The sequence below is a fragment of the Burkholderia sp. Bp9143 genome, from assembly GCF_003853645.1.
Lineage (GTDB): Bacteria > Pseudomonadota > Gammaproteobacteria > Burkholderiales > Burkholderiaceae > Burkholderia.
This window is the reverse complement of the sequence record NZ_QTPO01000028.1, coordinates 56,243-109,154: the sequence shown is the minus strand read 5'-3', so window position 1 is coordinate 109,154 and position 52,912 is coordinate 56,243. Positions and strand designations below refer to the sequence as shown.

Here is a 52,912-nt window from a genome sequence, read left to right as displayed (position 1 = left end):
TACGGGCTACGCCCTCCGCGCCAATGCGCGCCAGCATGAAAAACCAACCACTGTCAGATTTAGTCTAGTCCACTGCAAATTACCGGCGGTTGAGTGATCTCCGGAGCTAGCTTGAAACGTCATGTCACCTTGAGCGCGGCCATATCTGCTTCGAGGGCCATCGGAATCGATGCTTGCAACGACTCGACGAAGGTCCTGATCTTCGCGTCGAGATACTGGCGTGATGGATAGAGCGCGTAGGCTGTCAGTGACTGCAGCGTGTAGTCGGGCAGCACCCGCACCAATCCGCCACCTCGCAGTGTCGGCACTGCCGTCGACATGGGCAACGCGCCGACGCCAGCGCCAGCGCGTAAAGCAACGGCCAGCGCCTCTGCCGTATTGACCCGGAGTTTGGCCGGCGGCAGTTCAAACCTCACGTCGCCCTGCGGCCCGGTCAATTGCCAGTGGCTGTTCGGGAACACGGACGAGACGATTTGCAGGCAAGCGTGTTCGGTAAGCATGTGTGTATCAAGCGGCACGCCATGTGCGTCGAGATAGGCCTGTGATGCGCACAGCACACTGCTGAGCCCACCGAGACGCTTCGACACGAGCCCCGAATCCGGCAGGTCGGTCGCACTCAACTGCAACGATACGTCATAGCCGTCATCGATCAAGTCCGGCACATGCTGAGACAGCGTCAGCTCGACCAACACGTTCGGATAGGATTGCCGATATGCCAAAACGGCCGGCAATACATAGCTTTGACCGAAGCCCGGTGTCGCGTGCACTCGCAAGCGCCCAGCCGGCCTCGCATGCGCGTCTGCGGCCTCCGCCTCAGCCAGATCGATGCCGGCGAGAATCTGCTCGCACCGACTCAGATAGCGTTCCCCCGCTTCCGTCAGTGCGACCCGTCGCGTCGTTCGGTTGATCAACCGAGTCCGCAGATGCGTCTCGAGCCCACCTACCGCACGCGACACGAGCGCGGTCGTCACGCCCATACGCTCTGCCGCGCCGGTAAAGCTGCCCTCTTCGGCAACGCGCACGAAGAATTTCATTGCTTGAAGCTTGTCCAACCGATCATTCCCTAGTCAAATCGATCCGATCAAAGGTACGCGACAGACAGCCACATGCGTCTGAAATCGTGATCCTTCAAACGCACCAGCGTTACACGGTTCCCTTCAGCTCGATCAGCAGATCCTTCGCCGCGACGCGCTCACCCGGCTTCACATGCACGGCCGCGATCTCGCAGTCACGCTCCACATCGCGCTTCATTGAGCGTCACGAACCATGTTGCGGGCGATCACCACCTGCTGGATCTGGGTCGTGCCCTCATAGATGCGGAACAGGCGCACATCGCGATAGAAACGCTCGATCGCGTATTCGGCCATGTAGCCGGCACCGCCGAAAATCTGTACCGCACGATCGGCCACGCGACCGCACATCTCGGACGCGAACAGCTTCGCGCACGAGGCCTCGGTGCTGACCGGAAGCTTGTCGTCGCGCCGGCGCGCGGCATCCACCACCATGCAGCGGGCCGCGTAGATCTCAGCCTTGCTATCAGCCAGCATCGCTTGCACGAGCTGGAAATCGGCGATCGGCTTGCCGAACTGCTTGCGCTCCATCGCATAGGACAACGCCATCGACAGCATTCGCTCGGCCACGGCCACGCATACCGCGGCGATGTGGATGCGGCCCTTGTCCAGCACTTTCATCGCCGTCTTGAAACCCTGCCCTTCCTTCCCGCCGATCAGGTTCGCCGCCGGCACGCGCACACCGTCGAAGATCACGTCGCACGTATGGGCACCTTTCTGCCCCATTTTTTTGTCGCGCTTGCCGAAACTGATGCCAGGCGTCTTTGCATCGACGATGAACGCCGAAATGCCGCCCGAGCCTTTGTCGTCCGGATTGGTGCGGGCCATCAGCGTGAAGATGCCCGCATGAGGCGCGTTCGTGATGAAGCGCTTGGTGCCGTTGACCACGTAGTCATCACCATCCCGGATCGCCGTGGTGCGAAGCGATGCCGCGTCGGAGCCCGCTTCCGGTTCGGTCAGTGCGAAGGACGCGATCAGCTCGCCAGTCGCGAGTCGCGGCAAGTATTTCTCCTGTTGCTCGGGCGTGCCGTCGAACAGGATGCCCTGCGAACCGATGCCCACAGTGGTGCCCAGCAACGACCGAAATACCGGCGACGCGCGGCACAGTTCGAACACCGCCAGCACCTCCTCTTCCATGGTCAGCTCCAGACCGCCGAAGCGTTCCGGAATGGTGAGACCGAACAGGCCCATCGCCTTCATGTCGGCGACGATGTCGTCGGGAATCTCGTCGGTTTCTGCAACGAGTTCCTCATTAGGCATGAGTCGCTCGCGTACGAAGCGGGCGATGGACTCGAGCAGGCCGTTGAGCGTTTCTTGATCGCGAATCATGTCGGTACGCCAGATGAAAGGATGAACATGCTCCGATCCTGCGCCGGCCAACAACGCGATACAACCGATCCATCGAAAACGTTCCGCAGAATGAAAGTGCCACGACAAGGCTGGCATTGGCGATTGGCCACGAGAGGTACGGCAGCTCCTGCCAAGGTACGGAACAACGTCAGGTAATCCGTTGACCGCCGTTTGAGCCGGTTCCATCGTAAGCGCTCGAATCAACTGCCGTTACGTCGACCATGCCGCTCCAGCCCGATCATTTGCTGTCTCGCCCGTTCCCGTCCATCGAGCATGCGTACTCGCTGCGCGACACCCAGCTCTACGCGCTCGGCCTGGGCCTCGGCGCCGACCCGCTCGATGCGGGGCAATTGCGTTACGTCTACGAAGGCAGGGATGGTGGTTCGCTACGTGCGCTGCCGACCATGGCGAACGTGCTCGCGTATCCGGGCTTCTGGGCACGCGAACCGGACACGGGCATCACCTGGCAAAAGATCCTGCACGCGGAGCAGGAAATCAGGATTCACGCGCCCCTACCGGCCAGCGGCCGCGTCACGGGCACGACGCGCATCACCGGTCTGTGGGACAAAGGGGAAAACAAAGGTGCGTTTCTCCAGCAGACGCGCGACATCGCCGATGCCGAGACGGGAAACCTGCTCGCCACCGTCGTCCAGCTGAGCCTGTTGCGCGGCGATGGCGGGTTCGGCGAAGGCGGTAGCGCCGACGCCCTGCCGACACCGCACGCGATGCCTGACGGAGCGCCGGACTGTGTGTGCGAGTTGGCCACCCCAGCGCAACTGGCACTGATCTACCGATTGAGCGGCGACCTGAATCCGTTGCACGCCGATCCGGCCGTGGCCTCTGCGGCAGGGTTTCCCCGCCCCATTTTGCACGGCATGGCCTTGATGGGCGTCGCAGCGCATGCCGTGCTGCGTGCGGTGCTCGCCTACGACGACACACGCTTTGCAGGCATGCGCGTCCGCTTCACCGCGCCGGCCTGGCCGGGCGATACGCTGCGCACCGAGATGTGGGTACGCGGCAACACGGTTTCACTGCGCGTCACGGCCATGGAGCGCAACGTGGTGGTTTTGACCAACGCGCGGGTCGATCTGCGCTGAAACGCAATTCTTCAGGAGACACACATGGATCTGGGTTTGACCGGCAAAGTTGCCATCGTCACGGGCTCGGCTCGCGGCCTGGGCGCCGCCACCGCGCGCCGGCTCGCACTGGAAGGGGCGAGCGTCGTCATCACCGACATCAATGCCGAACTGGCGCAAGCCACGGCCAAGGCGCTGCAGGACGACGGCCTGGCCGCGCACTGCATCGTAGGCGACATTACGCGGGAAGCCGACGTCCAGCGCCTCGTCGACCAAACGATCGAGCATTTCGGTGGCGTGCACATCCTCGTGAACAACGCCGGTGCACCGCGCGACAAGTACCTGGTGAAGATGAGCGAAGACGACTGGGATTTCGTCATGAACGTCATGCTCAAGGGCGCATTCCTGGCCGCGCGGGCCGTCATGCCGCATTTCATCGAGCAGGGCTGGGGCCGGCTGATCAACATCAGCTCGCGCGCCTATCTGGGCAATCCCACGCAGGCCAACTACTCGGCTGCGAAGGCCGGCCTGATCGGCATGGCCAAAGCGCTGTCGATGGAGGAAGGCCGCTACGGGATCACGGCAAACTGCGTCGCGCCGGGCTTCATGGAAACGGAAATGGTGCAAGCGCTGCCGACCTACGAAACGATCAAGGAACGCGCCGTGGCCGCGCAGCCGATCAAGCGCGTCGGGCGTCCGGACGATATCGCCGACGCGGTGGCTTTCCTTGCCAGTGAGCGTGCAGGCTTCATCAGCGGCGAAGTGCTGCACGTCACGGGTGGACGCTACGGCTGATCCGGCGACGGCATTGCAACGAACATGGCTGCCGCCGCGTGACACGCGAGCGAGGGTGGCTGAATATTGATGACATTCAAGAGGCATTCGAAATGAAACGAGCAGCCATCGTCTCCCCGCTGCGCACCCCCGTGGGCGCGTTTGGCGGAGCGTTGAAGGGCGTTCCCGTGGAGGAACTCGGCGCGACCGTCGCGCGCGCCGTCGTTGAGCGTACCGGGCTCGATCCCGCACGCATCGACGACGTCGTGTTCGCGCAAAGCTATGCGAGCGGCGAAACGCCGTGCACCGGGCGCTGGGTCGCGCTGCAGGCGGGTTTTCCGATCGAAGTGGCTGGCATGCAGTTGGACCGGCGCTGCGGCGGCGGCGTCCAGGCACTCGCCACGGCAGCCATGATGGTGCAGACCGGCGCGGCCGACGTGGTGATGGCCGGCGGCGTCGAAAGCATGAGCAACGTCGAGTTCTATACCACCGACATGCGCTGGGGCAAGCGGGCGGGCTCGGTCACGATGCACGACCGGCTCGACCGTGGCCGTGAACGCTCGCAACCGGAAAGCCGCTTCGGCCGTATCAGCGGCATGATCGAAACCGCCGAGACGCTGGCGCGCGAATACGACATCACGCGGGACGCGTCCGACCGCTTCGCCGCGCGAAGCCACCAGCGCGCCGCCGCCGCACAGCAGGCCGGGCATTTCGACGCGGAGATCGTCCCCGTCGCCGTGCCGCAGCGCAAGGGCGATGCGCTGATCGTCAAACAGGACGAAGGCGTGCGCGGCGAAACCACACTGGAAAGCCTCGCGAAGCTGCGTACGATCATGAAGGACGGCGTCGTCACGGCCGGCAATGCGTGCCAGCAGAACGACGCGGCCGCCGCCTGCCTGATCGTGGCCGAGGACAAGCTCGACGAACTCGGCCTGACGCCGATCGGCTGGCTGGTCGGCTGGGCCGCCGCCGGCTGCGATCCGGCCCGCATGGGCATTGGTCCGGTGCCTGCCGTGCAGAAGGTGCTGTCACGCACTGGCCTGACGTTCGACCAGATGGACCTGATCGAGCTCAACGAAGCGTTCGCGTGCCAGGCGCTGGCGTGCGTCAAGGGCTGGGGCAGCTCCATGGATGCACTGGACGACCGGCTCAACGTGAACGGCTCCGGCATCTCGCTGGGCCACCCCGTGGGCGCGACGGGTGTCCGCATCATGAGCACGCTGCTGCACGAAATGCAGCGCCGCAAGGTCCGCTACGGCCTTGAAACGATGTGCATCGGCGGCGGCCAGGGCATCGCGATGATTGTCGAGCGCGCATAAGGCAGGAGACCGATCATGAGCAACCATGAATCCGGCCAGGTGTGGCAACCCGGCCAGCGCGAGCTGCAGCACGCCGGCATCGTGAAACTGATGCACGCATTGGGCGTGCCGTCGTATGAAGAACTGATGCGTGTGTCGATCGCGGAGCCGGAGCGCTACTGGACGACGGTGATGGACGAATGCGCAATCGCATGGGACGCACTGCCGACAGGCTACGCTGACCTGTCGCGCGGCCCGCAGTTTCCGAGCTGGTTCCCCGGCGGCAAACTCAACTGGGTCAACACCATCTATGGCTGGGCGCGCAACCCCGCCACTGCGCAACAAAAGGCCGTTGTCGCCGAGCGGGAAGACGGCAGCGTAAGCGAGCTGACCTACGCGGAGCTGGAGCAGCGCGTCAGCGATTTCGCCGCAGGACTCGTGCGGCGTGGTGTCAAACAGGGCGACCGCGTCGGCCTGCTGATGGAGAACGGCGTCGAGGCGACCGTCTCGTTGCTGGCCATCGTACATCTCGGCGCGCTGGTCGTGCCGTTGTTCAGCGGCTTCGGGGTCGATGCAATCGTGGCGCGTCTGTCGGCTGCCGAGGCGCGCATCGTGATCGCATCCACCGGCTTCTCGCGCAGAACCAAGCGCGTGGATGTACAGGGCGCGCTGCGCGACGCATGGCGCCAACTGCCGTTGCTCGAACACGTGATCTGGAAGCGCGGCGAAGACGACACCGCTCAGGACGCGCGCGACCTCGACTGGCAGGAAACGGCGAGCGCCGGACAGGGTCAGGGCGTCCCGCCGGTGTCCGTCACGCCCGATACGCCGTTCATGGTGATCTATACGTCGGGCACCACGGGCAAGCCCAAAGGCGTGGTGCATACGCACGGCAGCTTCCCGATCAAGATCGCGCACGATTCGCTGGTTCACTTCGACGTGCATCCCGGCGACGTCTACTGCTGGCCCGCCGACATGGGCTGGATCGCGGGCACGCTGGTGCTCGGCTGCGCGCTGCTGCGGGGCGCGACGCTGGTGTGCTACGACGGCGCGCCCGACTACCCCGACTGGTCGCGCATGTCGCGCGTGGTGGAACGTCACCGCGTCACGCACTTCGGATCGGCGCCCACGCTGATCCGCGGGATGGCCAGCCACGAGGCGCTCGCGCTCGCGGGCGATCGCTCCACCGTCCGATTGCTGATCACGGCGGGCGAAGGCATCGCGCCCGAGCATTTCAACTGGTTCCTGCAGCGCTTCGGCGACGGCACGGCGCCCGTCATCAACTACACGGGCGGCACCGAGGCGTCGGGCGCGCTGCTCGCCAGCGTCCCGATCCGGCCGATTCCGCCGAGCGGCTTCAACACCGTCTCGCCCGGCGTGGCCGCCGATGTGGTGAATGGCGACGGCCAGAGCGTGACCAGCGAAATCGGCGAGCTCGCGATCCGTGCGCCGTTCGTCGGCATGACGCAGTCGTTCTGGCGCGACGACGAACGCTACCTGGAAACCTACTGGCAAACCATCCCCGGCATCTGGGTCCATGGCGACCTGGCGCTGCGCACGTCCGATGGCAACTACTTCATGATGGGCCGTTCCGACGACACGCTCAAAGTTGCCGGCAAGCGCCTGGGGCCGGCCGAGGTCGAGGAAGTCGTGCTGGAACTGCCGGACGTGGCCGAGGCGGCCGCGATCGGCGTCGCCGATGCGGACAAGGGGCAGAAACTCGTCGTGTTCGTCGTGCCCAAGCCTGGCGCCGGTGGCACGGGTACGGATCTGGAGGCTATCGTGTCCGGCCACGTCGACAAGCGTCTCGGTCGCCCGTTCCGGCCGGGCCGCGTACATGTGGTCGCGCAACTGCCGAAGACGCGTAGCTCCAAGATCATGCGGCGCGTGATCCGTAGCGTGTACTGCGGGCAGCCCCCGGGCGACCTGTCGTCACTCGACAATCCCGGCGCGCTCGACGAAGTGCGCGCTGCCGCGACCTCCGCCTGACTCAACCGCACACGAAACATGAAAGTACTCGAAGGCATCAAGGTCCTCGATTTCGGACGCTTCATCGCCGGGCCGTTCTGCTCGGCGCTGCTGGCCGACTATGGTGCGGACGTGATCCGCATCGATCGCGTCGGCGGCGGCGAGGATCGATATATCGTACCCGTGACCGAACACGGCGAAGGCGCGCTGTTCTTGCAGGTCAACCGCAACAAGCGCTCGATGACGCTCGATCTCGACAGCCCCGAGGGGCGCGATATCGTGCGAAAGCTGGTCGTCGATGCCGACGTGGTGATCGCCAACATGCCGCCCCGCACGCTCAAGAGTCTCGGGCTCGACTACGACAGCCTGTGCGCGATCAAACCCGACATCATCCTCGTTGCGTCCAATGCATTCGGCAACAGCGAAGCCGTGCGCGACCGCGTGGGTTTCGATGGCGTCGGCCAGGCACTGAGCGGCGCGGTGTACATCGCAGGTACGCCAGATCGGCCGCAAAAGGCCATGGTTCCGGTGGTCGACTTCGCCACGGCGTTCTCGTGCGCGCTCGGCGTCATGCTGGCACTCTACGAACGCCAGCGCAGCGGCATGGGACAGGAAGTCAGCGCGTCGCTGCTGTGCACCGGACTGAACATGGCCAGCGGCGCGCTGATCGAGGAAGCGTTGCTCGGGCTGGATCGCCAGGCCACGCTGAACCGCGCGTCCGGCTATGCGCCGTCCGACATCTTCAAGGCGACGGACGGCTGGTTCATCACCCAGGTCATCGGCCGTCCGATGTTCAAGCGGTGGACACAACTCATGGGCCGACCGGAACTCCTCGACGATCCGCGCTTTGCCGACGATAGGCTGCGCGGCGAGAACGGTGCGTTCCTGAGCGAACTCATGAGCGAATGGTGCGCAGACAAGACGCTCGCCGATGCGCTGGGCGAACTGGAGCAGGCGCGCATCCCGGCCAGCCCCGTCAATTCGCCACGCCAGGCACTGGAAGACGAAACCATCAAGGCGGCCGACGTGATCCGCTGGATGGACTATCCCGGTGCGCCGAAGAAGGTGCCCATCTTCGCCACGCCGGTGTCGCTGTCGCGCACGCCGCCGGAGATCCATACGCGACCACCGCTGACCGGCGAGCATACCGATGAAATTCTCGCCGGCATCGGACTGGACGCACACGAGGTTGCCGATTTGCGATCGCGCAAGATCGTCTGATCTGCCCTGCCACATCGCCACGCGCACCGGCCGTCGATTCGACGGCCGGTGCATGACCGTTCCAAATGAAACAACGCACGACAAGGAACGTGTCGCGACATATGCCGCGGTGGAATTCAATCACGTCGGCCGGATACCGACGCGCTCATAAAACAAGTCGTGCCGGCACTCAAGCGTGCCGCACGTGATCTCGAGTTAGTGCTTCGTGACGCTCGCGACGAACCGCGATTACCGGCCTGGACACGCCCGGGCTGCCCCTTCGTGTCCGTAGCACAGAACCCATCTGTCTCATTCGCCAGATCCCCCTGCTCTACGACGAATACCCGTCTCGGACTGCGCGGATAGAACAACGATTGGCGACCAATCCGATAGCGCCTCCGTCACTCGTGGTCATCTGGGTACGCTTGACATTGTCTCTGGTAGCACGAGTCAGCACCAGATCGTTACCTCGCTTCGCTCTTGCCAACTTGACGAGGTTTACCCGTAGGGGTCTCCACCCTACCCGCAGGGCCTCGGATCATACGCATTCCAATGCACGGAATCAGACTGACCAACCGATTGACGATGATAGTGGTGGCGAATCTAATCATCGAACGTAGCGATATCTGGACCATGTAGATTCTCTTGTGCCGGGCTGAAGTCTCTTTCCAAGGAGACTCATCGGCTCTATTTAATAAGGCTTACGAATCAATTTTTGATCCGTGAATCGCCACGTCACGGCGAATAAATCTAGAAGAGACTTTGGAGACGTTCAATGAGAAAGGCAATTGCGCTTTGCGCAGCGGCAGGCTTCGTCAGCGGTACAGCAAGTGCGCAAAGCACCGTACTGCTCTACGGGATTCTGGATGAGGGTGCCAACTACGTCAGCAACGCGGCTGGCCATCATCTTTACAATCTCTCGAGCGGCGTCCTGAATGGCAGCCGCTGGGGGCTGCGTGTACGGGAAGATCTCGGCAGTGGCTATGGTGTGATCGCCGTGATGGAGAACGGGTTTGACGTGAATACCGGCAAACTCGGCCAAGGCGGCCTCGGATTCGGTCGGCAGGCGTACGTTGGCCTGTCCAGCCCGTATGGCACGGTAACGCTCGGACGACAATACGATTCCGTCGTCGATACGCTCGGCATATTCGAGGTGGGTGATCAATGGGGCGGCTCCATGGCCGCTCACCCGTCCGACAATGACAACTTCAACAATACCAACCGCGTCAACAACGCGATCAAGTACACCAGCCCGCTCTTTCATGGCGTGACGGCAACCGCGCTCTACTCGCTCGGCGGTGTTGCAGGACATACGGGCCGCAATCAGATCTGGTCGGCCGGCGCCAGTTACGTGAATGGTCCCCTTTCTTTGGGCGCCGGCTATCTCAACGTCCGAAACCCGAACACGTCGTTCTATGGCTCCGGCGGAACCGTCGCGGCCACCGTTAATGAAGTTCCGGGCTCGAACTTCGGCGCATCGCCGGTGATCTCGGGCTATGCGTCGGCGCATTCGCTGCAAGTCATCGGCGCCGGTGCCGCGTATACGATCGGCGCGCTGACGTTGGGAACGAACTACTCCAACGCACAGTTCCGTCATCTTGGCGACACGTCGAGCGGACCGGTGCCCGCTGGCGGCATCGCCGGAACAGCAAAGTTCGACAACGTCGAAGCGAGCGTGAAATACCAGTTCACGCCGGCATTCCTCATCGGTGCCGCGTATGTCTACACGAGGAACAGTGGCGCCGATTCCAAAGGTGGGGCTCACTACAATCAGGCTTCCGTCGGAGCCGATTACTTTCTCTCGAAGCGCACCGACGTCTACCTCGTCGGCACCTATCAGCGTGCCAGCGGAACCGATTCGACCGGTCGGGTCGCCGTCGCGTCCATCAATCAGTTGACGCCGTCGACCTCCAATCACCAAACCGCGATTCGCGTCGCCATTCGACATCGGTTCTGATCCGCTGCGATCCCGTCGACTCATGTGTCGAAGCGCCGCGCTGAAGCGATCCCGCTGGAGTAAAGGGCTCGTGAGGAAAGCGCGGCGCACATTTTCGGCATGCTTCCGATGAATTCGCAGTCCTTCCATTCAACAGTTGACCGACTATGCACACCATGAATAAAAACGAAGAAAACTGTCGGACCTCATCGACTGAGGTGAAACGAGCAAGTTCATCTCGCTCGATCAACGTTCATGGAAAGCATCTCAAGACGGCATCCATTGCGCGACGTTCGTTCGAATCACGAGGACGGAGAGGGTTTACTGCATGGATGATGGCGATGACATTGATGCTCGGCGCCTGCGGAGGCGGCGATGACGTCAATTCCGGGTATGCCAGACTGATGGCGGCAGTACCTCAGGCCGTCACGTCGGTACCGGACGCGCATGCAACGCTTCTCACCTATACGATGCCAGCAACGGCGGGCGGCAGTACGCCCGCGACTTCGTTGCTGTTCGTTCCTAAGGGCAATGCACCCGCGGGCGGATGGCCGATCGTCGCGTGGGCGCACGGTACGACGACCGCGGGTCAAGCCACATGTGCACCGAGCCTGACGCTGGACACACTCGACGGAGGACTGACCGCGCAAGGTTTCCCGAGCCATTACAGCGACTTCATTGAATCACTGGTCCATGCAGGTTATGCGGTGGTCGCTCCCGATTTCGAAGGACTGGGACCGGCCGAGAAGACCCCGTACCGATACTACAGTTCAGCAAGCGAGGCGCGATCGATCATTGCGGCGGTAGTAGCGGCGCGTGAGACCGATACGCCGCTTTCCACCCGTTGGGCGGCAGTCGGACATTCGGAAGGCGGACGCGGTGTCCTCGAACTCCAGCGTTTTGTCGGAGAAGCCACCGGCCTCGATTTTCGTGGCACCGTCGCCATTGCGCCCTTCACGTCCGTCGCTGCGTCAATCAACGGACTCAGCGACATGGCGGCTAACGATCCCACGAATACCGCGCTCTACACCGCAATCCAGAATTTGTTCGTCGGTATGCTGACTGTCGCGGTGCAAGTCGGCTCGCCCAATGTGGACGTTTCAAAGCTGATGGGAGCCGATCTCGCGTCCCAATTGACGGACCTGAAGACAAAGTGCGTGTTCGCGGCGTTTGGCCAGATCGGTCAGTTGATCGCGACGAAGACATCTGCCGGATACGCCGGATTCAATCCTCGGTGGAGTAGCGTGCCGGAAATGCAAGCCTATCTCGCCGCGAATGATCCGGCGGTTGCTCCCAACTTCCGGTTGATAGCACCCACGCTGATCCTTCAGGGGGCGGCAGACGTGTTCGTACAACCAACGCTTACGAGCAAACTCGTCTCACGGCTGCAAGCGACGACGCCACCTCCTCCCTCACTAGCGTACAAGACCTACCCGGGCATGGATCACGGCACGGTCATGACCGTTGCTGCATCCGACGTTATCGCGTTTCTGTCCAATCGATTCCAGTAACTGGCGCGTATCTACGGTACGGCTGCGATGACTTACATTGAGATATTCGTGTCACCGGACGTCCAGCCTACCGCATCGATCAACGCCGAAATCGCAACGCGGCGATGCAGCACGTCACTTCTCCCGTTAGCGGGACGTGCTCTCCGGGCCGCGTAAGCTGACCGGCCGCCGGGTGTTCGACGCCGGAGGCTGCGATGGCTGCAACGGAGCGGATCACGATGACGATGCGGGAGCTGGACAGATTCAAGGTCATTCAGGACGTGGCCGACGGCAAGCTCAAGCCATCGCTTGCCGCGGAACGCTTGGAACTGACGAAGCCGGCAAGTTCGCCGACCGGTCGCCAGGTTTGCTTTTTGCGTCCGATGAAGCGTGCTCTGGCAGGACACCTTTCGCGGACGCGATTGGCGTAGCGAGCAGCCCGCGCGTCGTGTTGCGCATGCAGATCATGCCGGTTCGACATCGTGCGCTGACGGTCGCGCAGCGCGAGCCGTAACGGCGTGAGGTGCTGTCGTCGAACGTTCCGCGAAATTCCAGTTCGGCATCTGCGTGCATTCAGTTCGAACATCACGCCAACCCCATCGTTGCCGCAGCGAATGACAATCCAATATCATATTACGATATATAAGGATCGCGAATTAAAAGACTTCGGACGCTGTGGCAGACACTCGCAGCTCGCGCTTGCCCGAACCTGTCGCGGGGCGTAATGTTTATTTCTCTATCGCCCTTTTCCGGGAGATATCAAAATGGCTGCCATGCAATCCGCGGCCACGCCCCTCTCCGACGAGGAAGCCCGGCGCCAGTTGCACCGCGCCGTCATCGCCAGCACGATTGGCACCACGATCGAATGGTATGACTTCTTCCTCTACAGCACGGTCACCGGCCTGGTCTTCGCAAAGCTGTATTTCCCGCAATCCCACCCACTCGTCGGCACGCTGCAGGCGTTCCTGATCTATGCCGTCGGCTTTGTCGCACGGCCGGTCGGCGCGGCGATCTTCGGCCATTACGGCGACCGCATCGGACGCAAGGCCACACTGATCGTGACCCTGTTGCTGATGGGGCTCGCCACGTTCGCCGTGGCCTTCGTTCCGACCTACGCCGCGATCGGCATCTGGGGCGCCATTATCCTCACGGTACTGCGCTTCATCCAGGGCGTCGGCGTGGGTGGCGAATGGGGCGGCTCGGTCCTGATGTCGATGGAGTGGGCGCGCACCAATACGCATCGCGGTTTCGTCGCGTCGTGGCCGCAGTTCGGCGTGCCTGCGGGATTGTTCCTCGCCAACCTTGCCGTGCTGGCCATGAGCTGGTTTTCCGGCAGCGCCTTCCTCGCGTGGGGCTGGCGCGTGCCGTTTTTCCTCAGCATCGTGCTGGTTGCGATCGGGCTCTATATCCGCCTGAACATTCTCGAGACGCCGATCTTCGCGAAGCTGCTGGCCGAGCGTCGGATCGAGAAGACGCCGATGCTCGAAGTGCTCCGCAAGCAGCCGAGGGATATCGTGCTGTCGGCGTTTGCGCGGATGGCCGAACAGGCGCCGTTCTATATCTACACGGCGTTCGTGTTCACTTACGGGATCACGGCACTGGGCGTCACGCGCGAACTGCTGCTGGCGGCGGTGCTGGTCGCATCCGTGGTCGAGTTCTTCACCATTCCGCTGTTCGGTCACGTGTCGGATCTGATCGGGCGGCGGAGGATGTACATGATCGGCGCGGCTACCGCGGGCGTGTTCGGATTCGTCTACTTCGCGATGGTCGATAGCCGGAATCCGGTATGGATCTTCGCGGCCATCGTGTTGTCGCTGGTCCCGCATTCGATGATGTATGGACCGCAGGCTGCATTGATTGCCGAGTCATTCACGGGGCGGTTGCGGTATAGCGGCGCGTCGATGGGTTATCAGCTCGCTTCGGTCATTGCCGGTGGTCCGGCACCGCTGATCGCAACGGCGCTATTCGCCTACTACCACTCGGGGTATGCGATCGCGGCGTACGTGCTGGTGTGTGCGGTGCTGAGCTTGGTCGCCGCATCAAAGCTCGGGGACTATACGAACAAGGATATTTCGCGGGAATACGACGACGCTCGGGGTTTGGGGGATCATGGGCACGCGCCGCCGGTGACTTGACGTGATTCGGCGCTCGCCGTCCGGCGGGCGCGTTTCACATGGATCGAAATTGGAAGAGCCGCCGGACGGTGAGATCGCCGCTGTCGCGCGGCGGTTCGCCCGGCGTGACCGGGTTATCGCTCGCTGACCTTCACGCGCGGCAGCCATTCAGCCTCGGCGCCCTGCGTACCTTTCAGATGAGCAGGCGTCGCGTCCTGCGCGTGCACGTCGAAACGCCGCGCCGCCTCGGTGTCGAGATGCCGGCCATCGAACGTCGACTGGCGACGGGTAATCATGTTGATGCGAAGGCGTTTTGCCGCCATGGTCGGTATTCCTTGAGAAAGCGGTACCCCGCCGGCTGGCGAAGTGCCATAGATTTACGCGAGAAAAATGTCGCTGCGATGACGCGGCGCGCGACGCGAATCCCCCACCCTCGCCTACTTCCTCCGGCAATCCCCCCTCAGACATCCGCCCACATCCTCGTCACTTGCGCTTCAATCGCGTTGATCATCGTCACGCGCGACGTGTCGGCTGCTTCCGCCCCGCACACGCGCCGCGCAACATCCGTCACCCGACAACGACCTGCTGCCCCGGATCGATCTCGCCCGGATGGCTCGCGAGGTTCCGGTTGAGCTGCAGGATCTCGTTGAGCGCAACGTTGATCCGCTGACCGTCCGACATCCGCTGCTGTTCGTCGGCCGGCACGTGCGCGGCGGCAAGCAACGATCCTTCGTGACTTTGCGCGATCGTCCACAACGAATCGCCGGCCCCCACGGTCACCGTCAGCGGCGTTGGGCTCGACGCACCCGTCGAAGGCTGCACCGGTTGCGATGGCGTACCGGACGGCTGCGCGCTCGCCGTCGCAGTCGCAGTCGCAGTTGCCGATGCCGATGCCGATGCCGACGCATTCGGCTGCACCGGCGTCGTCGTCGCGCCGGGCGACGGCGCGAACGATGCGCCCGGCGCCGGCGTGCCGGCATTCGAACCCGACGGTTTCGGCGACGAACCCGGCGACTTGTGCTGATCGTCCGACGCGGTCGCCGACGTGTACAGGCTGATCCCCTGCATGATCCCGAAGATCGCCACCGGCGCCAGCGCGATGCCGGTCGGCAGGCGCTCCATCCACGGCGTCGCGTTCGGGAAATGCGAATGCAGGCGACCGGCGCCGAGCAGCGCGCCGGACATCGCGGTCAGCGTGCCGGTCACCGGATCCACCGTCAGCGCGGTATGGACACCGGTTGCGATGCCGACCGCCGACGTCAGGTAATCGCCGGTCGCGCTCGCGATCCGTGCGAGTTGACTGCGGTTCTCGGCGTTCACGCCGCGCAGGCTGCCCTTGTAGACGATACCGGTGTACACCGCGCTGAACGCGCCGCCGATCGCCTGTCCGCCGGCCAGCAGGTCGCCGTGCGCGATCGCCCGGAACGCATTCATCGTGATCGAGCCGCCGTAGCCGCCCAGCGCCAGCACGCGGCCGACGCGGCCGATCGAATGGCGCGGGCTGCCGTGGTGCAGCAACTTCAGCGACGTCCCGCCGACCACGCCCTGCATCTGCGCGAGCATGTCGGCGGCGATCGCCTTGGTATGCGCGACGGTATCGTCGAACGACAGCATCCCGCCGTCGTTCAGCGCGCGAAGCTGTGCTGCCATCGCCTTGCCTTCGTGCGCGATCTGCTCCAGCTGCGTACCGCGTGCGGTCACGTCGAAACCGTTCGCCTTGAGCTGTGCCTGCAGCCCGCGCACGAGCCGGTCGACGACGCGGTCGAACACGCGCGGATCGCCGTTCTTCAGGCTGGCGACCGCGCCGTGATGCAGCGCCTGGAACACGCGCCCGACCCGCAGGCCTGCATACAGCGAGTTCGTCGCGGTGCGCACCGACTCCCGGCCGACCGCGACGAGCACGCCCGCGCCGGCGCCGCCGGTCACGGTGGCCGCCGCGATGTCGCCGGCGATCCGCTTGGGCGACGGCGGCGGCGTGTTCTCGCCGATCGGCTCGTCGTGCACCCGCAGCGCATGCAGTTCCGCCTGCGCGCGCTTCGCATCGGGAATGTCGACCTGCGCGAGCTGGGCGGCTTCCCGGCGGCTCGCGCCGATCGGCTTGGTGCCGTCGTTGAGCAGCGCCGGATCGTGCACGACCGCGCGCCAGTGGTCGAGCGGGTCGGCGGCGGCCGGCCGCTTGCCGGTGGTCACCCGGTCGGGCACGCTGCCGCCGTAGTCGGCCAGCCAGCGTCCGCCGAACGTGCGCGCGCCCTCGTCCGTCCCGGTGCGCGGCGGGTTGCCGTCGGCTTCCCACAGCGGCGTCGCATGCTCGATCGTCGCCTTGCGCGCCTGGTTCAGCCAGACGGTCGTATTGCCTTCGTAGATCTTCTGGCGCAGCGCGGCGATGTCGGCGGGTGTCATCCCGTCGGCGGCACCCAGCCGCTCGACCTCCGCGAACAGCAGCTGATGCTGGTTCGCCAGCGTCTGCCGGTCGACGCGCTCGAACACGCGCGTGAGCGCATCGGCGCCGTGCAGGCGGTTGATGATCTCGGGCCGGTTGCGGTTCTCGACGATCAGCTTCGCGAGCGCGCCGGTGAGATCCTGGTTGCCGATGAAGTCCGCGCCGTGCGTGCCGTACGACAGCCCCATGTGCACCCATTCGAGCCCCTTGCGCTCGAGCACCGCGCGCAGCAGCTTCTCGTGCCCGCCGCCCGGCACCGATTCCGGCACCGCATCCCAGCCGTGGAACGTGACCATCACGTTCGGCGCCTTCGTGCCGGGATGCGCGTTCGACCAGCGTTCGAGCGCGGTCATCACACGCACGTAGTCGTGATACGTGTCGTTGGTGCCCGACTGGAACCGGTAGTCGGTACCGGACACGAGCGCGCGCGACGGCGCGGTCTCGAGCCGGATCGCGAAACCCGTGCGCGCGGCCTCGTCGAGCCAGCGATGCAGATGCGCGAGATCGTCGAGCGCGAGCGCCGTCCCGTCCGAGTCCGGCGCCGGATGGATCATCCCGTTCTCGCCGTCGAACACGGCGCGCTTCTGGTCGCCGAGCGCACGCACCGCCTGCAGGAAATCCGAATCGTGCGCCTTGCCGAGCACCGCCGCGAGCGAATGCGGATCGATCACGAGCGTGACGACCGGCATCACGCCGCCGTACCGCTCGACGAGTGCCCCCATCAACGCGGGATCGTCGCTCAGCGAGAACGAACGCGCCATCGGCACCATGCGATCCTGCAACGCCTCGCTCGAGCGCGTGAAGATCTGCCGGATCCGCTTGTCGGCGACGGTCGCCGCGCCCAGGTTGCGCGTGCGCGCACGCAGCTTGCCCGGCACCGGCAGGAACCGCGACGCCGAGGTCGACACGTCGCGCGCGACGTACAGCTTGTTGAGCAGCGTGCGCCACATGCCCACGTCGACCATCACGGCCTGCGGCTCGCCCTTCAGCACGAGGTTCACGTCGCCCGCCCGCTGCGCCTGCTTGTTGTACGCCTCGATCTGCTGGTGCGTCGCGAAATACTGCTCGGGTTTCGCCGCGCCGTTGCGCAGGCTGAACTCGACGGAGGTCGCCGACGACAGCCCCGGCTGGTACGGTTCGATCGACAGCGGCTCGGGCGCGGTGCCCTTGGTCCCCAGGCGCCGCAAGTCCGCGAGCACCTCGTTGTAGCCGTGCCGGGTCCGGGCCGCGAGCGCGCGGAACGGCGCCGAGTGCAGGCCGCGCGCTTCCGCATCCTTCCATTGATCGTGCAGCGCCTTCGCGCGCGCTTCGAGCGCGGCGACGCGCGTCGGCCGTGCGCTGTTCAGGAAATCGCGCGGCGACAGTTGCGTGAGCAGGAAGTGCACGTCCGTGCCGAAGCGGTCATTGCCGATCGGCATGGCGTCGAGCGCCACGCCCGGGTGGTTCTTGTCATTGGCCTGCGGGATCTTGTCGAACCAGCGCATCTCGCCGTCGCGCTCGGCGATCAGGCCGACGGGATCGCCGACCGCCTCGGCGATCGCGCCGTCGGTCCTGAACACGTAGATCACATGGCGGCCACCGTCCAGCGCGCCGTTGCGGATCGCGGTCAGCAGGTGCGACACGCTGTTGCCGCTGAAGTCGACCGCGTTGAGCGCGGACTTGTCCGACGGCAACAGATGCGGATCGACCGGCGCCAGCGGCGCGGCGTTCGCGTCGTCGCCCTGCTCCGCGCGCGCCAGCGGCCGGCGCACCGGCACGATCGACTGGAACAGGTCGCCGGCCGAGCGGAACGGTTTCTTCTCGACGGCCGGGGCCTCCTTCGCCGGCCGGAACCCGCCGATGCGGTCGACGGTGGCGGGCGTCACGTCGCTGACGACGAAGCGAATCCCGCGGCGCGGCGACCGGCCGACCGGAACGCCGCCGCGGCGGCGGCGCCGGAATACCGTGCGCAGATCCTGCTCGGGAATCTCCGTATCGCCGAGCGACGCCTTCTCGACGTACTTCCACTCGTGGTTCGTGTTGCGCTGCGCGTAGCCGAGCACCTTGCCCGTCTCGTCGTCGACCACGTGAATCCAGCGCTGCTCGCCGGAGACCGCACGCACGGCCTGGCGCGGCCGCTTGAAGACCGGCGCGTCCTGCAGCTTCGACACGTCGCCGGCGAGCGTCGTCTCGATCGCATGGCCCGACGTCGTCACGTCCCACGACGTCTTGCCGTCCGGCGTCTCGATCTTCGACGGGCCGCCGAACGCCACCAGTTCGTCGTGCGCGACCGGCGACACATGGAAATCGAATTTGCCGCGTGCGCGTCGGCCGCCGCTGTTGGCGTTCTCCAGCGCCTTGGTCAGCGCATGCGGCACGCGCGCGCCGTTCAGCATCCGCACCGGGCCGAGCGCGCCGTTCGCGTCGGTTTCCAGAACCGCGACGAAGGCCGGCGGTGTGTAGGTCGCGGCGCCGCCAGGCGGCTCGTGATGCGTGGTGATCAGCACGTGCGCGTTGGGGCCCAGCTGCCGGGCCAGTCCGTCCAGCGTCGGCGCATGCCGGCCGTCGACCCGCGTGAGCGTGCGGCGGCCGAGGGTGTCGAGCCAGGCGGCGGCTCGCGCCTGATTTTCGGTCTCGACCGCCGCGGCACCTTGGGGCGCGGCAGGCGCGGCTGCATGACCGGAAACGGTCGCCGGCGTTGCCGCGGCGGACGGGTTGGCCGGGTCGCCGGCCGTGCTCGCCAGACGGCCGGCCGGCCCCGTGTGGCCGAACATCGGCCAGGTCGGGCTGCCGTCGACCGCGCCGAGCGCGCGCGCGCCGCCCGCATGCACGGCCGCATAGCCTTCCGGCAAGCCGGAGCGATCGATGCCGACGAGCCGGTACGACACGTCGCCGGTCGCCGCGTCGCGGGTGCGCACGACGTACATGTCGACGCCGGCCGGCTTGAACAGCGTGCCGCCATCGGGCGTGGTGATGCGCAGCGCACTCGCCGGATCGTGGCCGAGCGCCGACAGCAGCACGACGTCGGCCGGTGCGGCGGCCTCGACCGCGGCCAGATTCGCGGTGGCGCTCGCCGCGACGCGTTCCGCCGGCGTCAGGTAGCCGTGCGCGAACGCGGCGTCGTCGGGCAACGCATCGGCCGGCACGTACGCATGATTGCGCGGCCCGGCATGCGCCGCATCGAGCGCCTGCCCGAGATCGTCGTGCGCAATCGTCCTCACGCCTTCCGGCAACGCGAGCGGCGCTTCGGCGGCCGTGCGGGCCGTCGCGTGCGCTGCCGATGCCGCGGCGTCCGGCACCGTGCCGCTGAACCGGAACCAGCCCGCCTCGGGATCGAGCGCGCCCAGATCGATGCCGCTGCCGAGCACGATGCTGCCATCCTGCATCACGAATTCGACGCGCAGATTCGTCAGGCCGGCCATATCGAACGCCTGCATCACGTCGTCGATCACGCCGGTCGGCTCGGGCCGATCGAGCAACTCGCTCGGCCAGTGCAGGCGCACGGTGCCGCCTGCCTGCGTCACGCGCGCGGCATCGCCGATCACGCCCGGCCGGTCGGCCAGCGCGGTGCGGAACGGATGGTCGAGCGTGACCGATTCGAACGTGTCGTCCGGAATCGCGGTGAAATCGTAGCCGGGATCCGCGAACGTCGGATCCGCCACGCGCGGCACCGTGGGGCGCGGCGGCGGATCGGCGAACGGACGCGACGCGGTGCGGTGGGTCGCCGCGACCGGCTCCGCGTCACGACCCGCGGGGAGCGCCGGGCGTCCGGCGCGCGCCGGATCGCCGCGGAAGCTTTGCATCGGCAGACGATCCTTGTCGACCTGGCCGGTCAGTCGCGTGCCGCGTACGGTGGTCGAACCGTCGGGTTCGACGAGCAGGATGTCCGGCGGCGCCCAGACCGACGTCGGGCGTCCGGTCAGTTCGGACAGGCGCTGAGCGAGCGCCGCGGCGAAGGTCGTGCTGGCCGCGCGGACCTGGCCGGGCGCGATGCGCAACGGATCGTGCTTGTTCGACCCGCCGAAGCATGAATACAGCGTGACGTCCTGCCCCGGTTCGAGATGCGGCGCGACGCGCTCGGCGACCTCGTCCGGCGTGAGCGGCCGGCCTTCCGGGCCCAGCATCGCGTCGGCCGAGATCCCGTGGCCGAACACCACGTGATGACCGGGTGGCGACATCAGCCCGCGCGCGCCGATCGGATGCAGCGGATCGTCGGCCGGCATCAGCAGCGTATCGGCCGGACGCAGGAATTCGGGATGTTGCGTCGCGTCGATGCCGGTCACGTCGTCGAAGCCGGGCTGCAGCACCGACTGCCCGTGAATCGTCGTCGTGACGACGCCATCGTTGGCGATCTTGCGATCCGTATAGACGCGACTGGTCTTCGGATAGATTTTCTCCGTCTTGCCCGACAGGCCGTCGTCGGCCTCGGCTTCGGCCACCTGCTCGACCCGAGCGGCCCATTCGTCCGCCGTGAAGATCTGCGCCGGCTGGACCTCGATGAGCGGGGTCGGCACGTAGACGGGCGGGTCGCCCGCGTCCGGTTCGGGGGCGAGCCGCGGATGCGCGGGCCCGCCCGGCGTCGCTTCCGGGCGTCCGGCGTCGGCCGGTGCAGGCTCGGCGCCGCGCCGGCCGCTATCCGCGTCCGGATCGATCTGCGCTTCGATCGGGTGCACCGGTTCGACCGGCGCATCGCCATGCGAGAGCGTGCGCGCCACGGGCTCGCCCCGCTGCGCGAACACCATCGGCGGGTCGCTGGCATCGGGCGCCTCGGGCAGGTGCAGATAGAGCCGCGTCGCGACGTCGGGATCGTGTGCCGGCAGGACGATGTCGTCGTCGATCGGATACAGTTCCAGCGCACCCGTGCCGCGCACCGAGTTGGACGTGATCGACGCGATCACGGGCACCTGCAGTTCGTACGCAAGCTCCTGTGCGAACGAATAGCCGCCCGCACCGAGATAGCATCCGGTCAGCAGCACGCCGTTGCCTTCCGTATAGGCCGGATCGTCGAGCAGCTTGCGCGCGAATTGCCGCGGCGAAATCGTGCCGCCTTCGGTAACTGCGGCCGCGCTATCCAGGCTCACGTCGCGCGGCTTCGTGCCGTGCGATTCGGCGATGTCGAAGCCGGACACCTTCAGGAACTGCCGCGCGGTCGCATGGCCCAGCAGGTTCACGACGTTCGAGCCCGGTATCGGCCGCAATTCCAGCGGATTGATGCGAACCGGCTGCGCGCCGCCCGGCGAAAACTTGCCGTTCACGTCCGGCTCGATCTCGAACCGCGCGAGCCGGCGGTTCGGATTGGGGATCGCACGCTGCCATCCGGCCGCGTCGTCGTCGCCCAGCCGGCCGAATACCGGGGCCTGGATCAAGTCCGCGAATTCCTGCAGCAACTCGGGATCGGCGCCGCTGCGCGGCCCTTCCAGCGCGATCGGCGTGCCCGGCGTATAGCCTTTCCACGCCAGTTCCTCCAGCGCGTGCGTCATCTCGAGCGCGCTCGCCGAGCGGCCGCTGCGCGGATTGATGACCGCGCCGCCGCGATTCGTCAGCACGCGCCATACGTAGACGCCGAGCGGTACGCGCGCGTCGCCCGATGCGCCGCGGCCGCCCCAGCGATTCGACACCGGACGCGGCGCCACCGTGCTCCAGTCGACCGCGTGCGCGCCCTGGTCGATGACCGCCAGCGCCGGCGAGAACCGGTAGGTGCGCGGCGCATGCTGCACCGAATGGTCCGGCTTCCCGGCGAGACTCGGGGCGCCTGGTTCCACGACGATGCCGGTCGTATAGCCGGAGTCCGGGCTGCCGTCGCTGCGATAGCGCGGCGAACGCCACGCGACGAAGCCGCTTGCGCCGTACACGTCCACGCCGAGCACGTTCGCGAGCAGTTGCGCGAGCGGACTCACCCGCGTGCCCGCGCCGCACGCATAGAGGATGACCGGCGATTTGCCGTCCCAGCCGCTCTGGCGCACCATCTCGGCCAGGTCCTCGGCGCTCATCGGCTTGCCGGTCGCGCTCGCGAACGCGTCGGACCACGCATGCGCGTACACGGCGAAGTAGCCGGGCGGCACCGGCATCAGTGGCCGCTCGCCTGCCGGCAGCCGGTTTTCAGGCTGGTCCGGATGGTTCGAATAGATCGCGAGATCGGCTTCGCGGCGCGGATACGCGCCCCATTGCGTTTCGCTCAGGCCGACCGGCGCGTTGATCACGTCGACACGCCGGCCATTCTCGCCGCGGATCAACGGCTTTGCGGGATCGAACCCGCGCGGGTACAGCACGCGCAGCGTGCGATCGTACGTATCGTTGATCGACAGCGTCAGTGCGTCGCGAGCGTCGTTGAGCCCGACGCGAGCGACCACCGCTTCAGGCGGCACCGTGCCGTCCGCGGCGATCGCGCCGTGGTCGACCAGCGCGACCTGGTAGCGGCCCGCCGCCACGCCGCCGCGGGCGACCATCATCGCGTCGTGATACGACGCGTAACGTGTGACGCCGATCGTGCCGTCCTCGTCGGACGCGGCGGCCGCCAGCTTCGCCGGATCGCCCCCCGCGGCCGCGCGCCGCGCGTCCGCGTTCGCCGCCCGGATGTCGTCCGGCAGGTTGCCGCGTTCGGTCGAGGGCAGTCCGTCCTCTTCGGGGTTGCGCACGTTCCCTTCGCCGTCCTCCAGCGCGTACACGTAGTATTCGACGTCCTCGAGGCGGTTGCCGCTGTCGAGAATCGATCCGACCACGCCGCCCAGGATTTCCGGGTCGGCCGCGACGTGCGCGGGAATGCTCCACGACGCGGGGCGTCCCGACGTTGCCGGCGTGCCGGCCTTGGCCGGTGTCGCCTGTTCGCCTGCCAACGCATCGGCAATCGCCGGCGTCACTTCGCCGTCGATCCCTTCGGCGTCGGGCGCGAGCCTCATCAGGATCGCGTCGCCATCGTCCGGCGTGCCCTGCGTGCGGCGCGCCCGCAGCCACGCGGTGAAGCGCGCCCGCAGCCCGCCTTCCGCCGGCGACACCGGCTCGCCGTCGGCGGCGGGTTCGCCGAAACTGGCCGCCTGTTCCTCGGCGCGCTGCCAAGGATTGCCGATCTCGCCGACCGCGAGACGCTGGTTCGCCAGCCCGTTGCCGAGCAGCGTGTTCGCCACGTCGACCGAGATCGGCCTCGGCATCGACGGCGGTGCGGGCGTCTTCGTGATCGCACGGATCGGACGTTCCATCAGCGTGTGCGAGCCGAGGCCCATCTGCGCGACCCCGATCCCGAGGTTCAGCAATTGCTGCGCGCGATCGGAATCGGACATCGCGTCCCAGTTCTTCACGAGCGACACGCTCTGGTCGACCATCTGGTAGCCGCCGATCGCGCCGCCCGTGACATTGAACACGCCGGCCGTGCGGCCCGTCGTCTGCGCGACCGACTGGAACGCGTCGGCTTCCTGCGCGAAACGGCCGAGCCCAGCCACGTCGGCCGTCACGCCCTCGCCGCGCGATGCCAGCGTGATCATGTCCGAGACCTGCCCCGTCGTGCGCAGCAGCGACGAAGCTTCCGCGAGCGACTTCGCCGCGACGCCCAGCCCGCCGCCTGCGATGCCCGCGCCGCTGCCGATCAGGCTGATCCAGTCGCCGCGCGCCTGTGCGTTGCCGAAGCCGATCGACTGGCCGTGATCGCTCAGATTGTTCAGGTCGCCGATGGCGGCCGGCACGCCGACCGCCATCCCGGCGCCGACGGCGGTCCACGCGGCGCCGAGCATCAGGCCGCCGACCGGCGCACCGATGCCGCTCGCGACCAGCACGAGACCGCCGGCCGCGGCGAGAATGCCGGTACCGATCTCGAGGTAGTGTTCGGCGTGCTGGTACCACTCCGTCTTGTGTGCGTCGATCGATTCGTACTGCGAGAAACCGCCGGACGCGGAACCGTTCGTCAGGCTCTTCGGCACGTACAGCTTGCCGTCATCGGACAGCGCATTGTTGTGCTGGTAGTCGTCGACGGTGTCGTACTTCCAGCCGCGGTCGTCGATCAGCTTGTACTGGTCCGGATGGTTCTCGACCTGCACCTTGAACAGCACGCTCGGCGCGGTACCGGTCCCCTTCGACACGTAGTAGATCGGCACCAGCGACACGACCGCGTGGTCGCCGCCGACCTTGCGGATCTGGTCGACGACGGCCTGGATCATCTGCGTCGCGGCAGCATTCTTCGCGTACAGCGACTGGCCGTTTACCGCCGTGCCGCCCTGCAACTGCCCGTTGCTGACGATCAACTGCTCGAGCATCGCCATCGACGGCACGTCGTTCCGGTCGGTCGGGATCGCGCCCGGGTCGTCCGGCTGGATCCCGAGCCCCGCGCCGACGAAGTTCGTCATCTGATCGGAGCCGGTGGTGAACGTATAGGACTTGTCGTCGAAGTTCTTCTGGAAGTCGTCGAAATACGCTTTCAGCTGCTTGTCCGGATCGGCCTGGAACGCCTTGTAGCTGGTGCTGGCGGCGTCCTTGTTCTGCTTGTTCTGCGCACTCTGCGTGCCCTGGTCGTAACGCAGCTGGAAGTCGTTCGCGAAGCCCGCGCGGAACCGGTCGTCGTTCTGCATCTTCGACAGCAGCGCCTTCGACAACGCCGGATCGACGCCCGACGACAGCGCCTGGCGCACGCCGTCGAACCCGTAGCCGGCGTCGCTGCCGCGCAGCGTGTAGATGAGCGTCTTCGCATTGCCCTTGTCGTCGAGCAGCCAGTTCGCGACGTCGTCCTCCCGTTGCACGGGCACGCCGCTCGCGGTCGGCTGCTGATCGGCGAGCCCGACCGCCGTGCTGAGGCCCTTGTAGAACTCGATGCCGTCGCCGTAGGGCTGCGGTGTGCCCGTGTTCGACTGCGTCCACTTGTTGCCGAAATCCTTCTCGACGGTGTCGAGCACGACGCCCGCGAATTCGGGCGGGGCATTCGCGAGGATCTCCTGCATCCACTTGCCGACCTTGTCGGCATTCATCCGGCCGTCGGAACGCGCCTGCATGCTGGCCTGATCCGTCGCCTGCGAATCGGGCTTCTGCATCAGCGGATCGATCTGCGAATGGATGAACTTCGCGTCGAAATGCGGCTGGCCGGCCTGCGTCCACAGCGCCTGGCGCTCGTCCAGCGAGAACGACGCGTTCATGTTGGTCTTCAGCACCTGAAGCGCCGCGCCGGGATCGCTGCCCGGGTTCTGCATCAACTGCGCGACCTGTTGCTTCGTGTACTGCAGCCGCACGTCGGGCGCCGCCGCGAGCAGCGTCTGGATCTTCTGATAACCGGGATTGTTCTTGTCCGCCTGTGCCTTCGCCATCGCATACGCGAACACGCCGCCGGCCTGGTCGATCTGCGCGTTCAACGCCTTCGCGTCCGCGTCGCTCATGCCGTTCGTGCTCACCGGGATGCCCGTCATCTTGACGAACGCTTCCGCGAGCGGATTCTGCTGCGCGAGCACCTTCTCCTGCGTCGACAGGTTCGGATCGTTCGGATCGACGGTCACGCCGGTGTCCTGCAACAGCGCGAACGTGACCGGGTCGGACTGCGCGAGCTGTTTCATCTGCGGCGACAGTGACGGATCGTCGGGGTTGATCGTCGCGATCGTGCGCTTGAGCTGGCTTTCCTCGCCCAGCGCGTCGACGAGGCCGGTGTACCACATGCCGTCGTGATTCTGCTTCACCGACGCGACCACCTGCTTCTGCTCGTCGGCCGTCACGTAGGTCAGCGCGGTGTCGTCGCCGCCCGTCACGACCTTGTCGTACTGGCTCTGCGCCTGCGACAGTTCCTGCGTGATGTCGGCCTCGTCGGCGCGGCGCAAGCCGCCCGGCTCCTTCTGCCACGCCGCGTAATCGGCCTTCGCGTCGTTCAGGCGCAGCGTCGCGGCCGACGTGCTGTATTCGTGGCGCAACGCGGTAGTGAGCGCCGTGTACGCGTCGTTGGCATTCGTGTCGGCCGTGCTGGCCGCCTGGCGCAGTTGCGCGCCGACCTCGGGATCGGCACGCCGGATGCCGCCCGGCAACGCGTTGTACTGCTGCACGTCGGCGTTCGCGTCCTGGTCCTTCTGCATCGCCATCGCGAACTGGAACGCCTTCACGCTGGTCGCCCGCTCGGGCGCCGACTCGGCCGATACCGCCTTTTGCGAATCGTCGAGCACCGAGCCGAGCACCGGATCGTTCGGCGACGCATTGCGCAGGTCCGAGGCCACGCCCGCGATCGCCTTGTTCGTATCGCCGCCGCCGTCGGCCGCGACGCGCATCTGGTTCTCGACGGCCGCCTGCACCGAGCCCCATGCCGCTTCGGCCTTCTTCACCTGGTTGTCGAGATCGGCCTGCGACGCACCCTGGTCGTGCAGGCGCTTGAGCGTCGCCATCTCGGCCTGCGCGAGCTGCAGCAGGCGCTGCGTCTCGGCCTGCGCGGCCGCGAGGGCCTGCTGTTCCGGCGTCTGCGCCGGCGGGGTGCTGCCGGAACCGTTCTTCGGTGCCGGTTCGTTGTCATCCTGCGGCTGCGGCACGTTCACCGGTCCGCCCCCGCCCACAGCCATCAACACCATGTCCGTTCTCCCGCGGCATGCGTGACGTGCCGGCACAGCGGCAGGCGGGCCACGCGCAATGGTCCATTGTGCCGAACGGGAAAGCGTGAAAAAGTCGCGGATTACGTAGTCGTGCCCCCGGTTGCGGCGGCGCGGGAAGACGCATGCTACGAACGCAATGACCCCGACGCGACGATTCGGGCCTTGCCGCTTCCGCCGGAAAATTTTGCAGGTTGCCGCGCGCCGGGTCATAAATACCTGCTGCCGCCAACCGGCGACCTTGCACCGGCGCGGCGAAGCCGACGCAGCACTGCCGCTTGCCAGCCGCTCGCGCGCACCCGCGACTGTGCATCTGTCCCGCGCATGCGCCGCAACCCGGCTGCGGCGCGATGTCGTGATTCCCTACGATTCCGCTCGATTTCGCAGAGCACCTTTCCTGTGCAGTGCCTTAATCGGCGGTCGCACGATCTCCAATAATGGCCGCTCGATCCGTCGGCCGGCGCGCCGACGCGACCCACCGGCGATCGGGCCGAAGACCAACGATAAGAAATCCTATGCATTACTGCAAAACCAGCCAGCCCGCCGGCGCGCGCTCGGCCGCGTCGCCTGCCACCTGCGGCGGCCGTCTTGCCGGCACGCTCCCGCGGACCGTGATCGCCGCCTGCGTGGCCGGCTTCCTGATTCCGTGCGTCGCGCGAGCGCAGAGCAGCGTGACGCTGTACGGCCTGATCGACACATCGATCACCTACTCGACCAACCAGCGTACGCAAGGCGCCGGTTCGCCGGGCAGCGGCGGCGTCGCGCTGACGAGCGGTGCGTTGAACGCATCGCGCTGGGGGCTGCGCGGCCGCGAGGATCTCGACGGCGGGATGGCGGCGGTCTTCACGCTCGAGAACGGCTTCTCGGGCACGACCGGCAAGCTGTCGCAGAAAGGCGTCGACATGTTCGGCCGTCAGGCGCGGATCGGCGTGAGCTCGCGCACGGCCGGCACGCTCACGTTCGGCCGCCAGTACGACCTGATCCTCGATTTCGTGACGCCGCTCGGCGCGTCGGGCCCCGGCTGGGGCGGCAACCTCGCGGTGCATCCGTACGACAACGACGACTCGAACCGCAACCTGCGCATCAACCACGCGGTGAAGTACACGAGCCCGACATATCGCGGGCTGACGTTCGGCGCGATGTACGGATTCTCGAACACGGCCGGCGCGTTCTCGAACAACGCCGTATGGAGCGCGGGGCTCGGGTACGCGAACGGACCGCTGAAGCTCGGCGCCGGTTACCTGAAGATCAGCCGCGACCGCAACGCACCGAACCCGGACGGCGCATTGAGCACGGTCGACGGCTCGGCGACGATCACCGGCGGCAACCAGCAGATCTGGGCCTTGGCAGGCCGCTATTCGTTCGGCCCGCACTCGGTCGGCGCCGCGTGGTCGCACTCGGCCACCGACGGCGTGAGCGGCGTGCTCCAGGGCAGCGGCATCACGCCGCTGAAGGGAGAGGCGCTCGTCTTCGACAACTTCACGGTCGACGGCCGCTACTTCGTCACGCCGGCGTTCAGCCTGGCCGCCGCGTACACGTACACGATGGGTCGTTTCGACACGCGCACGGGCCAGACGCGCCCGAAATGGAACCACGTGGTCACGCAGGCGGACTACGCGTTCTCGAAACGCACGGACGCGTATCTCGAAGCCGTCTATCAAAGCGTGAGCGGCGGCGACGGCAATCCCGCGTTCAACGCGACCGTCTGGACGATGACGCCGTCAGCCAACAGCAACCAGGTGGTGGTCGCGCTCGGGTTGCGGCACAAGTTCTGACGGGCGGCGACGCGCCCGCACCGGAGTGGCACATCACGCATGCGCGGCGCATGCCGTGGCGTTCGCGCAACCAAGAATGCGTCCTGCCTCGTTTCCGCGCCAAAAATGACGGAGAAACTGGTCACGCTGTGACATTTTTCCTAATCTGGTTGCAGCGGCGCCGTGTGTCGGCGTTCCGGCCAAGACAATCTTTCATATGGCACATCGCCGGCTTACGAAAGCGCATCGCGCCCGGCAGCCGGCACGTTCGTGCCGTCTCGCCGCATGCGTGACGCGGCAGATCGCGCGCACCACGCTTTCCATGCAGTCAACCGCAGGAGACGCACGATGAGCAAAACGAACCGATTTGCGGTCATGGCAGCCTTCGCGCTGCTGGCGGGTTGCCACCACGCGGCGAAAACGCCCGAGAATGCCGGGATGGCGCCGGCGCCGTCGAGCGAGGCGGTCGCCACGGTGGCGGCCGACGATCTCGACAATCCGAACAGCCCGCTCGCGAAGCGCAGCGTCTACTTCGATTTCGACCAGTACTCCGTGAAGCCGGAATACCAGACGCTGCTGCAGGCGCACGCCGACTACCTGCGCAGCCATCCGTCTCGCCGCGTGCTGATCCAGGGCAACACCGACGAACGCGGAACGTCCGAATACAACCTCGCGCTCGGCCAACGCCGGTCGCAAGCCGTGATGAGCGCGCTCGAAACGCTGGGCGTGCAGGCCACGCAACTCGAAGCGGTCAGCCTCGGCAAGGAAAAGCCGGTCGCGCTCGGCCACGACGAAGATTCATGGGCGCAGAACCGCCGCGCCGATCTCGTTTATCGTTGATCGTTGATCGAACGCCGCGGCGACGGCGGGACGGACACCCGCGTCGCGCTCAACGCAACCGCTCGAGCCGACGATGCAGCCAGCGCGACATCACCGCCGATGTCACGAACGAATCGAGTATCGCGATCACGTTGATGCCGCCGATTTCATCATCGTTCATCAGATGCGTCAGCAACAACACATAACCGACCATCAGACCGGTGCCGGCGATCACGCCCAACAACACGAACCCGCGCCGCCGGATGCGCGTGCCGATCGCACCCATGATCCCGCCCGCGATCGTCGCGGGCAGGAAATAGCCGAACACGAACGACGCAACAAAGATCAGCGGCACCATGCCTGCGCAGAGTTTCAGCGTGTCCCACTGCGGCCCGTTGATCACGGACCACGCAATCAGCATCACGCCCGGCCAGACGAGCGCCGCGACCAGCGGCGCGCCGAAGGCAAACGACACGCAGCCGAGCACGATGTGATTGGACAGACGTGACGATTTGCGCGGCGGGCGCTCGAGAGCGGTGCTCATGGTTCTTGTAGTCGGAATCGGAATGGCGGCGAGCCGCAGTGTACCAAGCCACCGCACCTCGCCGCCGATCCGGCACCCGTGCACGCCGCGCGCCGGTTCGTGTCGCTATATGCCGCGACGTGCCGATACGCAAAAAGCATGGAATAAAGGGCCTGCCGGAAACGTTTCGTCATCGCGCGGTCGCCGGTTCACGCGAACCGCCCTGCCGCGCGGCCTGCGCGGCCCAAGGAGAGTGAAATGAAATCGGCAAGATTGGCCGCGGCGCTGGTCGCGGCGCTGATGCTGGTGCTATCGGCGGGATGTACGTCGTCCGGCAGCGGTATGTCGCAAGGGTCCGGCATGAGCCGCTACGGCGGCTCGGGCGGCAGCGGAGGGGGTAGCGGTGGTGGCGGCGGAGGCGGAGGCGGCGGCTACTGAAGCGCCGCTTTTCCGGATCGGGCGAGGCGTCGCGCGCGAACGCAACCGGAAACCGGCTGCACCGCGCGCGACGCCCCGCCCTGCCGCTTAACGCATGGCCTTCACGTCCGCGGGCGTAACGCTCGCGGGCTGGCCGCCCCAGGTCGCGCGCAGGTAGTTCGCGAGTTGCGCGAGTTCGTCGTCGCTCAGCGTGTGCGCGAAACCCGGCATCGGCTGCAGGTTTTCGAAGCCGGCAAACTTCTGCTCGTCGATGCCGTCGAGCATCGCGACCAGCAGGTTGCGCGCGTCGCCCTGACGCAGCGTCGAATTGCCGTTCATCGGCACCGCCACGTGCGGCTTGCCTTCGCCGTTGAAGCCGTGACAGCCCGCGCACACCGCGAGATACACCGAGCGGCCGGCCGCGAGCTGCGCGGCGTCGGCCGGCACCGGCTTCACCGGCTGCGGTGCCGGCGCCGTATCGCCGAGCAGGTACACGGACAGCGCGCGCAGGTCGTCCTTCGTCAGGGTCTGCGTGCTCAGGTGCACGACCGGATACATTTCGCCGAACGCCGAGCCTTGCGGCGCGATGCCGACGCCGAAGAACGTCTGCAGGTCGGTGCCTGTCCAGCCGCGCGCGGCGAGGCCGGCCGGCGTGATGTCCGGCGCGGCCACACGGCCGAGCGCGGCGCCCGCGAACGGCTTCGCGCCGTCGAGCTGCCCCGTGAACGCGCGCGGCGTGTGGCATTCCGCGCAGTGGCCGAGCGCGCCCGCCAGATAGCGGCCGCGCTGCCAGTCGGCGGACTGGCCGCTCGACGCGTCGGGCAGGCTGTCCTTCAGGAACACCATGTCCCAGAACACCATGCCGAAGCGCAGGTTGTACGGGAACTTGAGTTCGTGCGCGCGATTTTCCTGCGCGACCGGCTTCACGGTCTTCAGGTACGCGTACATCGCGTCGGTATCGGCGCGCGTGAGCTGCCGGTACGACGTGTACGGCATCGACGGATACAGCCGCTTGCCCGGCGCCTTGCCGTCGTGCAGCGCGGCGTAGAAGTCGTCCGCACTCCAGTTGCCGATCCCGTGATCCTTGTCGGGCGTGATGTTCGAGCCGTAGAACGTGCCGAACGGCGATTCGAGCGGCGCACCGCCGGCGAACGGCGCGCCGTCCTTCGCGGTGTGGCACGCCGCGCAGTCCGCGGCCTTGACGAGATAGCGGCCGCGCGCGATCGCGTCGGCACCGGGCGCGCCGGAAGCCGCGCTGGAAGCCGGCGCGTCGTGACCGCCGCAGGCGGCGAGCAGCAGCGCGCAGGCGGCCGCGAGTGCGGGCAGGCGCGCGGCCCGCGCCGCACGATGGGCGAATGTGCGTGTCATGTGGCGTCCTTCACGAGTCCCGGCGTCGTCAGAATCACGTCCTTCACGGCCTCGTAGTAGCGGACGTAACCCGTGCAGCGGCAGAGGTGCGCGTTCAGCGCGTCGGTGATCGTGCGCTCGACGTCGGCCTTCGCGACCGGCTCGCGCTTCAGCCGCTCGATCAGCACCGTCGCCGCGTTGACGAAACCCGGCGTGCAGTAGCCGCACTGGAAGCTGAAGTGCTCGAGGAACTTCTGCTGGATCGGCGACAGCTCGACCACCTCGCCCGCTTCGTTGCGCTTCGCGTGGCCTTCGATCGTGCGGATCGAACGGCCGTGGAAGAAGTGCGCGCCGGTGATGCAGGTTCGCATTTCCTCGCTCGTGCCGTCCGGCTTGTCGACGATCACGACGCAGGCGTGGCAGATGCCCTGCCCGCAGCCGAGCCGCGAACCGGTGAGGCCCGCGTACTCGTGCAGGAACTCGATCATCATCAGCCCCTCGGGCACCTGCATCGGGCCGACGGACTTGCCGTTGATGTTCACCGACAGCGGTTTCTGCTGGAACCGGACGAGCGGACGCTCGACGGCGGCCGAAGCCGCGGCGGATGCAGCGGGTGCCGCGGGTGCGGATGCCGGGGCGGCCGAAGCCGCGTTCGGCGCGGACGCACCGGTCGCGGCCGCGCTGGCGCTCGCGGCCGACGCGGCGGTTTGGGCGGTCGTCATGCGAGCACCTCCTGAATCTTTTGCGGGGTCACCGGCAAGTCGGTGAAACGATGGCCGATCGCGTGCGCGATGCCGTTCACGATCGCGCCGACGACGGGAATCATCACCACTTCGGCGACGCCCTTCGGCGGATCGGTCTCGGACAGCGGCGGCAGGATGTCGCCCGTCTGCGACCACACCGCGACGTCGGTCGCGCGCGGCAGTTGGTAACGGTTGAAGTTCCACGTGCCGTTTCCGGGGCCGTCTTCGTAGAGCGGCAGGGACTCGTACAGCGCATGGCCGATGCCCATCGCGAGGCCGCCCTGCAGCTGGCCCGAGACGAGCTGCGGCGAGATCTGGTTGCCGCACTCCATGATCGAGTGATGCGTGAGCAGCTCGACCTTGCCGGTCGCTTCGTGCACGGCCAGCTCGACCAGCGTGCCGACCGCCGTGTAATACGTGACGGCCGCGTTGTTGCGGCTCGTCGGCGGGATGAACACGCGCTTGCGGTCCAGCACGCGATAGCCGTTCGCGGTCGGCGCCAGCGTGCCGCGCATCGCGGTCGCGCCCGCCGGCGCGGCGGTGCCGGGCATCGGGCCATCGTCGCCCGTCTTCGGCGCGCCGACGCGCAGCGACAGCCCGTCGATCGGCAGACGTTCAACTGCACCGCCCACGTCGAACTCGGCGTCGGTCCATTGCCAGCGGTTGAACACGTGCACGACGGCGCCGGTCGGCAGGCCGAGCGCATGCGCCTGCTTCGCGAGCTGCTCGAACGTCAGCGGCTCCAGGCCGTCGGCGGTCAGCTTGCCGTCGACCCAGCGCGCGTCCTCGATGCGGATCGTGTACGGCGCGGCCTGGCCGCCGCCGAGGCCGCGCGTCCAGATCGACATCGCGGCCGGCCACAGCCCGTAGCGGAACACCGCGCGCGCGGCTTCGCGCGTGCTGTGCGTGAAGTAGTACGCGGAGTTCGTCGCGCTCGACGGCGACGCATAGCCCGGCGACCAGCGCGGGTTCGCGCTCAGCCGGTCCTGGTCGGCCTGCGACATCAGGTACGGATCGCCGCTCGTCTCGACCGGCAGATCGGGCCATTCGGTCACCGCGACGCGCACCTCGGTCGCCGGGCGGCCGAGCCACTTCGCAACCGCGACGGCCTGCGACGTCGACATCCCCGTGCCGATCTCGGCAGCCGTATGTTGCAGCGACACCCTGCCGTTCTGGTCGAATTCGACCTTCGCGAACGATGCCTCGGCACCCGTGCCGAAGTCCTTCTGCACGCACGCGAAGCCGACACCGTAGCGCTTGCCCGGGTTCGCTGCGTCGAATTCGGCCTTGCGCGCCGCCCGACGCGTCCACAGCGGATGCTGCCTCGCGCGCTCCAGCACTTCGTCGACGCGCAGCGCACCGGCGGGAATCGCGCCCTGCGTGTTCTTCATCCCCGAACGCAGCGCGTTGCGCAGGCGGAATTCGATCGGGTCGAGGTTCAGTTGCGCGGCGATCTCGTCGACCGCCATCTCGGTCGCGGCCATGCTCTGCAGCGTGCCGTAGCCGCGGGCCGAGCCGGCGTCGATCGCGCGCGACGCGATCGCGACCGCCGCGAGGTCGCTCTTCGGGAAGTAGTAGATCGATTGCGCGGCCGTCGCGCCGACCATCGCCACCGACGGCGAGAAGTTCGAGCGCCCGCCGCCGTTCGCCTCGAAGTCACCCTTGAACGACTGCAGGAGGCCCGTGTTGCGATCGACCGCGATCCGGTAATGCATCTTGAACGCGTGGCGCTTCAGCGACGTCTGGAACTGCTCGTAGCGGTCGTTCGCGAACCGCACCGGACGGCCGTCCGCGTACAGCGCGCAGACGAGCCCGTAGAACGGCACGTTGCAGTGATCCTTCGAGCCGTAGCCGACCGTGTAGCACGGATGCACGAACAGCTTCCTCACCGGGAAGCGGCATTTCGCGACCATCGCGGCCGCGTTCTCCGCCACTTCGAGCGGCGACTGGGTCGGCACGACGAGGTGCAGCGACTGCGTCGCGGCGTCGTACCAGCAGTTCGCGTTGTCAGGCTCGAGCGCGGCGGTATCGACCGACTGCGTGTTGTACTCGCGGTCGAACACGAGCCAGTCGGCCGACGGACGATCGAGTTCGGCGGCGATCTGGCCGGCCAGGAACATCCCCTGCTCGTCGAGCCTGCCGTGCGCCTTGCCGTCCGGCCAGACCGGCAGGTGCTTGCGCATCATGCTCGGGAAGATCGGCGCGTCCTTCAGGCTCGAATAGACATCGTCGTCGTAGGCCGTCTTGCCGCCCACCCGCACGTAGCGGAACGTGCCCCACGGATCGCGCTCGAGCGGGCCCGTGACCGCGCCGTAGCGAATCACGTCGTCGCGGAACTTGAGCGCGTTCTTCGCGAAGCGGAAGCGTGCGAAGTCGTGGTAGATGAGGATCGCGACCGCATGGCCGAGATACGCGGGCGTCTTGCCGGCGGGCAACAGCATGTCGTCACCGTAGAACGCCGGGAACGCGACGCCGTCGCGCGCGAGATCGTCGGCCGTGACCACGCGGTCCGGCTTCAGCTCGTCGCCGAGCAGCGACAGGTCGAAGCCTTCGTAGGTGCGGTCGGCCTGCGTGACGCGCAGGATCAGCGCGTGCGACTGCTGCTGCGGCCAGTGCGGCATGTCGGCGGCGCGCACGTCACGGGCGAACACTTTCGAGCCCGTGACCTTCGCGATGCCGTCGATGCGGAATTGGGGGATGCCGGTGACGCTATCCCATTTGACGGGGGTGAGGAGTTTTTCTTCGAAGAGCGCCGCGAACGCGCGGCTGCCGATGGGCGCGACATAGACCGCGACGCCCGCCAGCACGCTGGCTTTCAGAAAACCCCGCCGTGACAGGCCGTGGTTTTTCATTGGGGGGAACCTCCTGATGCGGCTCGGACGGCGATCGGGTGTCGCGGCGTTCGGAGCGGCGCGCATTCTGGCATTGTTTAGATATATCGCCTATAGTATTTCTCGCATGAAATACTTATTGAATTTCTTATAACGGGATTCAGACGGACTGCGGCGCCCGGTCGCGGGCGGCATACGTGCGCGACCGCGCGGTGTCGCACCGACGTCCCCGCATGGCACGCGCGGCCGATGTTTCATGGTAATGTCGTGCGCATCCGGTTCGCCGGCCATCCCCCCGCTCCGTGCCATGCGGGGCGGCCGGCGATGCGTCGTATCGTGTCGAGGTCAAAATAGCCATGGCAGTCAAGGCACGCCTCCTGAACGCCGTTCTCGCCACGCCCCCCAGCGGCAATCACCGCGTGACGGCGGCGCTGCGCCCGTCGATGCTCGTCACGCTGTTCGAGGACGTGCGCCCGATGGCGCTGTCCGGCCTCGCCAGCGCGTTCGTCGCGGCGATCGCGCTGATCCGGCTGCAACAACTCTGGTGTTTCGTGTGGCTCGTCGTCGACGTCGGCCTGCTGGCCGCGCGGCTCGCGATCGCACGCGCGTATGCGGTGCGCCGCGACGCCGGCGACGATCGCGCCGAGTACTGGGCGCTGCGTTACGCACCCGTGTCGCTCCTCGCTTGTTACGTGCTCGGTCTCGGCGTAATGGGTTGCGTGGATTCGGCCGACCCCGAGCTCGGCACGTTGTCGGTGATGGTCGCCGGCGGCGTGTTCGGCGGGATCGCGTCGCGCAACTCGGCGCTACCCAGGCTCGCGATGACGCAGGTCACGCTCGGCGTCTTGCCGATCGGCCTCGGAGCGATACTGGCCGACAGGCCGGGCGCATGGCTGCTGCTGCCGCCGCTTGCGATCTATCTTGCCGCCATGCGCACGGTCGTCCAGCGTCATTACCGCGTGCTGGTCGCGCTGATCGCCGCACGCCAGCGCAACGCCGAGCTCGTCGCACGCTTCGACGCCGCCCTCACCTACATGCCGCACGGCCTGTGCATGATCGACGGCGAGAGCCGCGTGATCGTCGCGAACCGTCGCACCGCGCAACTGTTCGGCTCGCCGCGCGAAATCATGCTGGACACGCCGCTGCCCGACGTCATCGCGGCGCTCGGCGCGAACGCGGTCGCCGACCCCGACGGTGCGGGCCTCGCCGTGCAATGCGACGTCTGGCTGAACCATGACGAACCGGAGCCACTCGACATCGCGCTCGCCGACGGCCGCCAGCTCGAACTCACGCGCCACCGCGTACCGGACGGCAACGCGGTGATCATCGTCGAGGACGTCACCACGCGCCGCCGGACAGAGCAGCATATCCGGCACCTCGCGCGGCACGACGCGCTGACGGGGTTGCCGAACCGCCACGAGCTGCATGCGCAACTCAAACGGATGCTCGCGCACCGGCCGCAGCTGCCGAGCCCCACGCTCGCCGTCATGTATCTCGATCTCGACGGCTTCAAGGCGATCAACGACCGCTTCGGCCACCAGGCCGGCGATGAAGTGCTCACGCAGGTCGCCGAGCGGCTCGGCAAGACGCTGCCGCCCGGCGAGCTGGCGGCACGGATCGGCGGCGACGAGTTCGTCGTCGCGCTCGACGCCACCACGATGCAGGCCTGCTCGGTCCTCGCCGCGCGGATCATCCGGCAGATCTCGGCGCCGTACACGCTGTCGATCGGCGAGACCGTCAGCTTCGGGATCAGCATCGGCATCGCGCTCGACGACGGACACGGCTCTCCCGACGAACTGATCCGGCAGGCCGACAGCGCGCTGTACGACGCGAAGTCGGCCGGCAAGGGGATCTACCGCTTCTACTCGGCCGGAAGCAGTCGCGTGACGCCCGCGACCGCGAACTGAGCGGCCGCGCGCCTCCGCCGCCGGCCGCCTCGCTTCCCTGCCTGTCCCTTCGCTTCCCGCGATTCGATTCATTCCGGAAACGCTTTGCGTGATTCGATGCGTGCGCACACGTGTTCCGCCGCGCCCGCCCGTGTCACGTGACGTGTTCCGTAACATCGGCCCGTTCCGCGTGCCGCGTTCGCCGCAGAAGCCCGCACGATCGCGGCGGCGCGCGGTATTTCATGGCTGGCACTCTTATTGCTCCTTGACTGGGAAACAGGATGTCAGGGAGGCCACACATGAATACCGTCGAAGTTCTCAGCCGCTCGGAATCGATCGATCAAGTGGACGTGATCGACGGTGCCTCGCTGATCCGGCGGCTCGTTTCCGAGCGCCGCATGCCTGCGGCCCGTGAAGCCGCGTGCGTCGACAATCCGCCGCTGACGCTGTACGGCGCGTTTCGCCAGGGCATCACCGATCACGCGGCGCGACGCGCGAATCCGTATCGCGCCGGCAGCCGTTTCTGGGCACTGTGGGAAGAAGGCCGTATCGAAGCTGAAACATCGGGTCGCTGACGCGACCACGCGCGCCGGCCTTGTCGCGACGATGGGCTGACGCGCAACGCCGTGGGCGCATGCCGGCATGCGTTTCAGCGCTGCAACATCGCACACGGCTGCTGCGGTTGCGCGTATCGCGCGTTCGCGTGCGGGCCGGTTGACGGCGTTTGCAGCGGCCGCACCGCGCGTGCCGCGCGGCGTTCGTTTCCCGATAAGATGGCAGATTCCCGTTCTTCGAACGATGTCGCCATGACCGCCTCCTCCTCACACCGCAATCCCATCCACTGCGAAATCGATCTCGATGCGCAAGGCAAGCATGCGGGCTACCTGCGCCTGCCGCATTCCGTGCATCGCTCCGCATACGGCTGGCTGCCGATCCCGATCGCATCGATCCGCAACGGCGACGGCCCGGTCGCGCTCGTGATGGCCGGCAACCACGGCGACGAATACGAAGGCCAGATCATCGTGTCTCAGCTGATACGCGAGATCGATCCGGAGATGGTCAGCGGGCAGTTGATCCTGCTGCCGATGGCGAATTTCCCCGCGGCCGATGCGGGCCTGCGCGTGTCGCCACTCGACGAAGGCAACCTGAACCGCAGCTTCCCCGGCGACCCGACCGGCACGCCGACGCAGATGATCGCCCACTACATCGAGCATGCGCTGCTGTCGCGCGCGCAGTATCTGGTCGACCTGCATTCGGGCGGCAGCTCGTTGCTGTACCAGGGCGGCAACATGCTCGCGATCGATCCGCTCGACGCCGACGAAGCCGCGAAGCTCAACGGGCTGCTCGTCGCGTTCGGGCTGCCGAACGCGCTGCTGCACGCGCCGAACCCGGTGCATTCGGCATCGGCCGCGCGCCGGCAAGGCGCGATCTCGATCGTCACGGAACTCGGCGGCGCGGGGATGGCCGATCCGTCGCTGATCCGGCTCGGCCGCCACGGGCTGTTGCACTACCTCGGCCATATCGGCCTGCTGCACGGCGCGCTCGTGCCCGATGCGCCGCCGACCGTCACGCGCTTCCTGCGCGTCGACGGCGATCGTCACTTCGTCTATGCGTACGAACGCGGGCTGTATGAACCGCTCGTCGAACTCGGCGAACAGGTAAAAGCCGGCCAGCCGGCCGCGTGGGTGCACTTCCCCGATACGCCGCTGCGCGAGCCGGTGCTGCACCGCTTCAAGGGCGACGGCGAAGTGGTGTGCAAGCGCGTGCCCGCGCAGGTGCGGCGCGGCGATTGCCTGTTTCAGCTGGCGGAGGCGTCGACGCCGGCGAGAGTCATCGAATGATGCACCCGACGGATTCATTCAGGACATCACGAAAATGAAATGCGCTGCCTCGGGTGATGCCGAGCGGGTCGACTGATTCCCACCTTCCTCGGTTTCGCGGGGGTTGAACGGTCCACCTGTCCTGCAGTGCGGCTCGGTTACCCGATGCCCGCGAAGGATATCGACAACGCTTCGTAACCGCCGCATGCCGGCGCCAGTGCGTCTTGCAAGCACGCTGGCCGTCAGCCGGACGCCCCGGCGATTCATTTCCCGGTGCAGCACCGCATCGATGGCAATGCGGGAAGAAGAAATTGCGGCCGCCGCACGCGCAAACATTGAAGGGCCTCTATCCGCAATGTACGCAGAACGTGGAATCGTCGCCGTCATATAGAATGATGCGCTTTGCCCGTACTCCCATGTGGTTCAAGAATCTTCAGCTTCATCGTCTTCCGGCCCCTTGGGCGGTCACGCCTGACCAGATGGAAAAATGGCTGGCGCCTCATGCGTTCCAGCCGGGCAGCAGCGTCGAAATGCAGAGCGCCGGATGGGCGTCGCCGCGTGACGACGGCGCGCTTGTGTATTCGATCAACCGGCAGATGCTGCTGCTGTTTCGTGCCGAAAAGAAGCTGCTGCCGGCGTCGGTCGTCAATCAGGTAACCAAAGCGCGTGCGCTTGAAGTCGAAGAGCAGCAGGGTTTCAAGGTCGGCCGAAGGCAACTGCGCGAACTCAAGGAGCAGGTTACCGACGAACTGCTGCCGCGCGCGTTCAGCATTCGCCGCGATACCCGCGTGTGGATCGATACGGCGAACGGCTGGCTCGTCATCGATGCGGCGGCACAGGCGCTTGCCGACGACGTTCGCAGCCTCCTCGTCAAATCGATCGACTCGTTGCCGCTCGCCGGCCTTCATGTGGCCCGTTCGCCGGTGGCCGCGATGACGGACTGGCTGCTGTCCGGCGAGGCGCCTGGCGGTTTCACCGTGGACCAGGACGCCGAGTTGCGCTCCAGCGGCGAAGGCGGTGCCACGGTGCGATATGTCGGCCACGCGCTGGAAGCGAGCGACATGCGCCGGCACATCGAAGCCGGCAAACAATGCATGCGCCTCGCGATGACCTGGGATGACCGAATCTCGTTCGTGCTGACACCGTCGCTCACGATCAAGCGTGTCACGCCGCTCGACGTGATCAAGGAAGCGGCGGATCCCACCGCGCAAAATGACGATGAACGCTTCGATTCGGATGTCACGTTGATGATGGGGGAATTGAGCCGGATGCTGACCCATCTTGTCGATATCCTGGGTGGCGAACAGCACGGCTCGATTCATCAGGCAGCAGCCTGAACTCCGTCGTCGTCGATCATCGCCCCGCGACGGCGGAGCTTTGCGCTGACGCGACAATTCGACGAGGACCGTCGCCGCCCCGGCGGCGGTTCTCGGCGGTATGCTCGCGCCCCTGAAGGGACAGCCTCGGATCGGCATGACCGGCAGGCCGTTGAAACAACAACATCCTGCCGATCCATGGCGGTCATCTACGTGATACCCACATTGAACGAGCGCGGCTCCCCACCACGCCCGTTCGCCGCCCCTCCCCCTGCAACCCTTCTGACGCGCCCCACGAAATCCTTATCGAAATTGCTTCGTTCGTCTTTGCCGGCCGCGCCGCTAACGTGTTCGAAACGGCGGCGGCACGCCGGATGCAGCGCAGCAAGCACTGCGGCCGCCGCCATCACGACAACCGCGTCGCGATAACGGAACAGACCGGACGGGCCGTGTGCCCCGCCCCCGCCAGGAACGTCCGCATCGCGCGCCCTTCGCGATGCCCATGGCCACGAACGACCGCATCCTCGACACGACGCCGCTCGACGTCCGCGCCCAGCCGCTGATCGACGCGCTGATCGACGAATACGCGACGCGCTACGACGCGTACCGCCCCGACAGCCGCGCGTCCGCACGCGACGAACTCGCGCGCTACCCGGCCGAGCTGTTCGCGCCGCCCGAAGGCGCGTTCGTGCTGCTGCTGCGCGACGGCGAGACGATCGGCGGCGGCGCATTCAAGCGCTACGACGCGCAGACCGCCGAACTCAAACGCATCTGGACCCGCACGGACCTGCGCCGCCAGGGGCTCGCGCGCCTGATCGTCGACGCGCTCGAACTGCGCGCCGCGCAGCAGGGCTATCGACGCGTGTACCTGAGCACCGGCTTTCGCCAGCCCGAAGCGTGGGCGCTGTACGACCGCACCGGCTATACACGGCTGTTCGATTCGTCGATCGCCCCTGAAGCGTATTTCCACCTGCGCTTCGGCAAGGATCTCGCCGATCCGTCGCGCACGTCGACGCTCGCCGACCTGTGGGCGCCGCTGCCCGACGCGGTGCTGCCGCGCTGAACGCCTCGCACCATCCGATTCCGCTCCCTCGCTCCCTCGCTCCCAGCGACAACACAACCACAGGACGCATCCATGCAACGAGCCGTACCCTTCACGCCGCGTGCGATCCGCACGCTGGCCGCCGCGCTGATCGGCGTGACCGCGATCGCCGCGGCCGCCGCGACCTTCGACCTGAGCCCCGAGCAGCGCGGGCGCCCGCGCGGCACGGCCGATGCGGCCGTCGAGCGCGCGGTGCCCGCGTCGTTCCGGTTCGCCGAAGCCGGCACGCTGACGATCGGCGTCGCGCCGAGCCTGCCGCCGATCAGCTCGTATGCGACCGACGCGCGCACGGTGATCGGCTTCGACGCGGACGTCGGCCAGCTCGTGTCCGACAGCCTCGGCCGCAAGCTGAAGATCGTCCCGCTCGCGTGGGCCGACTGGCCGCTCGCGCTCGAATCGGGGAAAGTCGACGCGGTGATCTCGAACGTCACCGTCACCGAGGAGCGCAAGCAGAAGTTCGATTTCTCGACCTACCGCAAGGACCAGGTCGGCTTCTACGTGCGCAACGACAGCAAGATCCAGTCGATCCGCGAACCGAAGGACGTCGCGGGGCTGCGCATCGTGACCGACGCCGGCACCAACCAGGAAAAGATCCTGCTCGCGTGGGACCGCGAGAACGTCGCGCGCGGCCTGAAGCCCGTGCAGGTCCAGTACTACGACGACCAGGCGATGCGGATCGTCGCCGTGCAGTCGGGCCGCGCGGATGCGGTGTTCAGCGTGAACTCGGTGCTCGCGTACCAGAGCGCGCAGCAAGGCAAGACGCGGCTCGTCGGCGCGATCAGCGGCGGCTGGCCGCGCACGGCCGACATCGCGATCGCGACGCGCCGCGGCAGCGGGCTCGCCGAGCCGCTGACGGTCGCGCTGAACGGGCTGATCAGGAACGGCCGCTATCAACAGATTCTCGACCGCTGGAACCTCGCATCCGAAGCGATCGACCAGTCGCGCACGAACCCGCCGGGCTTGCCGAAGAGCTGAGCGCCGCCCCTCCACGCCTTGCGCAGGAATACCGAACACCATGTCTTATTCGCTTTCATTGCTGGACAAGAGCCCGATCGCCGACGGCGCGACCGCCGCCGATGCGCTGCGCTTCACGACGACCCTCGCGCGGCGCGCCGAACAGCTCGGCTATGAGCGCTTCTGGGTCGCCGAGCATCATGGCGCGCCCGGCTTCGCGAGCTCCGCGCCCGAGATCGTCGTCGCGCACCTGCTCGCGCACACGTCGCGCATTCGCGTCGGCTCGGGCGGCGTGATGCTGCAGCACTACAGCCCGTTCAAGGTCGCCGAGTCGTTCAGGCTGCTCGCCGCGCTCGGGCCGGGCCGCGTCGATCTCGGCATCGGCAAGGCGCCCGGCGGGCTGCCGCTGACCACGCGCGCGCTGCAGTGGTATCACGACAAGGCGAAGAAGCCCGACTTCGCGGGCCAGCTCGCGGCGCTCGACGCGTTCCTCGGCTGGGGCGTCGCCGAAGATCATCCGCTCGCCGGCGCGGTCGCGATGCCCGAGCCGCCGCACGCGCCCGAACGCATCCTGCTCGGCGGCTCGCCCGACAGCGGCGCGCTCGCCGCGCGCCACGGCTGGCGCTTCTGCTACGCGGGGCACTTCAACGGCGACGACGCGAACCTGGAACGCTCGCTGGCCGCCTACCGCGACGCAGGCGGAACGCGAGCGCTCGTCGCGCTGTACGCAGTCGCCGCGCCGACCCGCGACGAGGCCGAGCAACTGATCGGGCCGCTGAAGATCTTCAAGCTGCAGTTCGCCGGCGGCCAGAGCTTCAACCTGGCGAGCGCGCAGGCCGCGGCCGAATTCGCACGGCAAAGCGGCGCGTCCGACTACCGGATCGACGAGCTGCGCCCGGCCGTGCTGGCCGATACGCCCGAGCGCGTGCACCGCGCGCTCGACGCGCTGAGCCGGCGGCTCGACGTCGACGCGTTCGTGATCGACTCGCCGGTGACCGATTACGCGGCGCGGCTCGCGTCGGCCGAATGGCTCGGCGGCGCGCAGTCGATCACGCCCGTGCAGGCGGCCCTTTCGGCCGAACGTTCCCTTTCCCCCGAACAGAACGCGTGACGCCCCCATGACGACCCCACGATCGATTCCCTTCGGCCTGATGCTGCAAGGCGCAGGCAGCCACATGAACGCATGGCGGCACCCCAGCAACCCGCCGGATGCAAGCATCAACCTCGACTTCACGATCGGCATCGCGCGCAAGGCGGAAGCCGCCGGCATCGCGTTCGCGTTCGTCGCGGACGGCCTCTACATCAACGAGAAGTCGATCCCGCATTTCCTGAACCGCTTCGAGCCGCTCACCGTGCTGTCGGCGCTCGCGGTCGCGACGAAGAAGATCGGCCTCGCGGGCACGATCTCGACGTCGTACAGCGAGCCGTTCACGGTCGCGCGCCAGTTGGCGTCGCTCGATGCGATCAGCGGCGGACGCGCGGGCTGGAACGTCGTGACGACGCCGCTCGAAGGCACCGCGAAGAATTTCGGCAAGGCACATCCCGAGCACGAACTGCGCTACGAGATCGCCGACGAATACCTCGAGGTCGTGCAGGGGCTGTGGGACAGCTGGGACGACGACGCGTTCGTGCGCGATCGCGCGAGCGGGCGCTTCTTCGATCGCGACAAGCTCCACACGCTCGATCACCGCGGCCGCTTCTTCCAGGTTGCCGGCCCGCTGAACATCCAGCGCTCGCCGCAGGGGCAGCCGGTGATCTTCCAGGCCGGCTCGTCCGACACGGGCATCGGGCTCGCGGGCAAGTATGCGGACGCCGTGTTCACGCATTCGCCGTCGCTCGACGAAACGGCCGCGTTCACGCGGCGCGTGAAGCACAGCGCGGTCGAGCACGGACGCCAGCCCGGCGACGTGAAGATCTTCCCCGGGGTCGGGCCGATCGTCGGCCGCACGGCTGCCGAAGCGGAAGACAAATACCAGGCGATCCGCGACTTGCTGACGATCGACGAGGCGCTCGCGTATCTCGGCCGCTATTTCGATCACCACGATTTCACGCAGTACGCGCTCGACGCGCCGTTCCCCGAACTCGGCGACATCGGCCGCAACAGCTTCCGCTCGACCACCGACCGGATCAAGGCCGATGCGAAGCGCAAGAACCTCACGCTGCGCGAGACGGCGCTCGCCGTCGCGACGCCGCGCCCGAACTTCATCGGCACCGCCGAGCACGTCGCCGACGAGTTGATCCGCTGGCACGACGCCGGCGCCGGCGACGGCTTCATCCTCGGCTTCCCGGTGCAGGCCCAGGGCGTCGACGACTTCGTCGACCTCGTGATTCCGGTACTCGAGGCGCGCGGCCGCTACAGCCGCGACCTGCCGGGCAGCACGCTGCGCGAGCACCTCGGCCTGCCGCGCAAGGCGAGCCGCCATGCGGCGCCCGGCGCGGTGCAGAAACAGGACGACGCGGCCGAAGCGCACGCGTGACGACGCCGCGCCGCCGCGCGCGGCGCGTGGCGCTTCCAACCGACCCGATCAAGGACCCTCACCGACATGAGCGACACGACCCATCTCGGCGGCGCGCTGCCGCCGCTTTCTTCGTCCCGCGTCCGCGACACAGGCACGCGCCTGCGGATCGTGCCGGCCCGGCACCGGACGCGCACCGTCGGCACCGTGCTCGCGCTCGTGCTGATCGCGATCACGCTGTATTCGATCCTCGGCAACCCGCAATGGGGCTGGCCCGTGTTCGCCGAATGGTTCCTGTCGCCGCCGGTGCTGTCCGGGCTTGCGCGCACGCTGGTGCTGACGCTGCTCGGCGCGGTGTTCGGCTTCGCGCTCGGCGCGTTCGTCGCGCTGGCCCGGCTGTCGCGCTCGCGCCTGCTCGCCGCGAGCGCGTGGACCTTCGTGTGGCTGTTCCGGTCGATTCCGCTGATCGTGCTGCTGCTGATCCTCAACAACCTCGGCTACCTGTACGAACACGTGCGGCTCGGCGTGCCGTTCACCGACATCGTGTGGTTCGACACGCCGACCACCGACCTGATCAGCCCGTTCCTCGCGGCCGTGCTCGGCCTCTCGCTGAACCACGCGGCGTTTTCCGCCGAGGTGATTCGCGGCGGCATTCTCGCCGTCGACCAGGGGCAGCTCGAAGCGGCCGCCGCGCTCGGCCTGCCGCGCGGCCGCCAGACCACGCGGATCGTGTTGCCGCAGGCGATGCGCGCGATCCTGCCGACCGCGTTCAACGACCTGATCACGCTCGCGAAAGGCACGTCGATGGTCTACGTGCTCGCGATGCCCGAGCTGTTCTATACGGTGCAGGTGATCTATCGCCGCAATCTCGAAGTGATTCCGCTGCTGATGGTCGCAACCGTCTGGTATCTGATCATCCTGACCGTGCTGTCCGCGATCCAGGTGCAGGTCGAGCGCCACTATGCGCGCGGGGCGCTGCGCAACCCGCCGCCGTCGGCGCTGACGTTCGTGCTGGCGCGCGTCAGTGCGCTGTGGCGGCGTGCCGCGGCACGCAACGCAACGGCAGATGCAACGGCTCACGGCGAGGCCACGGCCGCTCCGGTGCCGCGCACCGGCGGCGAAGTTGCCGTGCACAACGTATCGAAGCAGTTCGGCATGCAGCGCGTGCTCGACAACGTGTCGTTCGTCGCGCCGCGCGGCAGCGTGACGGTGATCGTCGGGCCGTCCGGTTCGGGCAAGTCGACGCTGCTGCGCACGATCAACCATCTCGAACGCGTGGACGACGGCTTCATCGACATCGACGGCGAGCTGATCGGCTATCGACGCGACGGCGACGTGCTGCACGAGCTGAAGGAGCGCGACGTGCTGAAGCGGCGCACGGCGGTCGGGATGGTATTCCAGAACTTCAACCTGTTTCCGCACCTGACGGTGCTCGAGAACCTGATCGAGGCGCCGGTCGCCGTCGGCGGCGTCACGCGCGAGGCCGCCGAGCGCACCGCGCGCACGCTGCTCGCGCGCGTCGGCCTCGCCGACAAGGCCGATGCGTACCCGCGCCAGCTGTCCGGCGGCCAGCAGCAGCGCGTCGCGATCGCGCGGGCGCTCGCGTTGCGCCCGAAGGTGCTGCTGTTCGACGAGCCGACGTCGGCGCTCGATCCCGAACTGGTCAACGAAGTGCTCGACGTGATCAAGGAGCTCGCGCGCTCGGGCACCACGCTCGTGATCGTCACGCACGAGATCGGCTTCGCGCGCGAAGTCGCGGACAACGTGCTGTTCATGGAGCGCGGCCGCATCGTCGAGTCGGGCCCGCCCGCCGTCGTGCTCGACGCGCCGGCCCATCCGCGCACGCGCGCATTCCTGTCGCGGGTGCTCTGATGCGCGCCGCTCACGACCTGCGAGGCAACCGACGATGATCGACCGACGCCAGTTCATCACCGCCGCACTGGCGGCCGCGGCCGGCCTGCGGTGGCACGCGGCCGAGGCCGCAGCCGCGACGGCCGACCTCGATCCGCGCCAGGCCGGCCGGATCCGCGCGTCGCGCGACGATGCGGCGATTCGCGCGGCAAGCACCTACCGCTGGGTACGCGACGGCGCCTTCACGGTCGCGATCTCGCCGCACGCGCCACCGGTGTCGACCTACGCGACCGACGCACGCACCGTGGTCGGCGCCGATCCCGACTATGCGCAGCTCGTCGCCGACGCGCTCGGCCGCACGCTGGTGCTGGTGCCGATCGCGTGGGCCGACTGGCCGCTCGGGCTCACGTCCGGCAAATACGATGCCGTGATCTCGAACGTCGGCGTGACCGAGAAGCGCAAGGAGAAGTACGACTTCACGACCTACCGGCTCGGGCTGCACGGCTTCTACGTGCGCACCGCGAGCCCGATCGCGAAGATAGCCGAACCGAAGGACGTCGCGGGCCTGCGCATCATCACGGGTGCGGGGACGAGCCAGGAGCGCATCCTGCTCGAATGGAGCCGGCGCAATGTCGCGCAAGGGCTGAAGGCGACCGAGCTGCTCTATTTCGATGACGATGCGGCAGCACGTGTCGCGTTGCTGTCGGGCCGCGCCGATGCCGAGCTGAATCCGAACGCGTCGCTCGCGTACGAGGCCGCGCGCGACGGCAGGATTCGCCGGGTCGGCGTCGTCAACGCGGGCTGGCCGGCGAATGCGGATGTCGCGATCGCGACGCGTCGCGGCAGCGGGCTCGCGCCGGCGCTGACGCTCGCCACCAACGCGCTGATCGGCAACGGCCGCTATGGGCAGGCGCTTGCGCGCTGGGGATTGCAGAGCGAGGCGGTCGCGCGCGCGGAGACGAATCCGCCGGGGTTGCCGTCGTTCTGACGCGATGCGTCGACGCATCGACGCATCGACGCGTGAAATGAAATCGCCCCGGCATTGCACGATCGACATGCCGGGGCGAAACGAATGGGCGATCGTCGTCGCCTACGCCGTCACTGCCGTGTGATACCGGGCATGTCGATGGCCCTTCCTGTTGTCGATCGGAAATGGCTGCGCGCCGCGGCACGCTCACTGCGCGGCGGTTGTCTTTTGTGCGGGTGCCGCGAATGCGCCCGCATACGAGCGGTGCGACGGCGCCGCCCTTGGGTCCGCCCGGCGCGACGGCCGACGGACGGGATGGTACCGGGGACGATACGGCGATCCGCCTCATGAGACAAACGCAATATTCTGCTATGCAAAGATGCAGATATCTTATGGAAAGACCGCCACGAAGCGACCCCGTTCGCCGGGCTTCACGGGAAGCCGTTCGAATGATTCCTCGACAGATATTTCGCACGCGAAATACATCGCGAACTATATTTCGCATACGAAATAATCACCCGGAACGAGGACGGCCATGACATCAGATCCCATCGAGTTTTCCGCCGCCGACGGCTATACGCTGCGCGGCACGCTGTGGTCGCCGGACGCGCCGCCGCGTGCGCTGGTGCTGATCCATCCGGCAACCGCCGTGCCGGAGCGGCTGTACGCCGGCTTCGCTCGCTTCCTGACCGAACGCGGCTTCGCGGCGCTGACCTACAACTATCGCGGCATCGGCGCGTCGCGGCCCGCGCGGCTGAGCGCGCTGCAGGCCCGCATGCGCGACTGGGTCGAGCTCGACGTCGGCGGCGCGATCGCGTGGGCGCGCGATACGCACGACGGGCTGCCGCTGCTGGCGGTCGGGCATAGCGTCGGCGGCCACGCGATCGGGCTGTCGGCCGGCACCGCTTACCTGCGCGCGGCCGTGCTCGTCGCCGCGCACGCGGGCAGCACGCGGCTGATTTCCCGTGCGGCGGAACGGCTGAAGGTGCGGCTGATCCTGCGCGTGCTCGGCCCGCTTGCATCCGCGCTGCTCGGCTACGTGCCCGGCAAGCGGCTCGGGCTCGGCGAGGACCTCCCCGCCGGCGTGTTCCGCGAATGGAGCCGCTGGACCACGCTGCCGCGCTACTTCTTCGACGATCCGACGCTCGGCGCGGCCGAGCGCTTCTCGAAGCAGCAATTGCCGATTCTCGTGCTTGGTTTCGACGACGATCCGTGGGCGAACCCGCCCGCGATCGACCTGCTGGTAAGCTACCTGACCCGGGCGGCCGTCGAACGCCGCCAGATCGATCCGCACGCCGCGGGCAGCGGGCCGGTCGGGCACATGGGCTTCTTTCGCAGCCGGCCCGGCACCGTGCTGTGGCCCGCGGTCGCCGACTGGCTCGCGCAGGCGCTCGACGCGCCGCGCGCTGCGGGTCGCCCGTCCCTTTCCATTGCTGCCGGGAACCGAGCTTGAGCGAAGACCGACGACTGTTTTTCCTGTTGAACATCGGCCAGCGGCGCGTGCAGCGCTGGGTCGACCGCAAGGCCGAGACCGATGCGCGCGCCAGCGCCGCGCAGGCCGGCGTGCTGTTCTACCTCGCGAGGCAGGACGGCGCGCTGATCGGCGAAGTCGGCGCGGCGCTGCAACTGGCGCCGTCCGCGATGACGGGGCTCGCCGACCGGATGGCGAAGGCCGGCCTGCTCACGCGTCACGCCGATTCGGACGATGGGCGCGCAACGCGCCTGTTCCTGACCGACGAAGGTCACGCGGCGCTCAAGCGTGCGCGCGTGCTGCTGCGCGAACTGAACGGCAAGCTGTGCGACGGCTTTTCCGACGACGAACTCGACGTCGTCGCGCGCTGGCTGCACGCATTGCAGGACCGCTTTCCGGCCGAGCGCTGAACCGCGCCGGCGGCGCGGCACATCGATCGCAACAGGCAGCGCCGTACCGACACGGTGCGACACGATCGTCTCGATCGAAAGCGATTGTGATTCGCGTTTTCGATTCGTTTCGCGCGCGCGCTGCGGCAAATTTTGCGTTCCGCGCGCACCGTTTTTCGGCAACGCTTTCCGACTACGCTCTGTTACAAAAAATTGCCTCCCGCGCCACATCTGGTCGCCTACATTGCAATCCACTTCGACGCATTCGTCATATGCATCGACCGGCCTTCTCGTCGGGTCCGCATCGCCTGCCCCACCCGACAAGCAATGAAAACGAAGAGGAGTCTTGACCGACGTGCTGGCGGCATCCAGCACACGCGGATTGCGATGACCGTAACGGCCCCCCGAACGACCCGCTCCGACGCGTGCACGGCATCCGTGCCGCCGCGTACCGGTGCGCGTCGCGCCGCCGTGCCGCGCCATCGCCGCCGCACGTCAACGAGGAGCAGTCCATGCGACGCACGATCGTGTCCCACTCGCTTGTCACCCGCCTCACCCGCCTGTCCGCCGCGATGGCGATGGTCACCGCCACAGCAGCAGTAGCGCATGCCGACCCCGTGGTCGTGTCCGGCCCGAGCCCGTTCGCCGCCTGCACCATCGGCGGCCCCGGCACGAACTACGTGAATGCCGAGGTCGAACCGTGGCTCTCGGTCAACCCGGCGAACCCGACGAACATGATCGGCGTGTGGCAGCAGGACCGCTGGTCGAACGGTGGCGCCCACGGGCTCGTCGCGGGCTACACGTTCGACGGCGGCGCGACCTGGGCGCGCACGCCGCAACCGTTCAGCGCCTGCGCGCCGGGTGGGCTCAAGTACGAGCGCGCGTCCGATCCGTGGGTGTCGTTCGGGCCGGACGGCACCGCGTATTCGGTATCGATCTCGTTCAACCAGTCGAACAACAGCAATGCGGTCGCGGCGTCGGTGTCGGCCGACGGCGGACAGACGTGGAGCAGCCCGGCCGTGCTGATCGCGAACGACGAACCGACGACGCAGTTCTTCAACGACAAGGAATCGGTGACGGCGAACCCGGTGAAGGCCGGCACGGCCTACGCGGTGTGGGACCGTCTCGAACTGCCGAACGGCAACCCATACGCGAACCTGCACACGGCCGCATTCCGCGGGCCGACGTTGTTCTCGAAGACAGTTGACGGCGGCAAGAACTGGAGCCGCGCGAGGGTCATCGTCCACGTGCCATCGCGCCAGCAGACGATCGGCAACCAGATCGTCGTCGATCCGAAGACGGGCACGCTCTACAACTTCTTCGACCTGATCCAGCCGCCGTTCAGCAAGGCGGCCGGCAAGGTCGCGTTCATCAAGTCGACCGACGACGGCGCGACGTGGACGCAGCCGCAGGTGATCGCCGGGCTGCAGACGGTCGGCGTGACCGATCCGAACACCGGCGAACCGGTCCGCACCGGCGACATCATTCCGGAACCCGCGATCGATCCCGCGTCGGGGCAACTCTACGTCGTATGGCAGGACAGCCGCTTCAACGGCGGCAACTACGACGAGATCGCGCTGTCGACGTCGAAGGATGGCGGCGCAACCTGGAGCGCGCCGCTGCAGGTGAACACGCCGACCGGGCGCCCCGCGTTCAATCCGTCGGTGCGCGTCGACAATGCCGGCGCGGTGATGGTCACCTACTACGACTTCCGCGATCTGCAAGCGGGCAACACGACGACGCTGCCGACGGGGTTCTGGCGCAAGATCTCGCTTGACGGCGGCGCCTCGTTCGCCGCTGAGCGGCGCGTCGGCGGCCCGTTCGACATGAAGATCGCGCCCAACGCGGAGGGCTTCTTCATCGGCGATTACCAGGGGCTCGACGTGGGGCCCTCGTCGTCGTTCCATCCGTTCTTCGTCCAGACGAGCGCAGGCAACCTGACGAACCGCACCGACGTGTTCTTCGCGCCGTGATGCGCGCGTGAGCGCAGCGCTGCCGCGACGTCCCCCGCGTCGCGGCAGCGTGCCCGAGTGCGCGTCAATGCATGTCGGTCAGCACGACGCGACCGTCGATCTTGCCTTCGCGCAACCGCGCGAATATGTCGTTGATGTTGCCGAGCCGGTCGCGATGGATATGCGCGCGCACCAGCCCATCCGCCGCGAAATCGAGCGATTCCTGCAGGTCGCGCCGCGTGCCGACGATCGAGCCGCGCACCGTGATGCCGTTCAGCACGGTCGAGAAGATCGGCAACGGGAAATCGCCCGGCGGCAAGCCGTTGAGTGCCACCGTGCCGCCGCGCCGCACCATCCCGAGCGCCTGCGCGAACGCGCTGCGCGACACGGCCGTGACCAGCACGCCGTGCGCACCGCCGATCTCCTTCTGGATGACCTTCGCAGGATCGTCGACCGACGCATCGATCGTCAGCTGTGCGCCAAGCTGGCGCGCGAGTGCGAGCTTTTCGGGTGACACGTCGATCGCGGCGACGTGCAGGCCCATCGCGCGCGCGTATTGCACGGCCACGTGGCCGAGCCCGCCGATGCCAGAGATCGCGAGCCACTGGCCCGGACGCGTGTCGGTGACGCGAATGCCCTTGTAGACCGTCACGCCCGCGCACAGGATCGGCGCGATCTCGTCGAACGCAACCTGCGCCGGCAGATGGCCGACGTAGTCCGGATCGGCCAGCACGTATTCGGCATAGCTGCCGTTGACCGAATAGCCGGTGTTCTGCTGCCCGTGGCACAAGGTTTCCCAGCCGGTGTGGCAGTACTCGCAGTGACCGCATGCCGTGTACAGCCAGGGCACGCCGACGCGGTCGCCCTCGCGCACGTGCGTGACGCCCGCCCCGACCGCCGCGACGACGCCCACGCCTTCGTGTCCGGGAATGAACGGCAGCGTCGGCTTCACGGGCCAGTCGCCGTCGGCGGCATGCAGGTCGGTATGGCAAACGCCCGACGCCTTGATGTTGACGAGGATCTGGCCCGCGCCCGGCGTCGGGACCGGCACTTCCTCGATGCGCAATGGTTCGCCGAACGCGTGTACCAC

At 67.2% G+C, this 52,912-nt stretch carries 33 protein-coding genes and 1 pseudogene (1 of these 34 only partly in view); 25 read left to right on the top strand and 9 right to left on the bottom strand.

Annotated features, from left to right (window positions below; all coding sequences use genetic code 11):
* Nucleotides 1–119: 119 nt before the first annotated feature.
* Both DIE23_RS21645 and DIE23_RS21640 read right to left on the bottom strand, forming a co-directional pair.
* Nucleotides 120–1,052: a LysR family transcriptional regulator gene (locus tag DIE23_RS21645; RefSeq protein WP_124614012.1), complete on the bottom strand. Its 933-nt coding sequence runs from the start codon at nucleotides 1,050–1,052 to the stop codon at nucleotides 120–122.
* Nucleotides 1,053–1,247: 195 nt separating this feature from the next.
* Nucleotides 1,248–2,399 (bottom strand): acyl-CoA dehydrogenase family protein, encoded by a 1,152-nt coding sequence (locus tag DIE23_RS21640; RefSeq protein ID WP_047853010.1) that lies wholly within the window; start codon nucleotides 2,397–2,399, stop codon nucleotides 1,248–1,250.
* 242 nt (nucleotides 2,400–2,641) lie between these two features.
* Between DIE23_RS21640 and DIE23_RS21635 the strand changes: the two genes are divergently transcribed.
* From DIE23_RS21635 to DIE23_RS21595, 9 genes and pseudogenes are all read left to right on the top strand, one after another.
* Nucleotides 2,642–3,517: a MaoC/PaaZ C-terminal domain-containing protein gene (locus DIE23_RS21635; RefSeq protein ID WP_124614011.1), complete on the top strand. Its 876-nt coding sequence runs from the start codon at nucleotides 2,642–2,644 to the stop codon at nucleotides 3,515–3,517.
* Between the two features lie 24 nt (nucleotides 3,518–3,541).
* The gene (locus DIE23_RS21630) at nucleotides 3,542–4,291 is read left to right on the top strand and encodes an SDR family NAD(P)-dependent oxidoreductase (RefSeq protein WP_124614010.1); all 750 of its coding nucleotides are present in this window, start codon (nucleotides 3,542–3,544) and stop codon (nucleotides 4,289–4,291) included.
* Between the two features lie 92 nt (nucleotides 4,292–4,383).
* On the top strand, nucleotides 4,384–5,589 hold the full coding sequence (locus DIE23_RS21625; protein ID WP_057924855.1) for an acetyl-CoA C-acetyltransferase: 1,206 nt from the start codon (nucleotides 4,384–4,386) through the stop codon (nucleotides 5,587–5,589).
* Between the two features lie 15 nt (nucleotides 5,590–5,604).
* Complete coding sequence (locus DIE23_RS21620) at nucleotides 5,605–7,557, top strand: AMP-binding protein (RefSeq protein ID WP_409364245.1); 1,953 nt, start codon at nucleotides 5,605–5,607, stop codon at nucleotides 7,555–7,557.
* 18 nt (nucleotides 7,558–7,575) lie between these two features.
* On the top strand, nucleotides 7,576–8,757 hold the full coding sequence (locus DIE23_RS21615; RefSeq protein ID WP_124614008.1) for a CaiB/BaiF CoA-transferase family protein: 1,182 nt from the start codon (nucleotides 7,576–7,578) through the stop codon (nucleotides 8,755–8,757).
* Between the two features lie 754 nt (nucleotides 8,758–9,511).
* Entirely contained in the window at nucleotides 9,512–10,693 is a 1,182-nt protein-coding gene (locus tag DIE23_RS21610; protein WP_124614007.1) for a porin, read from the top strand.
* A 320-nt stretch (nucleotides 10,694–11,013) separates the two neighbouring features.
* A complete protein-coding gene (locus DIE23_RS21605) occupies nucleotides 11,014–12,183 on the top strand; it encodes an alpha/beta fold hydrolase (RefSeq protein WP_185646506.1) in 1,170 nt (389 codons plus the stop codon).
* Between the two features lie 194 nt (nucleotides 12,184–12,377).
* Nucleotides 12,378–12,528, top strand: a pseudogene (locus tag DIE23_RS21600) (ISNCY family transposase); the annotation flags it as partial.
* Between the two features lie 398 nt (nucleotides 12,529–12,926).
* Complete coding sequence (locus tag DIE23_RS21595; RefSeq protein WP_124614004.1) at nucleotides 12,927–14,297, top strand: MFS transporter; 1,371 nt, start codon at nucleotides 12,927–12,929, stop codon at nucleotides 14,295–14,297.
* Nucleotides 14,298–14,410: 113 nt separating this feature from the next.
* Here the strand turns inward: DIE23_RS21595 and DIE23_RS21590 are convergent, their stop codons facing one another.
* Both DIE23_RS21590 and DIE23_RS21585 read right to left on the bottom strand, forming a co-directional pair.
* Nucleotides 14,411–14,599, bottom strand: coding sequence for a hypothetical protein (locus tag DIE23_RS21590; RefSeq protein WP_124502004.1), 189 nt, complete (start codon nucleotides 14,597–14,599; stop codon nucleotides 14,411–14,413).
* A 244-nt stretch (nucleotides 14,600–14,843) separates the two neighbouring features.
* On the bottom strand, nucleotides 14,844–27,206 hold the full coding sequence (locus tag DIE23_RS21585) for an LWXIA domain-containing protein (protein WP_124614003.1): 12,363 nt from the start codon (nucleotides 27,204–27,206) through the stop codon (nucleotides 14,844–14,846).
* 533 nt (nucleotides 27,207–27,739) lie between these two features.
* Here DIE23_RS21585 and DIE23_RS21580 point away from each other — a divergent pair.
* A complete protein-coding gene (locus tag DIE23_RS21580) occupies nucleotides 27,740–28,999 on the top strand; it encodes a porin (protein WP_124614002.1) in 1,260 nt (419 codons plus the stop codon).
* Nucleotides 29,000–29,326: 327 nt separating this feature from the next.
* Nucleotides 29,327–29,818, top strand: coding sequence for a peptidoglycan-associated lipoprotein Pal (gene pal / locus DIE23_RS21570; RefSeq protein WP_124614000.1), 492 nt, complete (start codon nucleotides 29,327–29,329; stop codon nucleotides 29,816–29,818).
* Between the two features lie 49 nt (nucleotides 29,819–29,867).
* On the opposite strand, the gene DIE23_RS21565 is transcribed toward pal, so the two are convergent.
* Nucleotides 29,868–30,341, bottom strand: a complete 474-nt coding sequence (locus DIE23_RS21565; RefSeq protein ID WP_124613999.1) for a hypothetical protein — start codon at nucleotides 30,339–30,341, stop codon at nucleotides 29,868–29,870.
* 237 nt (nucleotides 30,342–30,578) lie between these two features.
* Here DIE23_RS21565 and DIE23_RS21560 point away from each other — a divergent pair, with 237 nt between their 5' ends.
* Nucleotides 30,579–30,758, top strand: coding sequence for a hypothetical protein (locus DIE23_RS21560; RefSeq protein WP_124613998.1), 180 nt, complete (start codon nucleotides 30,579–30,581; stop codon nucleotides 30,756–30,758).
* A gap of 87 nt (nucleotides 30,759–30,845) precedes the next feature.
* Here the strand turns inward: DIE23_RS21560 and DIE23_RS21555 are convergent, their stop codons facing one another.
* The 3 genes from DIE23_RS21555 to DIE23_RS21545 are packed head-to-tail and all read right to left on the bottom strand — an operon-like array spanning nucleotide 30,846 to nucleotide 35,679.
* Complete coding sequence (locus tag DIE23_RS21555; protein ID WP_124613997.1) at nucleotides 30,846–32,105, bottom strand: cytochrome c; 1,260 nt, start codon at nucleotides 32,103–32,105, stop codon at nucleotides 30,846–30,848.
* Entirely contained in the window at nucleotides 32,102–32,806 is a 705-nt protein-coding gene (locus DIE23_RS21550; RefSeq protein ID WP_124613996.1) for a (2Fe-2S)-binding protein, read from the bottom strand. The genes DIE23_RS21555 and DIE23_RS21550 overlap by 4 nt, the downstream gene beginning before the upstream one ends.
* The gene (locus tag DIE23_RS21545) at nucleotides 32,803–35,679 is read right to left on the bottom strand and encodes a xanthine dehydrogenase family protein molybdopterin-binding subunit (protein WP_124613995.1); all 2,877 of its coding nucleotides are present in this window, start codon (nucleotides 35,677–35,679) and stop codon (nucleotides 32,803–32,805) included. Before DIE23_RS21545 ends, DIE23_RS21550 begins: the two co-directional genes overlap by 4 nt.
* 335 nt (nucleotides 35,680–36,014) lie before the next feature.
* Here DIE23_RS21545 and DIE23_RS21535 point away from each other — a divergent pair, with 335 nt between their 5' ends.
* The 13 genes from DIE23_RS21535 to DIE23_RS21475 all read left to right on the top strand — a co-directional run bounded on the left by DIE23_RS21535 (nucleotide 36,015) and on the right by DIE23_RS21475 (nucleotide 51,843).
* Complete coding sequence (locus DIE23_RS21535) at nucleotides 36,015–37,565, top strand: sensor domain-containing diguanylate cyclase (RefSeq protein WP_124613993.1); 1,551 nt, start codon at nucleotides 36,015–36,017, stop codon at nucleotides 37,563–37,565.
* A gap of 278 nt (nucleotides 37,566–37,843) precedes the next feature.
* Nucleotides 37,844–38,119 (top strand): hypothetical protein, encoded by a 276-nt coding sequence (locus tag DIE23_RS21530; RefSeq protein WP_124613992.1) that lies wholly within the window; start codon nucleotides 37,844–37,846, stop codon nucleotides 38,117–38,119.
* A gap of 231 nt (nucleotides 38,120–38,350) precedes the next feature.
* Nucleotides 38,351–39,385, top strand: a complete 1,035-nt coding sequence (locus tag DIE23_RS21525) for a succinylglutamate desuccinylase/aspartoacylase family protein (RefSeq protein ID WP_124613991.1) — start codon at nucleotides 38,351–38,353, stop codon at nucleotides 39,383–39,385.
* A gap of 395 nt (nucleotides 39,386–39,780) precedes the next feature.
* Nucleotides 39,781–40,701, top strand: a complete 921-nt coding sequence (locus tag DIE23_RS21520; protein WP_124614014.1) for a recombination-associated protein RdgC — start codon at nucleotides 39,781–39,783, stop codon at nucleotides 40,699–40,701.
* Between the two features lie 481 nt (nucleotides 40,702–41,182).
* Entirely contained in the window at nucleotides 41,183–41,743 is a 561-nt protein-coding gene (locus tag DIE23_RS21515) for a GNAT family N-acetyltransferase (protein WP_124613990.1), read from the top strand.
* Nucleotides 41,744–41,815: 72 nt separating this feature from the next.
* Complete coding sequence (locus tag DIE23_RS21510) at nucleotides 41,816–42,757, top strand: ABC transporter substrate-binding protein (RefSeq protein ID WP_124613989.1); 942 nt, start codon at nucleotides 41,816–41,818, stop codon at nucleotides 42,755–42,757.
* Nucleotides 42,758–42,797: 40 nt separating this feature from the next.
* On the top strand, nucleotides 42,798–43,847 hold the full coding sequence (locus DIE23_RS21505) for an LLM class flavin-dependent oxidoreductase (RefSeq protein WP_124613988.1): 1,050 nt from the start codon (nucleotides 42,798–42,800) through the stop codon (nucleotides 43,845–43,847).
* A 7-nt stretch (nucleotides 43,848–43,854) separates the two neighbouring features.
* Nucleotides 43,855–45,213: an LLM class flavin-dependent oxidoreductase gene (locus DIE23_RS21500; RefSeq protein ID WP_124613987.1), complete on the top strand. Its 1,359-nt coding sequence runs from the start codon at nucleotides 43,855–43,857 to the stop codon at nucleotides 45,211–45,213.
* A gap of 66 nt (nucleotides 45,214–45,279) precedes the next feature.
* Entirely contained in the window at nucleotides 45,280–47,064 is a 1,785-nt protein-coding gene (locus tag DIE23_RS40745; protein WP_124613986.1) for an amino acid ABC transporter permease/ATP-binding protein, read from the top strand.
* 34 nt (nucleotides 47,065–47,098) lie between these two features.
* Nucleotides 47,099–48,031: an ABC transporter substrate-binding protein gene (locus DIE23_RS21490; protein WP_124613985.1), complete on the top strand. Its 933-nt coding sequence runs from the start codon at nucleotides 47,099–47,101 to the stop codon at nucleotides 48,029–48,031.
* Between the two features lie 514 nt (nucleotides 48,032–48,545).
* Nucleotides 48,546–49,463, top strand: coding sequence for a serine aminopeptidase domain-containing protein (locus DIE23_RS21485; protein ID WP_124613984.1), 918 nt, complete (start codon nucleotides 48,546–48,548; stop codon nucleotides 49,461–49,463).
* On the top strand, nucleotides 49,460–49,891 hold the full coding sequence (locus DIE23_RS21480) for a MarR family winged helix-turn-helix transcriptional regulator (RefSeq protein ID WP_124613983.1): 432 nt from the start codon (nucleotides 49,460–49,462) through the stop codon (nucleotides 49,889–49,891). The genes DIE23_RS21485 and DIE23_RS21480 overlap by 4 nt, the downstream gene beginning before the upstream one ends.
* A gap of 491 nt (nucleotides 49,892–50,382) precedes the next feature.
* On the top strand, nucleotides 50,383–51,843 hold the full coding sequence (locus DIE23_RS21475; protein WP_124613982.1) for a sialidase family protein: 1,461 nt from the start codon (nucleotides 50,383–50,385) through the stop codon (nucleotides 51,841–51,843).
* A gap of 64 nt (nucleotides 51,844–51,907) precedes the next feature.
* On the opposite strand, the gene adhP is transcribed toward DIE23_RS21475, so the two are convergent.
* Nucleotides 51,908–52,912, bottom strand: partial view of an alcohol dehydrogenase AdhP gene (gene adhP, locus DIE23_RS21470; RefSeq protein WP_124613981.1) — the 3' portion only. The gene runs 24 nt beyond the window's last position; the window shows 1,005 of its 1,029 coding nt (coding positions 25–1,029); its start codon lies off the right edge, out of view; its stop codon occupies nucleotides 51,908–51,910.

Excerpts from the sequence above, each read along its gene's own strand:
- DIE23_RS21550 (WP_124613996.1), bottom strand. The coding sequence starts at position 32,806 with ATGACGACCGCCCAAACCGCCGCGTCGGCCGCGAGCGCCAGCGCGGCC.
- DIE23_RS21610 (WP_124614007.1), top strand. The coding sequence starts at position 9,512 with ATGAGAAAGGCAATTGCGCTTTGCGCAGCGGCAGGCTTCGTCAGCGGT.
- DIE23_RS21615 (WP_124614008.1), top strand. The coding sequence starts at position 7,576 with ATGAAAGTACTCGAAGGCATCAAGGTCCTCGATTTCGGACGCTTCATC.
- DIE23_RS21565 (WP_124613999.1), bottom strand. The coding sequence starts at position 30,341 with ATGAGCACCGCTCTCGAGCGCCCGCCGCGCAAATCGTCACGTCTGTCC.
- DIE23_RS21535 (WP_124613993.1), top strand. The coding sequence starts at position 36,015 with ATGGCAGTCAAGGCACGCCTCCTGAACGCCGTTCTCGCCACGCCCCCC.
- DIE23_RS21545 (WP_124613995.1), bottom strand. The coding sequence starts at position 35,679 with ATGAAAAACCACGGCCTGTCACGGCGGGGTTTTCTGAAAGCCAGCGTG.
- DIE23_RS21590 (WP_124502004.1), bottom strand. The coding sequence starts at position 14,599 with ATGGCGGCAAAACGCCTTCGCATCAACATGATTACCCGTCGCCAGTCG.
- DIE23_RS21605 (WP_185646506.1), top strand. The coding sequence starts at position 11,014 with ATGACATTGATGCTCGGCGCCTGCGGAGGCGGCGATGACGTCAATTCC.
- DIE23_RS21530 (WP_124613992.1), top strand. The coding sequence starts at position 37,844 with ATGAATACCGTCGAAGTTCTCAGCCGCTCGGAATCGATCGATCAAGTG.
- DIE23_RS21555 (WP_124613997.1), bottom strand. The coding sequence starts at position 32,105 with ATGACACGCACATTCGCCCATCGTGCGGCGCGGGCCGCGCGCCTGCCC.
- DIE23_RS21585 (WP_124614003.1), bottom strand. The coding sequence starts at position 27,206 with ATGGTGTTGATGGCTGTGGGCGGGGGCGGACCGGTGAACGTGCCGCAG.
- DIE23_RS21595 (WP_124614004.1), top strand. The coding sequence starts at position 12,927 with ATGGCTGCCATGCAATCCGCGGCCACGCCCCTCTCCGACGAGGAAGCC.
- DIE23_RS21520 (WP_124614014.1), top strand. The coding sequence starts at position 39,781 with ATGTGGTTCAAGAATCTTCAGCTTCATCGTCTTCCGGCCCCTTGGGCG.
- DIE23_RS21560 (WP_124613998.1), top strand. The coding sequence starts at position 30,579 with ATGAAATCGGCAAGATTGGCCGCGGCGCTGGTCGCGGCGCTGATGCTG.
- pal (WP_124614000.1), top strand. The coding sequence starts at position 29,327 with ATGAGCAAAACGAACCGATTTGCGGTCATGGCAGCCTTCGCGCTGCTG.
- DIE23_RS21500 (WP_124613987.1), top strand. The coding sequence starts at position 43,855 with ATGACGACCCCACGATCGATTCCCTTCGGCCTGATGCTGCAAGGCGCA.
- DIE23_RS21620 (WP_409364245.1), top strand. The coding sequence starts at position 5,605 with ATGAGCAACCATGAATCCGGCCAGGTGTGGCAACCCGGCCAGCGCGAG.
- DIE23_RS21490 (WP_124613985.1), top strand. The coding sequence starts at position 47,099 with ATGATCGACCGACGCCAGTTCATCACCGCCGCACTGGCGGCCGCGGCC.
- DIE23_RS40745 (WP_124613986.1), top strand. The coding sequence starts at position 45,280 with ATGAGCGACACGACCCATCTCGGCGGCGCGCTGCCGCCGCTTTCTTCG.
- DIE23_RS21625 (WP_057924855.1), top strand. The coding sequence starts at position 4,384 with ATGAAACGAGCAGCCATCGTCTCCCCGCTGCGCACCCCCGTGGGCGCG.
- DIE23_RS21640 (WP_047853010.1), bottom strand. The coding sequence starts at position 2,399 with ATGATTCGCGATCAAGAAACGCTCAACGGCCTGCTCGAGTCCATCGCC.
- DIE23_RS21475 (WP_124613982.1), top strand. The coding sequence starts at position 50,383 with ATGCGACGCACGATCGTGTCCCACTCGCTTGTCACCCGCCTCACCCGC.
- DIE23_RS21525 (WP_124613991.1), top strand. The coding sequence starts at position 38,351 with ATGACCGCCTCCTCCTCACACCGCAATCCCATCCACTGCGAAATCGAT.
- DIE23_RS21510 (WP_124613989.1), top strand. The coding sequence starts at position 41,816 with ATGCAACGAGCCGTACCCTTCACGCCGCGTGCGATCCGCACGCTGGCC.
- DIE23_RS21515 (WP_124613990.1), top strand. The coding sequence starts at position 41,183 with ATGGCCACGAACGACCGCATCCTCGACACGACGCCGCTCGACGTCCGC.
- DIE23_RS21630 (WP_124614010.1), top strand. The coding sequence starts at position 3,542 with ATGGATCTGGGTTTGACCGGCAAAGTTGCCATCGTCACGGGCTCGGCT.
- DIE23_RS21505 (WP_124613988.1), top strand. The coding sequence starts at position 42,798 with ATGTCTTATTCGCTTTCATTGCTGGACAAGAGCCCGATCGCCGACGGC.
- DIE23_RS21580 (WP_124614002.1), top strand. The coding sequence starts at position 27,740 with ATGCATTACTGCAAAACCAGCCAGCCCGCCGGCGCGCGCTCGGCCGCG.
- DIE23_RS21485 (WP_124613984.1), top strand. The coding sequence starts at position 48,546 with ATGACATCAGATCCCATCGAGTTTTCCGCCGCCGACGGCTATACGCTG.
- DIE23_RS21635 (WP_124614011.1), top strand. The coding sequence starts at position 2,642 with ATGCCGCTCCAGCCCGATCATTTGCTGTCTCGCCCGTTCCCGTCCATC.